General features: G+C 61.7%; 54 protein-coding genes and 1 pseudogene (2 of these 55 only partly in view). 31 read left to right on the top strand and 24 right to left on the bottom strand.

Annotation, left to right across the window (positions count from 1 at the left end; translation table 11 throughout):
• Together AC3WP7_RS25415 and AC3WP7_RS25410 are read left to right on the top strand one after the other, a co-directional pair.
• Window positions 1-300, top strand: the 3' end of a protein-coding gene (locus tag AC3WP7_RS25415) for a glutamine synthetase family protein (RefSeq protein WP_092249714.1). The gene continues 1,047 nt to the left of window position 1, outside the view; 300 of the gene's 1,347 nt are visible here — the last part of the coding sequence; its start codon lies off the left edge, out of view; its stop codon occupies window positions 298-300.
• 20 nt (window positions 301-320) lie between these two features.
• Window positions 321-1,418 (top strand): DNA alkylation repair protein, encoded by a 1,098-nt coding sequence (locus AC3WP7_RS25410; protein ID WP_092249711.1) that lies wholly within the window; start codon window positions 321-323, stop codon window positions 1,416-1,418.
• 37 nt (window positions 1,419-1,455) lie between these two features.
• Here the strand turns inward: AC3WP7_RS25410 and AC3WP7_RS25405 are convergent, their stop codons facing one another.
• Entirely contained in the window at window positions 1,456-2,349 is an 894-nt protein-coding gene (locus tag AC3WP7_RS25405; RefSeq protein WP_093127226.1) for a LysR family transcriptional regulator, read from the bottom strand.
• 130 nt (window positions 2,350-2,479) lie between these two features.
• On the opposite strand from AC3WP7_RS25405, the gene AC3WP7_RS25400 reads away from it, so the two are divergent.
• The 8 genes from AC3WP7_RS25400 (at window position 2,480) to AC3WP7_RS25365 (ending at window position 13,334) form a co-directional block, all read left to right on the top strand.
• Window positions 2,480-4,126: a GMC family oxidoreductase gene (locus AC3WP7_RS25400; RefSeq protein WP_093127223.1), complete on the top strand. Its 1,647-nt coding sequence runs from the start codon at window positions 2,480-2,482 to the stop codon at window positions 4,124-4,126.
• A 65-nt stretch (window positions 4,127-4,191) separates the two neighbouring features.
• Window positions 4,192-5,814, top strand: a complete 1,623-nt coding sequence (locus AC3WP7_RS25395) for an MFS transporter (protein ID WP_092249702.1) — start codon at window positions 4,192-4,194, stop codon at window positions 5,812-5,814.
• A gap of 168 nt (window positions 5,815-5,982) precedes the next feature.
• Entirely contained in the window at window positions 5,983-7,932 is a 1,950-nt protein-coding gene (locus tag AC3WP7_RS25390; RefSeq protein ID WP_092249699.1) for a DNA topoisomerase III, read from the top strand.
• A gap of 131 nt (window positions 7,933-8,063) precedes the next feature.
• The gene (locus tag AC3WP7_RS25385) at window positions 8,064-8,504 is read left to right on the top strand and encodes a CBS domain-containing protein (protein WP_071489660.1); all 441 of its coding nucleotides are present in this window, start codon (window positions 8,064-8,066) and stop codon (window positions 8,502-8,504) included.
• Between the two features lie 422 nt (window positions 8,505-8,926).
• On the top strand, window positions 8,927-11,152 hold the full coding sequence (locus AC3WP7_RS25380) for a cytochrome P450 (protein ID WP_102592936.1): 2,226 nt from the start codon (window positions 8,927-8,929) through the stop codon (window positions 11,150-11,152).
• Entirely contained in the window at window positions 11,149-11,943 is a 795-nt protein-coding gene (locus tag AC3WP7_RS25375) for a class I SAM-dependent methyltransferase (RefSeq protein ID WP_092249693.1), read from the top strand. The genes AC3WP7_RS25380 and AC3WP7_RS25375 overlap by 4 nt, the downstream gene beginning before the upstream one ends.
• A 40-nt stretch (window positions 11,944-11,983) precedes the next feature.
• Window positions 11,984-12,526 carry an isopentenyl-diphosphate Delta-isomerase gene (gene idi / locus AC3WP7_RS25370; RefSeq protein WP_092249690.1) on the top strand — a complete coding sequence of 181 codons (543 nt, stop codon included), beginning with the start codon at window positions 11,984-11,986 and terminating at the stop codon, window positions 12,524-12,526.
• A 478-nt stretch (window positions 12,527-13,004) separates the two neighbouring features.
• Window positions 13,005-13,334 carry a hypothetical protein gene (locus AC3WP7_RS25365; RefSeq protein WP_025854475.1) on the top strand — a complete coding sequence of 110 codons (330 nt, stop codon included), beginning with the start codon at window positions 13,005-13,007 and terminating at the stop codon, window positions 13,332-13,334.
• Between the two features lie 61 nt (window positions 13,335-13,395).
• Here the strand turns inward: AC3WP7_RS25365 and AC3WP7_RS25360 are convergent, their stop codons facing one another.
• Window positions 13,396-14,301 (bottom strand): LysR family transcriptional regulator, encoded by a 906-nt coding sequence (locus AC3WP7_RS25360; protein WP_071489662.1) that lies wholly within the window; start codon window positions 14,299-14,301, stop codon window positions 13,396-13,398.
• A 133-nt stretch (window positions 14,302-14,434) separates the two neighbouring features.
• Between AC3WP7_RS25360 and AC3WP7_RS25355 the strand changes: the two genes are divergently transcribed.
• From AC3WP7_RS25355 to AC3WP7_RS25340, 4 genes are all read left to right on the top strand, one after another.
• Window positions 14,435-15,133 (top strand): CoA transferase subunit A, encoded by a 699-nt coding sequence (locus AC3WP7_RS25355; protein ID WP_102592937.1) that lies wholly within the window; start codon window positions 14,435-14,437, stop codon window positions 15,131-15,133.
• 34 nt (window positions 15,134-15,167) lie between these two features.
• On the top strand, window positions 15,168-15,827 hold the full coding sequence (locus AC3WP7_RS25350) for a CoA transferase subunit B (RefSeq protein WP_092249687.1): 660 nt from the start codon (window positions 15,168-15,170) through the stop codon (window positions 15,825-15,827).
• A gap of 11 nt (window positions 15,828-15,838) precedes the next feature.
• Window positions 15,839-17,020 carry an acetyl-CoA C-acetyltransferase gene (locus AC3WP7_RS25345; protein WP_092249684.1) on the top strand — a complete coding sequence of 394 codons (1,182 nt, stop codon included), beginning with the start codon at window positions 15,839-15,841 and terminating at the stop codon, window positions 17,018-17,020.
• Window positions 17,021-17,146: 126 nt separating this feature from the next.
• A complete protein-coding gene (locus tag AC3WP7_RS25340) occupies window positions 17,147-17,278 on the top strand; it encodes a hypothetical protein (protein WP_256575431.1) in 132 nt (43 codons plus the stop codon).
• A gap of 44 nt (window positions 17,279-17,322) precedes the next feature.
• Here AC3WP7_RS25340 and AC3WP7_RS25335 read toward each other — a convergent pair whose 3' ends face one another.
• The 4 genes from AC3WP7_RS25335 to AC3WP7_RS25320 all read right to left on the bottom strand — a co-directional run bounded on the left by AC3WP7_RS25335 (window position 17,323) and on the right by AC3WP7_RS25320 (window position 21,128).
• Entirely contained in the window at window positions 17,323-18,408 is a 1,086-nt protein-coding gene (locus AC3WP7_RS25335; protein WP_093127194.1) for a DUF1615 domain-containing protein, read from the bottom strand.
• A gap of 83 nt (window positions 18,409-18,491) precedes the next feature.
• Window positions 18,492-19,466: a porphobilinogen synthase gene (hemB, locus tag AC3WP7_RS25330; RefSeq protein WP_092249679.1), complete on the bottom strand. Its 975-nt coding sequence runs from the start codon at window positions 19,464-19,466 to the stop codon at window positions 18,492-18,494.
• 117 nt (window positions 19,467-19,583) lie between these two features.
• Window positions 19,584-20,426, bottom strand: a complete 843-nt coding sequence (locus tag AC3WP7_RS25325) for a PhzF family phenazine biosynthesis protein (RefSeq protein WP_102592938.1) — start codon at window positions 20,424-20,426, stop codon at window positions 19,584-19,586.
• A gap of 3 nt (window positions 20,427-20,429) precedes the next feature.
• Window positions 20,430-21,128 (bottom strand): glutathione S-transferase N-terminal domain-containing protein, encoded by a 699-nt coding sequence (locus AC3WP7_RS25320; RefSeq protein WP_102592939.1) that lies wholly within the window; start codon window positions 21,126-21,128, stop codon window positions 20,430-20,432.
• A gap of 256 nt (window positions 21,129-21,384) precedes the next feature.
• Here AC3WP7_RS25320 and AC3WP7_RS25315 point away from each other — a divergent pair, with 256 nt between their 5' ends.
• Complete coding sequence (locus AC3WP7_RS25315) at window positions 21,385-22,086, top strand: histidine phosphatase family protein (protein ID WP_071489668.1); 702 nt, start codon at window positions 21,385-21,387, stop codon at window positions 22,084-22,086.
• A 44-nt stretch (window positions 22,087-22,130) separates the two neighbouring features.
• Window positions 22,131-23,186, top strand: a complete 1,056-nt coding sequence (locus AC3WP7_RS25310) for a permease (RefSeq protein WP_093529032.1) — start codon at window positions 22,131-22,133, stop codon at window positions 23,184-23,186.
• Here the strand turns inward: AC3WP7_RS25310 and mnmH are convergent.
• From mnmH to AC3WP7_RS25290, 4 genes are all read right to left on the bottom strand, one after another.
• Window positions 23,176-24,279 (bottom strand): tRNA 2-selenouridine(34) synthase MnmH, encoded by a 1,104-nt coding sequence (mnmH, locus tag AC3WP7_RS25305; RefSeq protein ID WP_102592940.1) that lies wholly within the window; start codon window positions 24,277-24,279, stop codon window positions 23,176-23,178. The two genes, AC3WP7_RS25310 and mnmH, sit on opposite strands and share 11 nt — an antisense overlap.
• On the bottom strand, window positions 24,279-25,313 hold the full coding sequence (gene selD / locus AC3WP7_RS25300) for a selenide, water dikinase SelD (RefSeq protein WP_071489670.1): 1,035 nt from the start codon (window positions 25,311-25,313) through the stop codon (window positions 24,279-24,281). Before selD ends, mnmH begins: the two co-directional genes overlap by 1 nt.
• A 94-nt stretch (window positions 25,314-25,407) precedes the next feature.
• Window positions 25,408-26,160, bottom strand: a complete 753-nt coding sequence (locus AC3WP7_RS25295; protein ID WP_092249671.1) for a TerC family protein — start codon at window positions 26,158-26,160, stop codon at window positions 25,408-25,410.
• A 26-nt stretch (window positions 26,161-26,186) separates the two neighbouring features.
• Window positions 26,187-26,438: a hypothetical protein gene (locus AC3WP7_RS25290; RefSeq protein ID WP_071489671.1), complete on the bottom strand. Its 252-nt coding sequence runs from the start codon at window positions 26,436-26,438 to the stop codon at window positions 26,187-26,189.
• Between the two features lie 134 nt (window positions 26,439-26,572).
• Here AC3WP7_RS25290 and nhaR point away from each other — a divergent pair, with 134 nt between their 5' ends.
• Window positions 26,573-27,475: a transcriptional activator NhaR gene (gene nhaR, locus AC3WP7_RS25285; RefSeq protein WP_092249669.1), complete on the top strand. Its 903-nt coding sequence runs from the start codon at window positions 26,573-26,575 to the stop codon at window positions 27,473-27,475.
• A 4-nt stretch (window positions 27,476-27,479) separates the two neighbouring features.
• Here nhaR and AC3WP7_RS25280 read toward each other — a convergent pair whose 3' ends face one another.
• Window positions 27,480-28,637 (bottom strand): MFS transporter, encoded by a 1,158-nt coding sequence (locus tag AC3WP7_RS25280; protein WP_092249667.1) that lies wholly within the window; start codon window positions 28,635-28,637, stop codon window positions 27,480-27,482.
• A 240-nt stretch (window positions 28,638-28,877) separates the two neighbouring features.
• Between AC3WP7_RS25280 and sstT the strand changes: the two genes are divergently transcribed.
• Window positions 28,878-30,098 (top strand): serine/threonine transporter SstT, encoded by a 1,221-nt coding sequence (gene sstT, locus AC3WP7_RS25275; protein ID WP_092249665.1) that lies wholly within the window; start codon window positions 28,878-28,880, stop codon window positions 30,096-30,098.
• A gap of 63 nt (window positions 30,099-30,161) precedes the next feature.
• Here the strand turns inward: sstT and AC3WP7_RS25270 are convergent, their stop codons facing one another.
• Window positions 30,162-30,671, bottom strand: coding sequence for a DUF1993 domain-containing protein (locus AC3WP7_RS25270; protein ID WP_058425596.1), 510 nt, complete (start codon window positions 30,669-30,671; stop codon window positions 30,162-30,164).
• 116 nt (window positions 30,672-30,787) lie between these two features.
• Between AC3WP7_RS25270 and AC3WP7_RS25265 the strand changes: the two genes are divergently transcribed.
• Window positions 30,788-31,441 (top strand): YceH family protein, encoded by a 654-nt coding sequence (locus tag AC3WP7_RS25265; RefSeq protein ID WP_093513800.1) that lies wholly within the window; start codon window positions 30,788-30,790, stop codon window positions 31,439-31,441.
• 118 nt (window positions 31,442-31,559) lie between these two features.
• Here the strand turns inward: AC3WP7_RS25265 and AC3WP7_RS25260 are convergent, their stop codons facing one another.
• Window positions 31,560-32,378, bottom strand: a complete 819-nt coding sequence (locus tag AC3WP7_RS25260) for a shikimate 5-dehydrogenase (RefSeq protein ID WP_102592941.1) — start codon at window positions 32,376-32,378, stop codon at window positions 31,560-31,562.
• Between the two features lie 156 nt (window positions 32,379-32,534).
• On the opposite strand from AC3WP7_RS25260, the gene AC3WP7_RS25255 reads away from it, so the two are divergent.
• The 3 genes from AC3WP7_RS25255 to AC3WP7_RS25245 all read left to right on the top strand — a co-directional run bounded on the left by AC3WP7_RS25255 (window position 32,535) and on the right by AC3WP7_RS25245 (window position 33,602).
• Window positions 32,535-32,909, top strand: coding sequence for a hypothetical protein (locus tag AC3WP7_RS25255; RefSeq protein ID WP_102592942.1), 375 nt, complete (start codon window positions 32,535-32,537; stop codon window positions 32,907-32,909).
• A 224-nt stretch (window positions 32,910-33,133) separates the two neighbouring features.
• Window positions 33,134-33,328: a hypothetical protein gene (locus tag AC3WP7_RS25250; RefSeq protein WP_071489678.1), complete on the top strand. Its 195-nt coding sequence runs from the start codon at window positions 33,134-33,136 to the stop codon at window positions 33,326-33,328.
• A 91-nt stretch (window positions 33,329-33,419) separates the two neighbouring features.
• Entirely contained in the window at window positions 33,420-33,602 is a 183-nt protein-coding gene (locus AC3WP7_RS25245) for a hypothetical protein (RefSeq protein ID WP_071489679.1), read from the top strand.
• 2 nt (window positions 33,603-33,604) lie between these two features.
• On the opposite strand, the gene AC3WP7_RS25240 is transcribed toward AC3WP7_RS25245, so the two are convergent.
• Both AC3WP7_RS25240 and AC3WP7_RS25235 read right to left on the bottom strand, forming a co-directional pair.
• Window positions 33,605-34,672: an AI-2E family transporter gene (locus AC3WP7_RS25240; RefSeq protein ID WP_093127166.1), complete on the bottom strand. Its 1,068-nt coding sequence runs from the start codon at window positions 34,670-34,672 to the stop codon at window positions 33,605-33,607.
• Window positions 34,673-34,775: 103 nt separating this feature from the next.
• Complete coding sequence (locus AC3WP7_RS25235) at window positions 34,776-35,981, bottom strand: cytochrome c biogenesis protein DipZ (protein ID WP_092249653.1); 1,206 nt, start codon at window positions 35,979-35,981, stop codon at window positions 34,776-34,778.
• Between the two features lie 201 nt (window positions 35,982-36,182).
• Between AC3WP7_RS25235 and trhP the strand changes: the two genes are divergently transcribed.
• Window positions 36,183-37,496 carry a prephenate-dependent tRNA uridine(34) hydroxylase TrhP gene (gene trhP, locus AC3WP7_RS25230; protein WP_102592943.1) on the top strand — a complete coding sequence of 438 codons (1,314 nt, stop codon included), beginning with the start codon at window positions 36,183-36,185 and terminating at the stop codon, window positions 37,494-37,496.
• Window positions 37,497-37,521: 25 nt separating this feature from the next.
• On the opposite strand, the gene ctpM is transcribed toward trhP, so the two are convergent.
• Window positions 37,522-39,201 (bottom strand): methyl-accepting chemotaxis protein CtpM, encoded by a 1,680-nt coding sequence (ctpM, locus tag AC3WP7_RS25225; protein ID WP_092249647.1) that lies wholly within the window; start codon window positions 39,199-39,201, stop codon window positions 37,522-37,524.
• A gap of 76 nt (window positions 39,202-39,277) precedes the next feature.
• Window positions 39,278-40,597: a Na+/H+ antiporter family protein gene (locus AC3WP7_RS25220; RefSeq protein ID WP_172963361.1), complete on the bottom strand. Its 1,320-nt coding sequence runs from the start codon at window positions 40,595-40,597 to the stop codon at window positions 39,278-39,280.
• Window positions 40,598-40,837: 240 nt separating this feature from the next.
• Here AC3WP7_RS25220 and AC3WP7_RS25215 point away from each other — a divergent pair.
• Window positions 40,838-42,127: pseudogene (locus tag AC3WP7_RS25215) on the top strand (PDC sensor domain-containing protein); the annotation flags it as partial.
• Window positions 42,128-42,229: 102 nt separating this feature from the next.
• Window positions 42,230-42,985 (top strand): methyl-accepting chemotaxis protein, encoded by a 756-nt coding sequence (locus tag AC3WP7_RS25210; protein ID WP_371914392.1) that lies wholly within the window; start codon window positions 42,230-42,232, stop codon window positions 42,983-42,985.
• Between the two features lie 51 nt (window positions 42,986-43,036).
• Here AC3WP7_RS25210 and AC3WP7_RS25205 read toward each other — a convergent pair whose 3' ends face one another.
• Genes AC3WP7_RS25205 through AC3WP7_RS25190 form a run of 4 tightly spaced genes read right to left on the bottom strand, consistent with a single transcriptional unit; the run spans window position 43,037 to window position 45,676 of the window.
• Entirely contained in the window at window positions 43,037-44,398 is a 1,362-nt protein-coding gene (locus AC3WP7_RS25205; protein WP_092249640.1) for a sensor histidine kinase, read from the bottom strand.
• Window positions 44,395-45,063: a response regulator transcription factor gene (locus AC3WP7_RS25200; RefSeq protein WP_071489687.1), complete on the bottom strand. Its 669-nt coding sequence runs from the start codon at window positions 45,061-45,063 to the stop codon at window positions 44,395-44,397. Before AC3WP7_RS25200 ends, AC3WP7_RS25205 begins: the two co-directional genes overlap by 4 nt.
• On the bottom strand, window positions 45,063-45,374 hold the full coding sequence (locus AC3WP7_RS25195; protein ID WP_071489688.1) for a PepSY domain-containing protein: 312 nt from the start codon (window positions 45,372-45,374) through the stop codon (window positions 45,063-45,065). Before AC3WP7_RS25195 ends, AC3WP7_RS25200 begins: the two co-directional genes overlap by 1 nt.
• Entirely contained in the window at window positions 45,374-45,676 is a 303-nt protein-coding gene (locus AC3WP7_RS25190) for a PepSY domain-containing protein (RefSeq protein WP_058425612.1), read from the bottom strand. Before AC3WP7_RS25190 ends, AC3WP7_RS25195 begins: the two co-directional genes overlap by 1 nt.
• 158 nt (window positions 45,677-45,834) lie before the next feature.
• Between AC3WP7_RS25190 and AC3WP7_RS25185 the strand changes: the two genes are divergently transcribed.
• The 6 genes from AC3WP7_RS25185 (at window position 45,835) to codA (ending at window position 52,222) form a co-directional block, all read left to right on the top strand.
• Entirely contained in the window at window positions 45,835-46,914 is a 1,080-nt protein-coding gene (locus AC3WP7_RS25185) for a patatin-like phospholipase domain-containing protein (RefSeq protein WP_092249637.1), read from the top strand.
• 307 nt (window positions 46,915-47,221) lie between these two features.
• Window positions 47,222-47,578, top strand: coding sequence for a 6-carboxytetrahydropterin synthase QueD (queD, locus tag AC3WP7_RS25180; RefSeq protein WP_003190259.1), 357 nt, complete (start codon window positions 47,222-47,224; stop codon window positions 47,576-47,578).
• Window positions 47,579-47,674: 96 nt separating this feature from the next.
• Complete coding sequence (locus AC3WP7_RS25175) at window positions 47,675-48,298, top strand: NUDIX hydrolase (protein WP_092249634.1); 624 nt, start codon at window positions 47,675-47,677, stop codon at window positions 48,296-48,298.
• A 191-nt stretch (window positions 48,299-48,489) separates the two neighbouring features.
• Complete coding sequence (gene codB / locus AC3WP7_RS25170) at window positions 48,490-49,758, top strand: cytosine permease (protein ID WP_071489691.1); 1,269 nt, start codon at window positions 48,490-48,492, stop codon at window positions 49,756-49,758.
• A complete protein-coding gene (locus AC3WP7_RS25165) occupies window positions 49,755-50,960 on the top strand; it encodes a PucR family transcriptional regulator (protein WP_093127145.1) in 1,206 nt (401 codons plus the stop codon). The genes codB and AC3WP7_RS25165 overlap by 4 nt, the downstream gene beginning before the upstream one ends.
• 26 nt (window positions 50,961-50,986) lie before the next feature.
• A complete protein-coding gene (gene codA, locus AC3WP7_RS25160; protein ID WP_071489693.1) occupies window positions 50,987-52,222 on the top strand; it encodes a cytosine deaminase in 1,236 nt (411 codons plus the stop codon).
• A 9-nt stretch (window positions 52,223-52,231) separates the two neighbouring features.
• Here the strand turns inward: codA and AC3WP7_RS25155 are convergent, their stop codons facing one another.
• The 3 genes in view from AC3WP7_RS25155 to AC3WP7_RS25145 are tightly spaced (at most 14 nt apart) and all read right to left on the bottom strand, a layout consistent with a single transcriptional unit that may run on beyond the window.
• Window positions 52,232-54,382, bottom strand: coding sequence for a lipase family protein (locus tag AC3WP7_RS25155; protein ID WP_093127142.1), 2,151 nt, complete (start codon window positions 54,380-54,382; stop codon window positions 52,232-52,234).
• 14 nt (window positions 54,383-54,396) lie between these two features.
• Window positions 54,397-55,161, bottom strand: a complete 765-nt coding sequence (locus AC3WP7_RS25150; RefSeq protein WP_170856119.1) for a hypothetical protein — start codon at window positions 55,159-55,161, stop codon at window positions 54,397-54,399.
• Window positions 55,154-55,573 carry the 3' portion of a DUF4123 domain-containing protein gene (locus AC3WP7_RS25145; protein WP_092249622.1) on the bottom strand. The gene runs 417 nt beyond the window's last position, so 420 of the gene's 837 nt are visible here — the last part of the coding sequence; its start codon lies beyond the right edge, outside the window — the gene reads right to left on this strand; it ends in the stop codon at window positions 55,154-55,156. Before AC3WP7_RS25145 ends, AC3WP7_RS25150 begins: the two co-directional genes overlap by 8 nt.

Raw genomic sequence — 55,573 nt, 5'->3', positions numbered from 1 at the left:
GAACATCGCCTGGCCAGTGCCGACGCCAACCCGTACCTGGTGCTGGCGGCGATCCTGGTCGGCCTGGAACACGGTCTTGAAGCCAGGCGCGAACCCATCGCCCCGCTGAATGAAGACCGCAGCAGCGGCAGCGACTTCCCCCTGGAAATGCTCGACGCCGTGCGTGCCATGCAGCATCACGCGGTATTGCGCGATAAGCTGGGCGCCGAATTTGTCGACGTGTACTGCGAAAACAAGCGTCAGGATCACTTGGCCTTCCAGCAAGAGATCCATGCGCGGGAATATCGCTGGTTTCTTTAATATCACTCACGGAATCATCGATGACCGACCAAAGCGCCCCGGCCCTCAAGGAAATCTTCAACGTCGAACGCCTGCAACACATCGCCAGCGAGATGACGGCGGTGTACCCGGCGTTCGACGCCAAGGGGTTCCTCAAGCACGCCAAGGCCGGGCTGGCCGAATTGTCGGTGATGCAGCGCATGGCGCGGGTCAGCGAGAGCCTGCATGCGGTGATCCCGCTGGATTACCCGCAAACGCTGAAGCTGCTCTACGCCCTGGCCCCGCGCCTGAACAGTTCGTTTGTCAGCCTGTTCCTGCCGCACTTCGTGGCGAGCTACGGGCGGGATGATTTCAAGCGTTCAATGGCCGCGCTCAAGTACTTCACGACGTTTGGCTCCGCCGAATTCGCGATCCGCCATTTTCTACTGCACGACTTCCCGCGCACGTTGGCGGTGATGCACGAATGGTCGCTGGATACCAACGAACACGTGCGCCGCCTGGCCAGCGAAGGTTCGCGGCCGCGCTTGCCCTGGTCGTTCCGCCTGGCCGAAGTACAGGCCAACCCCGAACTGTGTGCGTCGATCCTCGACAACCTCAAGGCAGACACCAGCCTGTACGTGCGCAAGTCGGTGGCCAACCACCTCAACGACATCACCAAGGACCACCCGGAGTGGGTGCTCAGCCTGATCGAAGGTTGGAATCTGGATAACCCTCACACCGCCTGGATCGCCCGCCACGCGCTGCGCAGCCTGATCAAGCAAGGCAACACGCGTGCGCTGACGATCATGGGGGCCGGGGCCAGGGCCGACGTGAAGATCCACCATCTGCAAGTGACGCCGGCGGTGATCAACCTGGGAGAGCGGATCAATCTGTCCTTCACCCTGGAATCCACCGCCACAGCCCCACAGAAGCTGGTGGTGGACTACGCCATCGACTATGTGAAAAGCGCCGGCCACAGTGCAAACAAGGTATTCAAACTCAAGGCGTTCAGCCTGGGTGCCGGGGAACAGCAGCACATTCGGCGCGAACAGCACATTCGCGACATGACAACCCGCAAGCATTACCCTGGGCGGCATGTGGTGCATGTGTGGGTGAATGGGGAAAGGCTGGGCAGTGCCGAGTTTGAGTTGCGTGCCTGACGGGGTTCAATGACTCCACGGTATCGATCCGGTTTCTTCAGTTGGCTTCGCCCAGCAACAAGCCTTGCTCACGCGCGCACAACTCCACCACGTAATCCCACAACACCCGCAGCCGCACTGACTTGTGCAATTCCCGGCGCGAGCTGATCCAGTAGCTGCGCTGGATCCCCTCCCCCGGCAGCAACGGCACCAGGTCCGGGTCGCCGGCGGCCATGAAGCACGGTAATACCGCAATCCCCAAACCGGAGCGCGCCGCCTGATGCTGGGCGATCACGCTGGTGCTGTGGAACACCACCTTGGGGTTGCGGCAGAAGCTGCTGAGGAATTTGAGTTCCTGGCTGAACAGCAGGTCGTCGACATAATCGATCCAGGCGTGTGCTGCAAGGTCTTCGCGCTTTTCAATCGGCGGGTTGCGCGCCAGGTAGGCGCGACTGGCATAGAGGGCCAGGCGGTAGTCGGTAAGTTTGCGCGTGACCAGTTGATCGACGCTCGGCCGCTCGAGGTGGATGCTGATTTCCGCTTCGCGGTTGAGGATGCTGACAAAGCGCGGCACCGCCACCAGCTCCACTTCCAACCCGGGGTAGCGCTCGAACAGCCCGCCCATGCGGCTGGCCAGGAACATCACGCCCAGGCCTTCGGCCACACCCAGGCGGATCTTGCCCAGGGGCGCGGCAGCATGAGTCAGCTCGTCTTCGGCCAGCAGTGCGACGTTTTCCATGGCCTCGGCATGTTTTAGCAGGGCCTCGCCGGCGGGGGTCAGTTCGTAGCCCTGGGCATGCTGCACGAATAGCGCGGTGCCGAGACTTTTCTCGATCGCCTCGATATGCCGGGCCACAGTGGCATGGGTGGTTTTCAGGCGTTGCGCGGCGGTGAGCAAGCGACCGCTGCGCTGCAACTCGAGAAAGTACCGCAGGTCATTCCAGTCGAACATGACGCCTCCATTGCCTATCCCTGGGCTACGCTGTTTAAAAACGCACAGCAGCTGGGTAAAAACTAACATTTTTAAGACGAAAACTAACAACTAGGATGGGGCCAATAAGAAAAACAAGCGAGACCTTCAGATGCCCATTGCAACTGCTGAATACGATTACATCGTCGTAGGCGCCGGCCCAGCGGGCTGCCTGCTGGCCAATCGACTGTCCGCCAACCCCGCCCACCGCGTGCTGCTGCTCGAAGCCGGTGGCCGCGACAATTACCCCTGGATCCATATCCCCGTCGGCTACCTGTTCTGCATCGGCAACCCACGCACCGACTGGTGCTTCAAGACCGAAGCCCAGGAAGGCCTGCAAGGCCGTGCGCTGAGTTATCCACGGGGCAAGGTGCTGGGCGGCTGCTCCTCCATCAACGGCATGATCTACATGCGTGGCCAGGCCCAGGACTACGACGGCTGGGCGGCCGCAGGTAATGAAGGTTGGGCGTGGAAGGACGTGCTGCCGCTGTTCAAGCAGAGCGAAAACCACTTTGCCGGCGGCTCGGAATTTCACAGCGACGGCGGTGAATGGCGGGTCGAGCAGCAGCGTCTGCACTGGCCGATCCTCGATGCATTCCGCGATGCGGCGGCGCAGAGCGGCATCGCCAACATCAACGATTTCAACCAGGGCGATAACGAAGGCTGCGGCTACTTCCAGGTCAACCAGAAGGCTGGCGTTCGCTGGAATGCGGCCAAGGCGTTTCTCAAGCCGGTACGCCAGCGCCCCAACCTCACCGTGCTGACCGAAGTGGAAGTGGACCGCGTGCTCCTGGAAAACGGCCGTGCCTGCCAAGTGGTCGGGCGTCAACAGGGCCAACAAGTGAGCTGGAAAGCGCGCCAGGAGATTGTGCTATGCGCCGGCTCCGTCGGTTCGCCGGGCATCCTGCAACGCTCGGGAATTGGCCCGTCGAATGTGCTCAAACCGTTGGGCATCAATGTACTGCATGAACTGCCCGGCGTCGGCGGCAACCTCCAGGACCACCTGCAACTGCGGCTGATCTACAAACTGGAAAACGCCCGCACCCTCAACCAGATCGCCGGCACCCTGTGGGGCAAGATGGGCATGGGCCTGCGCTACCTCTACGACCGCAGCGGCCCGCTGTCGATGGCGCCCAGTCAACTGGGTGCGTTTGCGCGCTCGGGTCCGGAACAGACCTCGGCCAACCTGGAATACCACGTGCAACCGCTTTCCCTGGAGCGTTTCGGCGAACCGTTGCACGGGTTCCCGGCGTTTACCGCTTCGGTCTGCGACTTGCGTCCGCAGAGCCGGGGCCGTATCGACATCCGCTCGGCCAACCCGGCGGACGCACCGCTGATCCGCCCCAACTACCTCAGCCATCCGGAAGACCTGCGCGTGGCCGCCGATGCGATCCGCCTGACGCGCCGCATCGTCGCCGCACCGGCCCTGAGCCAGTTCAAACCGGTGGAGTATCTGCCGGGCGATTCGCTGCAGACCGAAGCGCAATTGCACGAAGCCGCCGCACGCATCGGAACGACGATCTTCCACCCGGTCGGCACCTGCCGCATGGGCAACGATAAAGACGCAGTGGTCGACGCCCAACTGCGGGTGCACGGCGTGCCCGGCTTGCGCATCGCCGACGCTTCGATCATGCCGCGCATCACCTCTGGCAATACCTGCTCACCCACGCTGATGATCGCGGAGAAGGCCGCGCAGCTGATCCTTTCGCCGAATACAAGGAGTCTCGCCCCGGAGAAAGAACTGGTTCATGCAATCTGAATAGCGGCGCCGAACCTGGCGCCGACAGTGGAACAACAATAAATAATCACTGTGAGGGCTACCCGATGTCAGAACATGCTCAAACCCTGGGCTCGCCGGTCGACGCGAGCACCAGCAACGACTCAAAGAAAGTCATCTTCGCCTCGTCCCTGGGGACGGTGTTCGAGTGGTATGACTTTTTCCTCTACGGCGCCCTGGCGGCGGTGATCAGCAAGCAGTTCTTCGCCGGGGTCAACGACACCACGGCATTCATCTTTGCCCTGATGGCCTTTGCGGCCGGCTTTGTAGTGCGGCCCTTCGGTGCGCTGGTGTTTGGACGGTTGGGCGACATGATCGGGCGCAAGTACACCTTTTTGGTCACCATCATTCTGATGGGCGTGGCGACCTTCTGTGTCGGGTTGCTGCCAACCTACGCCAGCATCGGCATCGCAGCGCCGATCATCCTGATCGTACTGCGCATGCTGCAGGGCCTGGCGCTGGGCGGCGAATACGGCGGCGCCGCAACCTACGTGGCCGAGCACGCACCGGCCGGCAAGCGCGGCTTCCATACCAGCTGGATTCAATCCACGGCGACCATCGGCCTGCTGCTGTCGCTGCTGGTGGTGCTGGCCTGCCGTTACTTCACCGGTGACCAGTTCGAAGTCTGGGGCTGGCGCATTCCGTTCCTGTTCTCCATCGTGCTGCTGGGCATTTCCACCTGGATCCGCATGAGCCTGCACGAGTCGCCCGCGTTCCTGAAAATGAAAGAGGAAGGCAAGGCCAGCAAGGCGCCGATCCGTGAGTCCTTCGGCAAATGGGAAAACCTCAAGGTGGTGCTGATCGCGCTGTTCAGCATCAACGGCGGGCAAGCGGTGACCTTCTACGCGGCGCAGTTCTACGTGCTGTTCTTCCTCACGCAGTTCCTGAAGATGGACCCGGCCCTGGCCAACATGCTGTTGATCATCAGCGTGGTGATCGGTGCACCGTTCTTTATCTTCTTCGGCTGGCTGTCGGACAAGGTCGGGCGCAAGCCGGTGCTGATGCTCGGCCTGCTGCTGGCCACCGTGCTGTATTTCCCGATCTTCAAGAGCCTGGCGCATTACACCAACCCGGCGATGGACCAGGCCAGCAACCAGGCGCCGATCACCGTGATGGCCGACCCGGCCACCTGCACCTTCCAGTTCGACCCGGTGGGCAAGGCGAAATTTGACAGCCCGTGCGACAAGGTCAAGACCTTCCTGGTCAAGCAAGGCCTGCCCTACAGCAGCGTCGCCGCCCCCGCCGGCAGCCCCGTGCAAGTGAGCGTGGGCGAAGTACGTATCGACGGTTTTGACGAAAAAGCCCTGCGTGGCGCGGTGACCCTGGCCGGCTATCCGTCTTCGGCGGACGTGGCCCAGGTCAACAAGACCATGGTGGTGGTGCTGATCGTGGCGCTGATCCTGATTGCCGCGATGTGCTACGGCCCGCTGGCAGCGCTGATGGTGGAGCTATTCCCGACGCGTATCCGCTACACCTCGATGTCCCTGCCCTACCACATCGGTAACGGCTGGTTTGGCGGGTTCCTGCCGACCGTATCGTTTGCCCTGGTGGTGTACACCGGCGATATCTTCTACGGCCTGTGGTACCCGGTGGTGGTGACCGGGGTGAGTTTGATCGTGGGGATGGTCTGCCTTAAAGAGACCCGTCACGTGGATATCGATAACAACTGACCCGATCTCCTGAGCACAGAAGATCCGCTGTGGGAGGGGGCAAGCCCCCTCCCACATTTGCCTTTAGGCGCCTACACATAAATTGCTGTACATCCATACAGATAATGATTGATCAATGCGCGCTGACTGAGCATCCTGCACAGCATCAACCCGATCTGTGTGACGACCATGCGCCTGTACCTCTGTGAAAAACCCTCCCAGGCCAAGGACATTGCGGCCGTGCTCGGCGCCAGCCGCCGTGGCGATGGGTGCTGGCTGGGCAATGGGGTCACGGTCACCTGGTGCATCGGCCACCTGCTGGAAACCGCCCCGCCGGATGCCTACGACGAAAAGTACAAGCGCTGGGTACTGGCCGACCTGCCCATCGTCCCGGAAAAATGGAAGATGCGCGTCAAGCCCAAGACCGCCAGCCAGTTCAAGGCGGTCAAGCGCCTGCTGGGGGAAGCCCAGGAGCTGGTGATCGCCACCGACGCCGACCGTGAAGGCGAGATGATCGCCCGCGAGCTGGTGGAGCATTGCCGTTATCGCGGGCCGATCCAGCGTTTGTGGCTATCCGCGCTGGATGATGCCTCGATCCGCAAGGCCCTGGCGGCGCTCAAGCCGGGCGCCGAGACGTTCAGCCTGTATCACTCGGCCCTGGGCCGCTCCCGCGCCGACTGGCTGATCGGCATGAACATGAGCCGCCTGTTTACCTTGCTCGGGCGCCAATCCGGGTATCAAGGCGTGCTGCCCGTAGGTCGGGTGCAGACGCCAACCCTGCGCCTGGTGGTGGACCGCGACCGCAGCATCGCCGACTTTGTGCCAGTGGCTTACTGGGCCATCGATGTCGACCTGCGCCACGGGGGCATGACCTTCACCGCCCAATGGCGCGCGGCCGAGGACGCCTGTGACGACCAGGGCCGCTGCCTCAACCCGCAGTTGGCGCGGGACGCGGCCGACGCCATGACCAACGCCCCCACCGCCCGGCTGGTGAAACTGCGCACCGAGCGCATGCGTGAAGTGGCGCCCCTGCCCTTCGACCTGGGCACCCTGCAGGAAATCTGCTCCAGGAAGCTCGGCCTTGGCGCCCAGGAAACCCTGGATATCGCCCAGTCGTTGTATGAAACCCATAAAGTCATCACCTACCCGCGCAGTGACTGCGGCTATCTACCGATGAGCCAGCACCCCGACGCGCCCAGGATCCTGGCTGCGTTGGCACGTGCGGATACCGCAGTGAACGAGCTGATGCCGCATATCGATGCCCAGCGACGCTCGCGGGCGTGGAACGATGCCAAGGTCAGCGCCCACCACGGCATCATCCCTACCGGCGCGGGCAAGGATGTGGGACAACTCACCGGCAAGCATCGTGCGGTGTATACCCTGATCCGCGCACGCTACCTGGCGCAGTTCCTGCCCAACCATGAGTACGATCGCACCCAGGCGGATTTCGACTGTGCGCATCAGACGTTGCGTGCAGTGGGTAAAGTAGTGATCGAACCGGGCTGGAAACGCGCCCTGCCCGAAGCCCTGGCGCCAGCCAAGGGACGTGAAGCGCCGGCTCCGCAAGCCCTGCCGCCATTGGTACAGGGCCAGGATTATGGGGTGGCCAAGGTCAACCTCAAGGACCTGTGGACCCAACCGCCCAAACCCTTTACCGAAGGTGACCTGATCAAGGCGATGAAAAACGTCGCCAAGTTGGTGGAAGACCCGCTGCTCAAGCAAAAGCTCAAGGACACCACCGGCATCGGCACCGAGGCCACCCGCGCCGGCATCATCCAGGGGCTGTTGGACCGTGGTTACCTGGTGAAGAACGGCAAGGCGCTATCAGCTACACCCGCGGCATTCAGCCTGATCGACGCCGTGCCCCGGGCCATCGCCGACCCAGGCACCACCGCCATCTGGGAGCAGGCCCTGGACATGGTGCAAAGCGGCGAAATGAGCCTGGAAGACTTCGTCGCCAAACAGGCGGCCTGGATGAGCAAGCAGGTCGCCCGCTGCAATGGCATGCGCATGACCATCACCGGTCCCGCCAGCCCGGCAGGCCGAGGTGCCACGCCATGGAAAAAGAAACGCAAGAGCACGCCACGCAAGACGACGGCCAGTCCCAAGCGGGCCAAAAAACCGACAAATGCCGGCTAAACACCCAAAAAAACCGGCGAATGACGTTTTTCGACGGGTTTAGCGCCGCTTTGGACCTTGCAGCGCGGTGGCCGGTCTAGGATTCTGTAGTGGGACCCTGACTAACCAACAACAACACCGGAGTGGCCGCCATGAAGACCGTTGCAGAAGTGCTCAAAGCCAAGGACCAGAAAAACCAGGAAGTGCATGTCATCAAACACGACCACACCGTGTTTGAAGCCTTGGTGCGGATGTCGGAGAAAAACGTCGGGGCCTTGCCGGTGGTCCAGGATGACGTAGTGGTCGGGATCATCAGCGAGCGTGATTACGCCCGCAAAATCATGCTCAAGGGGCTGTCGTCGGTCACCACCAAGGTCCATGAAGTGATGAGCTCCCCGGTGATCACCGTCGACACCCATAAAAAGGTCGATGAGTGTATGAACATCATGACCGACAGTCACCTGCGCCACCTGCCCGTGGTCGAAGACGGCAAGCTGTTGGGGCTGCTGTCCATCGGCGACCTGGTCAAGGAAGCCATCGCCGACCAGGCTGACCTGATCAAACAGCTGGAGCAGTACATCCGCGGCGAGTAGAGACCGCGAAGGCGTGTGCCGCAACGAGGCGGCACACGCGGTATACATACCGAAAGCTCCGTGGTTGCGTTTTATGCCCGCTACGCGAGCCGTTTCCTGTGCTGACCACAGTTAACTCCTACATCTTGAGCGTTTCGTCCTCCAGTAAAGTCAGGCGGTCTGAATAGCCGGGCTGGCCGAACAATGGAGTTTTTTGCGTATATAACACGGGGACGTTCTATGGCTGATACTCCAGGCCATGGCTCAATCTCGAACGCCTTACACCCCCCCCCGCCAACGAACGATCCCCAACCTCCAAACACGCGCTGACCGCTCCAGTGGCTCAGAAACACCCTCCAAGCCTTCCATTTCGCAGAAAACGGAACCGCTCAGGTGTTGCCGTCAAATGTTCCTTATAAAAACTTAATTCAAGGTAGAGCACCATGCCAACGGTACACCGCGAAGGCGGCCCCCGTGTCCGCCACGGCCGTCATTTACCACCGACATCACTGATCATTCCAGAGATTCGGCTTCCTTTTGCCGGTCCGCCGCCACGTTCCGACAACGATCAGTTAAAGGCGCACGCTCTCGCTTGGGCACAGCAACATGGCTTGATCGGTCGACGCGGTGCGCATAGGTTAAGCACCACGCCGCTGCTCGAGTTGGGGATGGCGTTGTGCGGAAAAGCCCCCACACACCGAGCCGAGACGCTGGTGTGCTGGTATCTGTGGGCGCTCACGCTGGATGATCGGATTGACGACGGGCCATGGGCGGAAAACGGTGAATTGGAGCGATTCGTCACCGCAGTGCAGGCAGTGACCGAGAACGATGGCACGCATCCCCTCAGTGAAATGAGTTGTTTTGATGATCCGATGCTGGCTGTCCTGGCCAACGATCTGTGGCCACGAACCAGACACTGGGGTAGCGACGGTTGGCGGCAACGGCTCACGCAGCACCTGATCCGACATCTGCGCGCCCAGGTGACGCTAGTGCGAATGCGCGAAACCGACGCGGTGCTCGCGCTGGCCGAATATCTGCCATTGCGCCGAGATTCGTTCGGCGCACTGTTCTTTTTTGATCTGATAGATGCCGCCGAAACGCTCGATCCCTACCAGCATTCAGCGGACGTCGAATGGTGGAACACACTGCGCGAACACAGTGCCGATATCATCGCCTGGACGAACGATATCCATTCGATTGCCAAAGATGTGGTGTGTGGTGAGCACTTCAACCTGGTATCGATACTGGCGGACACCGCAGGCATGGAATGGCCTGCCGCGATCGAATCTGCACATCAGATGGTGGTCAACGCGGTCGCGGCGTTCACGGCTGTCGCCGCTCGGCCAGCCAATCACCTGCCATCCGCCGCAACCGAGCCGGACCGGCTGCGACAGGTTGTACGGGCAGCGGGTGACTGGCACCAGACCGTTTCTCGCTACCACCTGCACACCACCGGCACTACAACGCAGGCCAACCGGACAGTGGACCTGACACTCACGCCGCCAACGCTGAAATCCAGGCAGTTCGAAATCGACCCCTATCCCTTGTATGAACGTTTACGTACCACTCTACCGATCACCTACGACGAGCCCACGGACGTATGGCTGGTCAGCCGGTATGTGGATGTCAAAGCTGCATTGACGCATCCGCAAGCCAGCAACAATAACTACACCTGGCAGATTGGGCCGCTGCTGGGGCACACTCTCGTGGCGATGGACGGCTGTGAACACGCTCAGCACCGTGCACTGCTCAGCCCATCGTTTCGCAGCCAAGCCCTTGCCTCGCTTGAAGCATCCATCATCTCGGTCACCTCTGACCTGCTGGCACGCATGCATGGCCGTACCCAGGTGGACCTTATCGCCGACTTCACCGCAGCACTGCCAGTGCGGGTGATGGCTCACGCACTGGGCCTGCCGGCTGACACCAGCGAGGAGGTAGCGCGGCTGAAGCGCTGGTGCGCGATCGGCTTTGCTTACATGGGCAACTATCGACAGGACCCGGCCCAGTTAACCGGAGGGTTGTCCAACCGAGACGATTTCTACGATTTCATCCAGCCACACATCGACGCCCGCCGCGCTGAACCTGCAGATGATTTGATCTCGCAGCTCCTGGCGGCAGAGATTGACGGCCAACCATTGCCCGAAACCTTCGTCCGGGCTTACTGCGCAATTCTGATGACTGCAGGTAGCGAGACCAGTCACGGCGCACTGGCGAATCTCATTGTCAACCTGCTGAGCGAACCCGGCGTCAAAGACGCCGTGATGGCTGATCCCGACTTGATGGACACTGCGCTCACCGAAACCTTGCGACGCAATCCTCCTTTGCAACTCGTACTCCGCGAGGCCCGCGAAGCGCTGCAGCTGCCGTCGGGAACGATTCCTTCTGGTGCAACCCTGGCCTGCCTGATCGGGTCGGCCAACCGTGATCCGGCTCAATACACCGACCCGGATACCTTCAGCTTGTCGCGCACCGATCAGGCAACAAATCATTTCGCGTTTGGCGCAGGGCGTCACTTCTGCCTGGGATCCATGCTGGCGCGGATGGAAATCACGCTCGGCGCTCGCATGCTGCTACAGACCTTTCCAGACGTGCGCTGGGCGCCAGGGTTCCAGCCCTCGGAACAAGGTTTCCTGAACCGTTGCCCCGACCGACTGGAGGTTGTTCTATGACCACTGCCGCCCCCGGCTACACCGACAGCTATCTCGGCGACCAGCACGCCGGCCAATTGGTACGCCTGCGCACGCTCGAATGCGCCTTTGACCCACAAAGCCAAACGGTTTTCGACCTGCTCAACCTTCCGTGCAAGCCTGACATCCTTGAACTCGGCGCCGGTGCGGGTTCGTTCACTGGCTGGCTGACCCAGCGATACCCTGACGCGGCAGTCACGGCGACCGATATCGATACCCGATTCCTCACCGATATTCCCGGCATAAAGGTGCTTACCCACAATGCCGTCACCGATGACTTTCCTGTGGCCTCTTTTGATGTGGTACACGCCAGGGCGCTCCTGTGCCACCTCCCCCAACGGGAAGACATATTGACGCGCGCCATCACCTGGCTTCGTCCTGGTGGCTGGTTGGTGATCGAAGACGTGAGCCTGCAGCCGAGCTTGAAAACCTCGCACCCATTGTTCCGAAAGGTCGCCCAAGCCGGAATCACACTTCTGACAAAGTCCATTGGTTCCGACATGCTCTGGGCCGATACGCTCCCTGCCCGATTGCGTGACAGGGGACTCACCAACGTAGAGCATCGCCTCTTTGAGGGCCGAATCGGCGACAACAGCCCCGCCGATACATTCTGGGCCTCAACTACCCTACAGGCTGGGCCGGCGCTGCTGAAACTTGGGTTACTCACCCAGGATGACCTGGAAGCAATGACCCAGCTGCGCGCCGATCCAACATTCACCGACACTGCATTGACATTTGTCAGCGCCTGGGGACAAGCCCCTGAACGTGAGTAGAACGGCGGAGCGCCGTACATTGCACCGGAGGAAACTCAGAATGATCGATCTTGTAGTGTTAGTTGACGCACAAGACGTGCAAGTCGGTGTGTGTGACAAACGTGCCGCACACCTGGGAGCGGGTCAGCTTCATCGCGCCTTTTCGGTCCATCTGATCGACAGCGCCGGGCGTCATCTACTTCAACGTCGTGCTGCCGGTAAAATGCTTTGGCCAGGTTTCTGGTCGAATGCCTGCTGCAGCCATCCGGCACCCGGCGAAACGGTTACGGATGCCGCATCTCGTCGTCTGCGCGAAGAACTGGGCATTTCTGCCTCGTGCCGGTTTCTGTACAGTTTTGAATATCATGCTCGCTATGGTTCGATCGGTGCGGAGCACGAGTTTTGTCATGTACTGGTTGCTCAGTCTGACGCGGCGGTCATCCCGGATGCAGAAGAAATCAGTGAGATCAAATGGTGGACTCGCGCTGAAATCTCCGCCCGGCTTTCAGAATCCCCAGCGCAATTCACACCCTGGTTCCAAATGGAGTGGCTTCATCTTCTGTCAAAGCACCCTTCGTTCGATACACCTACAGTGCAGGAATGATGATGGCAAGCTCAACGACCCGACACGCCAGAAAATGACGCCCAAGTCACGTTTTCCCGCATTCTCCCGTCCCCACGGCAATTTATGTAGTGATCAAAAATAATCACTACATAAGCGTTGACGTAACCATTTTGTCCTTGCATTATCGAGACGTCTCCCGGATCGGGAGCGTTGGCAACAAGCGTTTTGAACAAGCTCGTCTGACCGCCGAGCTGTTTTTTCCGGATGTGCACTGCCCACAAGGCAGATTGATGAAGCTGACCGGCCCTAAGGGCTCGGTACAAGGCGCTCAAATGCGGCTTGTCTTCGTTATGAATGCATTGCGTAGCAGTTCATCAGCAAGACTACATGCATCAGGTTCAAGACCCTGCCCGTATTCGGCAGACCGTCGCTGACGCCCGGTTTTCGCAACCGGAGACAACTTACGAAGTATTAACGAACCAACTGATAGATCGCCAACTGGTCAAGGGGCTTACACATGAATCTGAACAACCAACCAACTATCGATGAATTGGCTGAGATGTTCGCAGCGCAGAAAGACACACTCGACGACCATATCCTGTGGATTGGCAAATCGGGCGAAGTGCAAATTGACTGCCTGGCGCCCCACACCGAAGAAGCCGAGTTCGACCGCAATAACCGTGAACTGGCGGCGCGCCTGAAGATGTACCGCCGTGGCCAGGGTTATGTCGGCAAGAAAGCAGCCGCCGATCGCAACTTTATCGAGCAGGTCTTCCACACACTTAATACCGAATGGCAGAATCTCAAGGGCCAATCGCAAGTTAAAGTGATTGATAGATACTGCTGATAACACCGCATTAAACATTTAAGCCTGCTTGTTGATTCGAGCGGGCTTTTTAATTTCGGCTCTACAACACTGCGGGAAATCGTCCCTTCTTCGCTTCGTCGCAAAAGATATCAAACAACACCTGCGCTGCCGCCGAGAGTTCATGGCCGGGTTTGGTCAGCACCCCAATCGGTCGTTCAATGACAGGATCGGTCAAGGTGATGCAATGAGCCCCCGCCTCCTCCATCTGCCGCGCGCACAATGCGGGGACGGCGCTGACACCCAACCCCGTCGCTACCATCTTGCCTACAGTCGCCAGTTGATGGCTTTCCAGCGCCACCGGCAACTTCATCTGCCGCGCCCCCAGATGCTCCTCCAGCATCACCCGCACCGTCGAAGGTCGCTGCAACGTGATGAACGGCTGCTCCAGCAAGGTTTTCCAGTCGATTTCATCAAGCTCGACCAACGGCGAATCCCCCGGCACCACGGCAATGAAGCGATCCAGGTACAACGGCGTGAACGCCAGCGACGAACCGTCTGAAGGCTCGAACGCCACGCCCAGCTCCACCTGGCGGTCGCGCACCATTTCCAGCACCTGCTCGTTGATCAAGTCGTGCACGGTGACATTCACCTGAGGGTAACGCGCGCGGAATATCTTCAGGATCGGCGGTAGCAAGTTGCCCGCGAACGATGGCATCGCCGCCACCGTGACCCGCCCGCGTTGCAGGGTGAAGCGCTGGCGCAGTTCGTCCTCGGTGTTGTCCCAGTCGGCAATCAAGCGGCGCGCCAAAGGCAGCAGGGATTCCCCCTCGGGTGTCAACGCGACGTTGCGCGTATTACGGCTGAACAGGCGCCCGCCCAGGCCTTCTTCCAGGCCCTTGATGGTCAAGCTCAGTGCCGACTGGGAAAGGTGCAGGCGTTCGCAGGCGGCGGCGAAACTCAGGCTCTGGGCCACGGCGAGAAACGCGCGCATCTGTTTAACTGTCATGACGCTACTCCAAATGGCCAGGCGACTATGCTGTTTTTTAAATCAATCAACCTTAAAAAACAACTTAACAAATCAATCCGTCGGAGCAACACTCGGTTCATTGGCTGGCCCACAAACAATAAAAGAGGTGCATATGGCAGGTTTCGATAAACGCGTGGCGTCCTACGAGGAAGCACTGGCGGGCCTGGAAGACGGCATGACCGTACTCTCCGGCGGTTTTGGCCTGTGCGGCATTCCGGAAAACCTCATTGCCGAGATCAAGCGCAAAGGCACCCGCGACCTCACCGTGGTATCCAACAACTGCGGCGTCGACGGCTTCGGCCTGGGCGTGCTGCTGGAGCAGAAGCAGATCAGCAAGGTGATCGCTTCCTACGTGGGTGAAAACGCCCTGTTCGAGAAGCAGTTGCTCAGCGGCGAAATCGAAGTGGTGCTGACCCCCCAGGGCACCCTGGCCGAAAAAATGCGCGCGGGCGGCGCCGGCATCCCGGCCTTCTTCACCGCCACCGGCGTCGGCACTCCGGTGGCCGAAGGCAAGGAAACCCGTGAATTCAATGGTCGTGCGTACCTGATGGAAGAATCCATCACCGGCGACTTCGCCATCGTCAAAGGCTGGAAAGCCGACCACTTCGGCAACGTCATCTACCGCCACACCGCCCAGAACTTCAACCCGCTGGCTGCCACCGCCGGCAAGATCACCGTGGTCGAAGTCGAAGAAATCGTCGAACCGGGCGAGCTGGACCCGGCGCAGATCCACACCCCTGGCATCTACGTCGACCGGATCATCTGCGGCACGTTCGAGAAGCGCATCGAACAGCGCACCGTACGCAAATAATCCGCCCCCAGCCCGAACAATAAGGACACATAAAATGGCTCTCACCCGCGAACAAATGGCTCAACGCGTCGCCCGCGAAATGCAGGACGGTTTCTACGTCAACCTGGGCATCGGCATTCCGACCCTGGTGGCCAACTACATTCCGGAAGGCATGGAAGTGATGCTGCAATCGGAAAACGGCCTGCTCGGCATGGGCCCGTTTCCGACCGAAGACACCATCGACGCCGACATGATCAACGCCGGCAAGCAGACCGTGACCGCGCGTATCGGCGCGTCGATCTTCTCGTCCGCCGAGTCCTTCGCGATGATCCGCGGCGGCCACGTCGACCTCACTGTACTCGGCGCATTTGAAGTCGACGTACAAGGCAACATCGCCTCGTGGATGATCCCCGGCAAGCTGGTCAAGGGCATGGGCGGCGCCATGGACCTGGTGGCCGGTGCAGAAAACATCATCGTGATCATGACCCATGCCTCCAAGGACGGTGAGTCCAAGTTGCTCAGCCAATGCAGCCTGCCGCTGACCGGCGCCAACTGCATCAAGCGTGTACTGACGGACCTGGCGTACCTGGAAATCGAAAATGGCGCTTTTGTCCTCAAGGAACGCGCACCTGGCGTCAGCGTTGAAGAGATTGTACGCAAGACCGCCGGTAAACTGATCGTCCCGGACCACGTTCCAGAAATGCACTTCCAGTGAGGACAGATTCCATGCAAGACGTCGTGATTGTTGCTGCCACCCGTACCGCCGTGGGCAGCTTCCAGGGTTCGCTGGCGAACATTCCGGCACCGGAACTGGGCGCCGCCGTGATCCGTCGCCTGCTGGAGCAGACCGGCCTGGACCCGGCCGAAGTGGATGAAGTGATCCTCGGCCAGGTCCTCACCGCAGGCTCAGGCCAGAACCCGGCGCGCCAGGCGTCGATCCTGGCCGGCCTGCCCCACGCGGTGCCCAGCCTGACCTTGAACAAGGTTTGCGGCTCGGGCCTCAAGGCCCTGCACCTGGGCGCCCAGGCCATCCGTTGCGGTGACGCCGACGTGATCATCGCCGGCGGCATGGAGAACATGAGCCTGGCTCCGTACGTACTGCCCGCCGCGCGCACCGGTTTGCGCATGGGCCATGCCAAAATGATCGACAGCATGATCACCGATGGCCTGTGGGACGCGTTCAACGACTACCACATGGGCATCACCGCCGAGAACCTGGTGGACAAGTACGGCATCAGCCGCGAAGCCCAGGACGCGTTCGCCGCCGCATCCCAGCAAAAAGCCGCCGCTGCTATTGAAGCGGGCCGCTTTGTCGATGAGATCACACCGATCCTGATCCCCCAGCGCAAAGGCGACCCGGTGGCCTTCGCCGTCGATGAACAACCCCGCGCCGGCACCACCGCCGAATCCCTGGGCAAGCTGAAACCGGCGTTCAAGAAAGACGGCAGCGTCACCGCCGGCAACGCCTCCAGTCTCAACGACGGCGCCGCCGCGGTGCTGCTGATGAACGCCGACAAGGCCAAGGCCCTCGGCCTGCCAGTGCTGGCGCGCATTGCCAGCTACGCCAACGCCGGCGTCGACCCGGCGATCATGGGCATCGGCCCGGTGTCGGCCACCCGCCGCTGCCTGGACAAAGCCGGTTGGAGCCTGGGCGACCTGGACCTGATCGAAGCCAACGAAGCCTTCGCCGCGCAATCCCTGGCGGTGGGCAAAGAGCTGGAATGGGACGCCGACAAGGTCAACGTCAACGGCGGCGCCATCGCCATCGGCCACCCGATTGGCGCCTCGGGCTGCCGCGTGCTGGTGACGCTGCTGCATGAAATGATCAAGCGTGATGCCAAGAAAGGCCTGGCGACGCTGTGCATCGGTGGCGGCCAGGGGGTAGCCCTGGCGCTCGAACGCAACTGATTCAAAGAGCAACATGGAAAGGGCCTGGTTCCACGAAAACCAGGCCTTTTCTTTACCCTTCAACCTCGCGTCTGCGGCACCGCTTTAATCGCCGTCAAATTCCCCCATACCTCCCAAGGAACCGCAATGCGCCATCTGGACGGCAAGCCAAAATCCTATCTCCTGTTCCTGCTGGCAGCCCTGGCCGTGGCAGGCTGCTCACCCAAGGATCAGTCCCGCGCACGGGCGATCAACGGCGAACAAAGCTCGTTCCTCTGATGGTGCGAACCTGTGGCGAGCGGGCTTGCTCACCTCAACGCTGATCAGCGCTTCAGGCAGCGCTGATAACGCTCGTCGACCCGCTGGGCAAACCACGCCGTGGTCAGGTTACGGGTGATCTTGGGGCTCTTGAGCACGATGCCCGGCAGGATGGCCCGTGGCATCGGCTTGCCGGCGGCCTTGTCCGCCAGGGCAAATACGCGCTTGTAGAGGGTGGTGTCCTCGAAATCCAATTGCTCGCCCTGCTCCAGCTGGCTGCGGATGCTGGGGTTGCGCATGTCCAGCCTGGCCCCCAATGAACGCACCGCCAGCTCGGTGGTGCCGGGCAGCAGCGAGTCGTAGCGAATCAGATCTCCGTCCAGGGCCAGCTCGGTGCCCGAAGCACGGCTGACGGCAGCCTGGAACGCGGCATTACGGCTGGCGTACCACCCGGCATTGAAATCGGCAAAGCGATACAGCGGCCGATCGTAGCTCACCGGGTAACCCAGCAAGTGCGCGATGCCGAAGTACATGCCGCCACGACGGGTGAAGACTTCGCGACGAATTGTGCCATCCACCGTGTAGGGATAACCCCGCGCCTGCTTCTGCGCAAAGTCGATACTCACCTGCATCGGGCCTGCGGTATGCACCGGGTTGAAACCACCAAACAACGTGTTGCCCAGGGGCACCATGCTGATGAAGTCATCGAAGATGCCACTCAGGTCCTTCTCCGTGCGCGCAGCATTGAGGCGGTCGGCGTAGGTCTTGCCGCTGGGCGAACGCAGTTGCAGGGCGCTGCGCACGACAAACGCCGGCACATGGACTTTGCCGGCACGCCGCAGGATTTCGTCCTGGGCGATCTTGCCCATGTCTGGCACCGGTGGGTCGACCTGATAGGTCGACTCCTGCTCGGTCACCGCCAGCACGGCGCAGATGTTTTCCGTGCTGGGGTAGATGTTCTGGGTGTCAAAGGCCGTGTAGATGTCCTGGGCCCAGCCCTCGCGGTCAGCCACCTTGGCCGGCAGCAGGCGCACGATCTGCGCTTTCACCTCGGCCTCGCTGCGCTGCGGCTGTTGCGGGTTGCGCGTGGTGGAGCAACCGGCCAGTACCAGCAAAGTGGCAAGGCACAGGATCAGGCGGCTTGAATACATGGGGCTTCCTTGGGCGACGATGGGCCGGGCATTGTTGATGTGGGAGGGCGCAAGCCCCCTCCCACATTTTACCTGTTGTGGTTCTAGATCCCCGCCAACGCCAGGTCCATCGCGAAGTAGGTGAAGATCAAGTCCGCACCCGCGCGCTTGATCGAGCCCAAGGTTTCACGCACCACACGGTCCTCATCAATCGCCCCGGCCTGGGCGCCGAACTTGATCATCGCGTACTCGCCGCTGACCTGGTACGCCGCCACCGGCAGGCGCGAGGCTTCGCGGATGTCGCGGATGATGTCGAGGTAGGCACCGGCCGGCTTGACCATCAGCGCATCCGCGCCTTCCTGTTCATCCAGCAGCGATTCGCGTACGGCTTCGCGGCGGTTCATCGGGTTCATCTGGTAGCTCTTGCGGTCGCCCTTGAGCGCGCTGCCGCCAGCTTCGCGGAACGGTCCGTAGAGGGCCGAGGCGAATTTGGTCGAGTAGGCCATGATCGGGATATGGGTGAAGCCCGCATCATCCAGGGCGCGGCGGATCGCCTGGACCTGGCCGTCCATCGCCGCCGAAGGGGCAATGACATCGGCACCGGCACGCGCGGCGGCCACGGCCTGCTTGCCGAGGTTGACCAGCGTCGCGTCGTTGTCGACATGGGCGCCGTGCATCACACCGCAGTGGCCATGGTCGGTGTATTCGCAGAAGCAGGTGTCGGACATCACGATCATTTCCGGCACAGCGTCCTTGATGATCGACGACATGCGCGAGACCAGGCCGCGTTCCTTCCAGGTGTCGCTGCCGCTGGCATCCAGGTGGTGGGACACGCCGAAGGTCATCACCGACTTGATGCCGGCACGGGCATAGCGCTCGATCTCGCCGGCCAGTTTCTTCTCAGGGATGCGCTGCACGCCCGGCATGCTGGTGATTGGCACGAAGTCATCGATTTCTTCTTCGACGAAGATCGGCAGCACCAGGTCGTTGAGGGTGAATTCGCTTTCCTGGAACAGGCCACGCAGCTCCGGGGAGCGGCGCAGGCGGCGTGGGCGGGCTTGGGGGAACTGGCTGGTCATGGTGGTCCTATTGCAAGGCAGAAAATCTTTGGGGCGAAAGCTTATGCCCCCAGGCCCCGGCAGCACAAACGCCGAGGGGCCAATAGTGTATTGCGGGGGCGGTAATAATTTATTGATCTAAAGCTGTACACGCCCGTCGATGCACACCGACACGGCGCCACCCATCCATATTTCAGTGCCCTGGCGCTCAACGCGGATCCGCCCTGCCCGGCCAATTGCCGTGCCCTGGCTGACCACATAGCGCTCGGGGGCCAGGCCCTCGCCGAGCAACCATTGCGCAAGCCCCGCATTCAAGCTGCCGGTGGCCGGGTCTTCCTGCGCGCCATCGCCTGCGATAAAGGCACGCACCTCAAATTGCGTGTCCACATCGTCGCGCCCGCCGTCACAGGGGGCGATCACGCCCACGGCCAGCCCCAGCAGTTGCGAATAGTCCGGCTGCAACGCCAGGACCTGGTCACGGTCTGCCAGCATTACCGCGAGCCAGCCAGCGCCATTGTCCACCCACTGGCTGCGCACGATGGCCCCGGGCTCCAGGCCCAAGCCCAGGCGCACGCGCTCCAGCAACGGCGCGTCCACGGCACCGGCGCGCAATAACGGCGGCGCGATAAATGCCAGTTCATCGCCTTGGCGACGGATACGCACCAGGCCGATTTCGCACTCCTGGATTATCTCCTCGCCCTTGGGAATACCACCTGCCTGCAGCCAGGCATAACAACTGCCCAGCGTCGGGTGTCCAGCAAAAGGCAGCTCCGTCAAGGTGGTGAAAATTCGCACCCGGTAGTCAGCCCGAGGATCACGCGGCGTCAGTAAAAACGTGGTTTCACTGAGGTTGGTCCAATTGGCGAAGTCCGCCATCTGTTGGTCGCTCAGGCTGTCGGCGCCAAACACCACCGCCAGCGGGTTGCCTTTGAGCGCCACGCGGCTGAACACGTCCAGCTGTTTGAAATCGAAAGTCGGCATGCTTCAACTCGGAATATTAAGGCCACGGATCACCGCCGGCCGTGCGACGAAACCGTCCAGAGCGCGCAGTACATTGGGAAAGTCGGCAATGCCTACAAGGTCACCGGATTCGTAGAAGCCGATCAGGTTGCGGACCCACGGAAAGGTGGCGATGTCGGCGATGCTGTACTCGTCGCCCATGATCCACGTACGGCCCAGCAGGCGTTTTTCCAGCACGTCCAGCAGGCGCCGGGATTCGGCGGCGTAACGGTCGCGCGGGCGTTTGTCTTCGTAGGCCTTGCCGGCAAATTTGTTGAAGAAGCCCAACTGGCCGAACATCGGGCCGATACCGCCCATCTGGAACATCAGCCATTGAATGGTTTCATAACGTGTCGCCGGGTCCTCGGAGAGCAACTGGCTGGTTTTTTCCGCCAGGTAGATCAGGATCGCGCCGGACTCGAACAACGCCAGCGGCTGGCCGCTGGGGCCATTGGGGTCGATGATCGCGGGGATCTTGTTGTTGGGGTTCAGCGACAGGAACTCGGGAGAGAGTTGGTCCTGGGTCTCGAAGCTGACCTTGTGCGCTTCATAAGGCAGGCAGAGCTCTTCGAGCATGATCGACACTTTTACCCCGTTGGGGGTCGGCAGCGAATACAGTTGCAGGCGCTCTGGATGCTGGGCAGGCCATTTGCTGTTGATCGGGAAAGCAGCGAGTGGGTTCATCGGGAAGCCCTGTGTGTGTGCTGAAAGCCCCCATGATAGTCATCCGGCGAGCGTCCTGCATGGGTCATCAATACGCAACAACCGCCAGCTATTATGCCGTGAGGGCGAACCAATACGCCCTCATGCACTCTTAAATGAGCTCAAGCGGTGAATGGAGGCACCTCGCTATCTCGACAGGGAACACCGCAGGCGCCCCCGGCGTCATAGTGGCCAGGCGTGTCTGCCTTAACGTGACGCATGAAGACTCGAACTTACAATGACGATCAAGCCTCTGCGCCTTGTGCAACGACTGAAACGCTATTCATACATCCTGTTGCCGCTCTTGTTGGTTGGCGGCGCTATCGATCTTAGCCTGGAGTCACGGATCAGCAACGCCGACCAGGTTGACGGCGTGCAAACCCTGGTGTTCCTGCGCCACGGTGAAAAACCCGCCGGTGGCCTGGGCCAGCTCAATTGCCAGGGCCTCAACCGGGCGATGAACCTGGCCACGGTTTTGCCAGAGAAGTTCGGCAAGGCCAATTTCGTGTTCGCCGCCAACCCGACACGCAATGTGGAGGAAGGCGAACTGGACAATTCCTACAGCTACATTCGCCCGCTGATGACCATCAGCCCAAGCGCGATCAAGCTCGGCCTGCCGGTGAACATCAAGTTTTCCGCGAATGACACCAGTGCCCTCGCCGACGAGCTGGTGGAAGACAAGTACCACAACTCCATCATCTACACCGCCTGGTCCCACGGCTATCTGCCGGAGCTGATCAACAAGGTGGCGAGCGAAGCGTCCGGCGAAAAACACACCATCACCGACGACTGGTCCGGCAGCGACTACGACACGCTGTATGTGCTGACGCTGACCTGGCACAACGGCAAGGCCTCGTTGCTGAGCCGCAACTATAAACAGGGCCTGAACAACGGCGAAGAAACCTGCCCTGAACCTACCCAGGTGAGCGCCGAGAGCTGAGGGCGTATGATGCGCCGCTATTGACTCACCTGCGGATCATCACCATGCCCAACCTCGCCTCCACCCAGCCCAACCGGGGCTGGTCGTTCTGGTGGAAACCAGCGCTGTTCCTGCTGGTCGCCTGCGTCGGCCTCTACTACGTGAAGTGGTCGCCTTACTACCTCAAGGCCTTCGTCGCCGCCGATAACCACAGCATTGGCGCCTCGATTCTCAACGATCAGCAAAGCTCGCCCCTGGCAGCCGCGCTGGCGTACGCCCAGGTGTACTTCCTGGCGATCTGGAAAGCCGCTGTGCTGGCGGTGATCCTGGGCTCCCTCCTGCAAGTGCTGATCCCCCGCGACTGGCTGCTGCGCCTGTTCGGCCGCGCCGGGCTGGGGTCGACCCTGCGGGGCGGGCTGTTCGCCCTGCCGGGGATGATGTGCAGTTGCTGCGCGGCACCGGTCGCGGCGGGCATGCGTCGGCAGCAGGTCTCGGTGGGCGCGGCACTCGCGTTCTGGATCGCCAACCCCGTGCTGAACCCGGCGACCCTGGTGTTCATGGGCTTCGTGCTGGGTTGGGGCTTCACCGCATTGCGGCTGGTGGCGGGCATTGTGCTGGTGGTGGGCGTGTCCCTGATCGCTCAACGTATCGCCCGCCCGGACCAGGTGCCGGAAGCGGCTCTGGGCGCGGTGGCCGAGGTCAGTGTGGTCGAGTCCCAGCCGTTCCTGGGCCGTTGGCTGCGGACCCTGTGGCAGTTGTTCTGGAGCACGATCCCGGTGTACATCCTGGCCGTGCTGATCCTGGGCGCCGCGCGGGTGTGGCTGTTCCCCCATGTCGACGGCGCCATGGCCAACAGCCTGGCATGGCTGGTGCCTCTGGCGATTGTCGGCACGTTGTTCGTGATTCCCACCGCTGCCGAAATCCCCATCGTACAAACCATGATGACCCTGGGCATGGGCACCGGCCCGGCCGTGGCCTTGCTGATGACCCTGCCGAGTGTGAGCCTGCCGTCACTGCTGATGCTGCGCAAGGACTTCGATGCGCGGGTGCTGGTGACGGTGGCCGGGTTGACGATGTTGGTGGGGGTACTGTGTGGGTTGATCGGCGCGGCTATCCTCTGATCAGGGCGCGCTCGCGCAAATACTCCACCACGGCGCCCTGCTCCCCTACGAACTCGATCCGTGCGCCTTTGCTTTCACGCTGGAAGGCGTACATCGGGTCGTAATACTCGCGCAGAAGCCCTTCGATCCAGGCGCGATGCAGGTCCACATCACCGCTGCGCGCCTGCTCCGCCAGGGCCGCCTGCAAGATCGCCTGCAACCGCTGGAAGCGTTCGCCGCCCAGGCGTTTATGGATATTGCCCAGGCTCTGGGTCAGGCGCTCGGCAAACAGCGCCTGGCCGGTGTCGCCAAACACCTCGATAAATTCGGCGCACAGGTCCACCACATAGTCGCGCAGGATGCGCTCGACCCGCCCTTCTACGCTGTCCTGCAGCCACACCATCGGGAACGTCTGCATGCCCTTGTGCAACGCCAGCGGCAGCGCGCAACTGCCGATCATGCGGCTCTCATCCTCGACCACGAACTGCTCGATACCCGCGGCACGCTTTTTCAGCAGGTCCACGGCCAGGCGGTTTTCGAAGTCGATGTTGGACGGCTGCGCCGTGGCGCGTTTGCCGAAGCTGGAGCCGCGATGGTTGGCATGACCTTCCAGGTCCAGGGCATTGCGCAACTGGCCGAGCACCTCGGTCTTGCCGGTGCCAGTCATACCGCCCAGCAGCACGAAGTCACACTGCGTGGCGGCGTGCTCGACGGTCTCCAGCAAAAAGGTGCGCATGGCCTTGTAGCCGCCACCGACACGGGGATACGCGATGCCGGCTTCGGTCTTGAGCCATTGCTGCACGATCTGCGAACGCAGCCCGCCACGGAAACAGTACAGGTAACCCTCGGGGTTGGCCTGGGCGAACCGCGCCCATTGCTCGATACGCTCGGCCTTGATAGCGCCGGACACCAGCTCATGCCCGAGCACGATGGCGGCCTGCTGGCCCTGCTGCTTGTAGCAGGTGCCGACGCGCTGGCGTTCGTCGTCGGTCATCAGCGGCAGGTTGATCACCCCCGGGAACGCGCCCTTGGTGAACTCGATCGGCGCGCGGGTATCCATCATTGGCCGATCATTGAGGAAAATATCGCGGTAGTCGGTGATATCGGTTGCCATCAAATCACCTCAACCGCGTGGGTCTGTCGCTCGAGCAGCTCGCCGATAGGTTCCAGGACCAGGCCCAGTTCAGCCGCCATGCGGTGGAATTCGGCGTCGCCCTCGGGCGTGACGGCGATCAACAGGCCGCCGCTGGTCTGCGGGTCGCACAGCACGCGCTTGTGCAGTTCCTGCAGGCGTCCGAGCTTGCTCGAATAGCTGTCGAAGTTGCGCAAGGTGCCGCCGGGCATGCACCCCTGGTCCAGGTAGTCCTCGATCCCGGCCAGGCGTGGGACCTTGTTGTACTCGATGCGCGCCGTCAGGCCGCTGCCGTCAGCCATTTCCACCAGGTGGCCCAACAAGCCGAAACCGGTGACATCGGTCATTGCGGTCACCCCCGCCAACTTGCCGAAACGGCTGCCGGGCTTGTTCAGGGTGCACATCCAGTCCCGGGCCAGGCCGATATCCGCCTCGCGCAATTTGCCCTTCTTCTCGGCGGTGGTGAGGATGCCGATGCCGATGGGCTTGGTGAGATACAACCGGCAACCGGCGGTGGCTGTGTCGTTGCGCTTCATATGGCGCTTTTGCACGATGCCGGTCACGGCCAGGCCGAAGATCGGCTCCGGGGCGTCGATGGAATGCCCGCCCGCCAGAGGAATCCCGGCTGCGTCGCACACCGAGCGGCCGCCGCGGATCACTTCGCGGGCAATCTCCGGCGCCAGTACGTTCACCGGCCAGCCCAGAATGGCGATGGCCATCAGCGGATCGCCACCCATGGCGTAGATATCACTGATGGCATTGGTGGCAGCAATCCGGCCGAAATCGAAGGGATCATCGACAATCGGCATGAAAAAGTCGGTGGTGGAGACCACGCCGCGCTCGTCGTCGATGGCGTACACCGCCGCATCGTCACGCGAAGCGTTGCCCACCCACAGCTTGGGGTCGAGGTTCTGTGCGCCGCTGCCGGCAAGGATCACTTCCAGCACCTGGGGCGATATCTTGCAGCCACACCCCGCGCCGTGGCTGTACTGGGTAAGACGAATCGGCTCGTTCATGTAGGACCTCACGCTATCAAGTGCGCGAATTCTAACAGACAGCAAAAAGCCGGCTGGGCTCATCTGAGCGCAGCCGGCCGTTTGGTTTCAGCGGTTACCGGCGGGCAGCGAGCAAACGCTGGTGGCGGTTACGCCGGGCAATGTTCAAGCATTCGATGGCCGCCGAGAACGCCATGGCCGCATACACGTAGCCTTTCGGTACATGGGCGCCGAAGCCTTCGGCGATCAGGGTCATGCCAATCATGATCAGGAAGCCCAGGGCCAGCATCACCACGGTCGGGTTGTCGTTGATGAACTTGGCCAGCGGTTCGGCCGCCACCAGCATCACGATCACCGAGGTCACCACGGCAATGATCATGATCGGCAAGTGCTCGGTCATGCCCACGGCGGTGATGATGCTGTCGATGGAGAACACCAGGTCGAGCAACAGGATCTGCCCGATGGCCGCGGCAAAACCGATAGCCACAACGTTGCCAGCATTGGTTTCCTTCTCTTCGGGCTCCGGGTCCATGCTGTGATGGATTTCGGTGGTGGCCTTCCACACCAGGAACAGGCCACCGGCGATCAGGATCATGTCCTTCCACGAGAACGCCTGGCCGAACACTTCGAACACCGGCGCCGTCAGCTGCACGATGAACGCGATGGTGCTGAGCAGGCCCAACCGCAACACCAACGCCATGCTGATACCGATGCGTCGCGCCTTGGCCCGATGCTTCTCCGGCAACTTGTTGGTGAGGATCGAGATGAAGATCAGGTTATCGATGCCCAGCACGATCTCCATCACGATCAGGGTTGCCAGGGCAATCCAGGCGGTGGGGCTGGCGGCCAGTTGTAAAAGGTAATCCATAGGTCAGTCCTGACGTTGAGCGGAAATTAGGCTTCTTTACTGTTCGATTCGGTTTCGTTCTCTTCCTGATCATCCTTTTTCTGCGGGTTGATCAGGCCGTTGGTCGCTTCACTCAATGCCTGTTCGGCAGCCTTGTGGGTGTCATCGATGGCTTGCTTGGCCGATTCGGTGGCCTTGCCCAGTACCTGCTGCGCGCTTTTTTCGACCTGATCGCAACCGCTGATCACTACCAATGAAAGCGCAAGCAAGGATGCCGCGCCCAGGGAATTGAGTTTCATGATGTCTTCCTCGTTAGAACCCTTGGGTCCAAATAGTGGCCCCGCGATAGCGACGCATTCTATGCAGGCAAACAGTTCAGGAAAATTCGTATTTTTCTCGCGTATACTTCGTTTTTTACGAAGTGAAGGCTGCCATGCTCAATTACCGACAACTGCACTACTTCTGGGTGGTGGCAAAGACCGGCAGCATCGTGCGTGCGTGCGAGCAGTTGAACCTCACGCCCCAGACCATCAGCGGGCAGATCAGCCTGCTCGAGCAAACCTTCGGTATCGCGCTGTTTCAGCGGGTCGGCCGCCAACTGGAACTGACCGAAGCCGGGCGCCAGGCCCTGCCCTATGCCGAGCAGATGTTCCAGACCGGTAATGAACTGGAGGCCATGCTGCGCGCGCAGCCCGACGAACAGCAGATCCTGTTCCGCGTCGGCGTGGCGGACGTGGTGCCCAAGTCCATCGTCTACCGGCTGATCGCACCGACCATGGAGTTGAGCGAGCCGATCCGCATCACCTGCCGTGAGGACAAACTCGAACGCCTGCTCGCCGACCTGGCGATCCAGCGCCTTGACCTGGTGATTTCCGACAGCCCCATGCCCACGCACCTGGACATCAAAGGCTACAGCCAGAAGTTGGGCGAATGCGGCATCAGTTTTTTCGCCACCCAGGCGTTGGCTGACGAACACCGGGGGGATTTCCCACAGTGCCTGCACGGCGCGCCGCTGTTGATTCCGGGCGCGGAAACCGTGGTACGCAGCCGTTTGCAGCGCTGGTTTGCCGAACAACAGATTCAACCGAAGATCATCGGCGAGTTCGACGACAGCGCCTTGATGCAGGCATTCGGCCAATCCGGCAGCGGGATCTTTATCGCCCCCAGCGTGATTGCCGACGAGGTGGTGCGCCAGTACGGCGTGGCGCTGATTGGCCAGACCGTGGCCGTGACCGAGTCTTTCTACGCGATCTCGGTGGAGCGCAAGGTCAAGCACCCCGGCATCGTGGCGATTACCGAAGGCGCCCGGCGGGAGCTGTTCACCACCCTGCCCTGACGGCTCAGGCGCCGGAGTCGAGCGGGTGCCTGGCGGTCATCAGCCACAACGCCAGCAGGATCGACACCAGGATAAACCCGGACGCCGCAAAGCCCAGGCTGCCCAGGCCGAGGGTATCGATCACGTGCCCGCCTACCATGGCGCCCAGGCCGATGCCCAGGTTGGCCCCGGCGATGTTCAGCGACGCGGCAAACGCCGGCGCATGGGGCGCAGCCTTCATCAGGCGCACATGGCTGACCAGGAACATCGCCGCCTGGGTCACGCCCCACACGGCCATCGCCGCCGCCAGGCCGATGGTCGAATGAATCGCCGGGACCAGCGCCACCATGCCTGCGATCATGAAGCCGCAGAACACCATGGAGGCGATCAACGGGTGACGATCCACCGCACGCCCGCCCAGCGAATTGCCAATCAGACCGACCGCACCGAAGCCCATCAGGCACCAGCCCACCAGCGTACCGTCGAACCCGGCCAGGCGCTCGAGGATGTCCGCCAGGTAGGTGTAGGCGGTGAACATGCCGCTGAACACCAGGATCGACAGCAGGATATGCCCCTGCATCAGCGGGTTGCGCAGGATCTTGAACTGCGAGCGCAACGTCACTTCATCGTTCTTCGGTTGGGTCACCGGCAGGTAGATAAACAGCAGCAAAGCCTTGGCCAGCGCGATCACCGCGAGGATGGCAAACGCGCTGCGCCAGCCGAACATATCCGAAATCAGCGTGCCCACCGGAATGCCGAACACCGTGGCACAGACAATACCGAAGCCGATTTTTTCAATCGCTCGGCCAGCGAACTCAGGGCCGACGATGTCCACGGCGGTTTCACTGGCCAGGGCCCAGAACACTGGCAAACCCAGCGCCGGGATCAACCGTGCCAGCGCCATCACCCAGATATTCGGTGCCAAGGCCGCCACGGTATTGGCCACACCGAACAGGATCAGGATGCTGATAAACAGGCGCTTGCGTGGGAAACGTGCGCAGTACGCCGTCAGAAACGGACCAAACGCCGCCACGGTAAATGCGAACAAGGTCACCAGCAGCCCGGCCTGGGACACAGTGACGTTCAAGTCGCGGGCGATGGACGGCAACAGGCCGACGATCACGAACTCTGTGGTCAGCACGGTAAAGCCGGCGGCCGACAGCAGCAGGATGGGAAACAACATGAAAACTCCAGAAACGACGACATCAACGACAGCCCGAAGGGCCCGCTGACAGAGAGGAAAGATGAGAGGACAGAATCTTAACAGAGTATGTCCGGATTTGGCCAAGGCCTGGGCAAGCGGGTGACGCAATGCCGCACAGCCAGGGACTTTTCCCACAGCATGCTAGACTTCGCGATCCGCGTCCTACAGCCCTTTCCGAGTCAGTAGCTGCGCCCTAAAAAAAACCAGAGACAAGTGTTTATGACTGCTGCCCCCTCTCTCCTGCAACGACTGGCCCGCGTCAGCCTGGTCACGCAAATCGTCATCGGCCTGATCGCCGGCATCCTGTTGGCCTTGCTATTGCCCGAGGCGGCCAAGGCTACCGGGTTCATCGGCAAGGTATTCGTCGCGGCACTCAAGGCCGTCGCACCGATCCTGGTGTTTGTGCTGGTGATGGCATCCATCGCCAACCATAAACATGGCCAGGAAACCCATATCAAGCCGATTCTGTTCCTGTACCTGCTGGGCACCTTTGCCGCCGCGGTGGTGGCGGTAGTTGCGAGCATGTGGTTCCCCTCTTCGCTGGTGCTGGCGACCCATGACGCAGCGGTGACCGCGCCCGGCGGCATCGGCGAAGTGTTGCAGAGCCTCTTGCTGAGCGTGGTGGACAACCCGATCAGCGCGCTGATGAATGCCAACTTCATCGGCATCCTGGCGTGGGCCATCGGCATGGGCATTGCCATTCGCCACGCGGCGCCGACCACGCGGGCGGTGCTGGAAGACCTGTCCAACGGCGTGACCCTGATCGTGCGCGTGGTGATCCGCTTTGCACCGCTGGGCATTTTCGGCCTGGTTGCCTCGACCCTGGCCACTTCCGGCTTCGGCGCCCTGCTCGGCTACGCCCACCTGCTGGTGGTGCTGATCGGCTGCATGCTGTTCGTGGCGCTGGTGATCAACCCGGCCATCGTGTTCTGGAAACTGCGCCGCAACCCCTACCCGCTGGTGCTGATGTGCCTGCGCGAAAGCGGCATCACCGCATTCTTCACCCGCAGTTCGGCAGCAAATATCCCGGTGAACCTCGCATTGAGCAAACGCCTGGGCCTGCATGAAGACACCTACTCGGTGTCGATCCCGCTCGGTGCCACCATCAACATGGCCGGCGCGGCGATCACCATCACCGTGCTGACCCTGGCCGCCGTGCACACCCTGGGCATTGCCGTCGACCTGCCCACTGCGGTACTGCTCAGCGTGGTCGCGGCCATCTGTGCGTGCGGCGCTTCCGGCGTGGCCGGCGGTTCGTTGTTGCTGATTCCGCTGGCGTGCAGCCTGTTCGGCATTCCCAGTGAGATTGCGATGCAGGTGGTGGCCGTCGGTTTCATCATCGGTGTGTTGCAGGATTCGGCGGAAACCGCGCTCAATTCGTCCACCGATGTGCTGTTCACCGCCGCCGCTTGCCTGGGCAAGGAAGAACAGCCGGCTTAACAGTCGCGCACAAAAAAACCGGGACGGTTCCTTTAGGAATCGTCCCGGTTTTTTTATGCGTGCTTAGAAAGCGCCCATGTAATCGCGCTTGCCCACTTCCACGCCGTTATGGCGCAGCAGCGCGTAAGCGGTGGTGACGTGGAAGAAGAACTGCGGCAGGCCGTAGGTCAGCAGGTAGGACTGGCCGCTGAAGCGCTTCTCTTTCGGCGTGCCAGGGCGAGTGACGATCTCGATACCTTCCTTGCCGTCGATCTGCTCCGGGGTGATGGTGTCGACAAAGGCCAAAACCTTGGCGATCAGCGCTTGCAGGTCGGCGAAGGTCACTTCGCTGTCTTCGTACTTAGGCACTTCGATCTCGGCAAGGCGCGCGGAAACCCCCTTGGCGAAGTCGACGGCGATCTGCACCTGGCGCACCAGTTGGAACATGTCCGGGAACAGGCGCGCTTGCAGCAAGGCGTTCGGTTCGATGTTCTTGGCGCTGGCATGGGCTTCGGCCTTGGTCAACACACCGCTCAGGGCGGTGAGCATTTGCTTGAAGACCGGGATGGAGGCGGCGTACAGGGAAATAGTCATGGCAGTCTCATGGTTATGGCACGGTTTGAACCAGCGGCGATTATAGACATGCCAGGCGCTTGTCTTTTAATTTTTCAGGATTACGCTAAGGGCCTCCACTGCATAGGGAACGCGCGATGACCGCCGAGCACGACACCGACACCCCTGAGCCGCGCCTGAACAGCACGGAAATCCGCATCCTGGGCTGCCTCATCGAAAAACAGGCGACCAACCCGGAAACCTACCCCTTGACCCTCAACGCCCTGGTGCTGGCCTGCAACCAGAAGACCAGCCGCGAGCCGGTCATGAACCTGAGCCCGGGCCAGGTCGGCCAGAGCTTGCGCGCACTCGAAGGCCAGGGTTTCACCCGCCTGGTGATGGGCAGCCGCGCCGACCGCTGGGAACACCGCGTGGACAAGGCGCTGGAACTGGTGCCGGCCCAGGTGATCCTGACCGGGCTGCTGTTTCTACGCGGGCCGCAGACCGTCAATGAGTTGCTGACCCGCAGCGGGCGCATGCACGATTTCGAAGATGCCGAGCAGGTCGTGCACCAGCTGGAACGCCTGATTGCGCGGGGACTGGCGTTGCTGGTGCCGCGCCAGGCCGGCCAGCGCGAAGATCGTTATACCCATGCATTGGGCGATCCGCAGGATATCGAGGCGATTATCGCGGCGCGAGGCAATCCGATGGAGCGCGGGGGTGTCGGTGGCGTGTCTGTCGAACGCATCGAAGAACTCGAAGCGCGGATTGCACTGTTGGAAGAACGGCTGGCCAAATTGGAACCGCTGTAACGCGGAAAAAATGTGGGAGGGGGCTTGCCCCCGATGACGGTGTGCCAGTCAATAATTTCATTGTTGAGCTACCGCTATCGGGGGCAAGCCCCCTCCCACATATGATATTCAGGGTTCTTCAGGTTCGGGCGAACGCCACGGCTTTGGCGAACTGCTCCGGCGTCGGTCGCACCCCGGTATAGAGCACAAACTGCTCAAGCGCCTGGATCGCAATCACTTCGAGCCCGGTAATCACGCGTTTACCCTTGGCACGTCCACGCACGATCAACGGCGTTTCAGCGGGGATCGCCACCACATCGAAGATCGTCTCGGCAACATCCACCGCTTCGGCATCGAAGGCCAACGCATCTGCCTCAGGCCCGCCCGTCATGCCGATGGGCGTCACGTTGATCAGCATCTGTGGGCGCAGGTCGCCCAGTTCGGCCAGCCATTCATACCCCAAGTTCTGCGCCAGCGCCCGGCCCGCAGTCTCGTTGCGCGCCACGATCACGCCCTTGGCGTAGCCACCATCGCGCAAGGCACTGGCCACGGCCTTGGCCATGCCGCCGCTGCCACGCAGGGCGAAGGTCGAGTCCTTTGGCACCGCGTGCTTCTTGAGTAACTGTTCGATGGCGATGTAGTCGGTGTTGTAGGCCTTGAGGTGCCCATCGGTGTTGACGATGGTGTTCAGGGAGTCGATGGCTTGAACCGAATCGTCGAGCTCGTCCACCAAGGCAATGGCGGCTTCCTTGAACGGCATGGAAACCCCGCAACCGCGTACCCCCAGCGCCCGGATACCACCGATCGCGCCGGGCAAATCCCGGCTGCTGAAGGCTTTATAGTAGAAGTTCAGGCCCAGCTGTTCGTACAGATGGTTATGAAAGCGCAGGCCGAAATTCCCGGGGCGCGCCGACAGCGACATGCACAGTTGGGTGTCCTTGTTGGGGTGCATCTGCATGGGTAACTCCTTTGAGTAAGCAAATCGGTACAGACCTTACACAACCTTTACCTAGCGGCTGTGCTGTTTTTCAGAAATACGTTGTCTTAAAAGTATCCCCGCGACATTACTTGAGTCTATTGATTGCAGACCACAAGCGCTGGGGCTAACCGAGGAATGACCATGATTCGTACAATCCCCAAGATCGCCTTGCTGGTTGGCGCACTCGCGATGGCAGGCCAAGCCTCCGCCCACGGTGGTGGTTGGGGTGGCCCGGCTGTATTGGGTGCTTTAGTCGGCGCTGCAGTCGTGGGCTCCGTGGTTGCCAGCCAACCGCGTGAGGTCTATGTGCAGCAGCCGGTTTATGTGCAACCGCAGCCGGTATATGCCGCTCCGCCGCCGGTTTATTACGCACCGCCACCGCCGGTGTATGTGCAGCAACAGGTTTACTACCGCCCGACGCCGGTCTATTACGGCCCACCGCGTGGCTATTACGGGCCACCACGCGGCTACTACGGCCCTCCCCACGGTTACTACGGTCGCGGCTGGTAACCGCATCGTCTAAAACAGGCCTCGCGTGATTGCGGGGCCTTTTTTTGCCTGGAAAGTCCGGATTCATGGCGTCAAGGTCGCTCTGAGGACAATGCCCTGCGCGCAATCGCACATCATCAACACCAATGTCTACTTGCCCGAACAGGCCTTGCGCTGTCATGTTTGTGTCACGAAACACTCCCACTATCGAGACTGTCCACCCATAACAACAAGGACGACTGACCATGCCCACGCAAAACCCGCACCGCGCCGCCGGCCTCTGTACGTCGAGCAAGGTCTACAGCGCCCTCACGGAACTCAAGCACCTGGAAGGCCACCGCAGCGCCAAGTTCCTCGCGTTGCTCGCGGAAAACCTGGTGCGCAAGGGGCTGCTCAGTGAGCAGGAAGTGGTGAACATGCTCGATCAGGTCGTGGACTGACGCCTCGCGTCGATGTCGACTATCGAGACGGGTGATTTTTCCTGCGCCAGCCCGCCCCGTAAAGTGACCCCCATAGCGATTGGAGGTCTTTATGCCCACTGTACAAATCATGTCCGTCATCGGCAGCGCCGTCCCCGCCCCGCTTCGCAAGTCGGGTCTTCTCGCCTGCTGGTACCTGGTACGCGATGGTGAAGCCATCAGCGGCCCACTGACATCCCTGTCGGATGCCGAAAAACAACTGCAACACGTATCGAACTTCAGGCTCCACGCCTGAGGTCAGGGCAATGGCAGTTTGACTCGCGGCTTGCTCTCCACAAACAACGCCCAACTGGACATGAACAGCGCCGCCACCAGCGGCCCGATCACAAAACCATTGAGGCCAAACACCGACAGACCGCCCAGGGTCGAGATCAGGATCAGGTAGTCCGGCATCTTGGTGTCCTTGCCCACCAGGATCGGGCGCAGCACATTGTCCACCAAGCCGATCACAAACACGCCGAACAGCCCCAGCACCACGCCCTGCCAGATCGCACCGCTCAGCAGGAAGTAAACGGCCACCGGGCCCCACACAATCCCGGCGCCCACGGCCGGCAGCAACGACAGAAACGCCATCAGCACCGCCCAGAGCAACGCACTGGGAATGTCCAGGAACCAGAAAATCAGCCCGCCCAGCGCACCCTGGGTTACCGCCACCAGCACATTGCCCTTGACCGTGGCGCGCACCACCCGGTTGAACTTGAGCTGCAACCGCCGCTTCTGCGGCTCGGCCAGTGGCACCGCCGTGCGCACCTTGCGCACCAGCTCCGGGCCATCGCGCAGCAGGAAGAACAGCAAGTACAGCATGATGAAAAAGCTCACCAGGAAATCAAACGTGCCCTGGCCGAAGCTGAACGCCTGGGTCGCAAAGAACTGGCTGCCCTGCATCGCGCTCTTGACGATTTTCTCGCGCAGGGCCTCCAGGTTGCCCATGCCGAAGCGGTCCAGCAGGTGCTGGAAGTACGGCGGCAACACGTTCTTGAACTGCTCGATATACCCGGCCACGTCCAGCTTGCCGCTCTCGATGTTCTTGTAGAGCGTCGCCCCCTCTTGCACCAGCAAGGCACTGGTGATGATCACCGGCAGGATCGCGATGACCAGGCAGGCGCTCAAGGTCGCCAGGGAAGTGAAATTGCGGTTCCAGCCAAAGCGCTGCTGCAGGCGGCGCTGCATCGGGGCAAAGATGATGCCGAGGATCACCGCCCAGAACACGGCGCCGTAGAACGGCAGCAATATCCAGATAAACGCGACGGTCACCAGGCCCAGCAACAACAGCAGGGTCTTGAATTGCAGGTTGGTTTGATTCATGTCCGGTCCATGTCAGAAAAGCACAGGGCCGGTATAGGCCCTGTTGCTTAGTCCGCAGCGATTCCTGGGAGTGCCGTTGGTTATCGAACAAGCGTAGACCCTATCACTGCGTGGCCTTGGCCTCATTCAACAACGTCTGGATCATCTGCTCCTGGGCCTCGTACCGGCCTTCACCAAAATGCGTGTCGCGCACCTGCCCGTTGGCGTCGATCAGGTAATGGGCGGGCCAGTACTGGTTATCGAAGCGGCGCCAGATCGCGTAGTTGTTGTCGATCGCCACCGGGTACGTAATACCCAACTTGCGCACCTGCTCCTTGACGTTGCCGATGATGCGCTCGTAGCCGTATTCCGGGGTATGCACGCCGATCACTACCAGGCCGTCCTGCGCGTACTTTTTCGCCCAGGCCTTCACGTACGGCAGGGTGTGCTGGCAGTTGATGCAGTCGTAGGTCCAGAAATCCACCAGCACCACCTTGCCTTTCAAGGATTCGCGGGTCAGTTCAGGTGAATTGAGCCACTCGACCGCGCCGCCCAGCGACGGCATGGCGCCCCGTGCATTGTCCTGCGGGTCGGCCTTGACCTTGCTCACCACGTAATCCACCACCTTGGGCACGTTTTCCAGCAGCCCTTTTTCCAGGCGGCTGACGCCTTCGGACGAGGTGCCGGCGAGCAGGGTCTTGTCAGCACCGGTAGAAATCACCACGGCCGCGGCCAGTACCGCTACCCCTGCCCCACGGCGCAGCCAACCGGTCAGCGGAATGGAGGCCTTGAGTCGATTGACCAGGCCGCGCCCGGCAACGATCAGGGTGCCCAGGGACAGCGCACTACCCAGCCCGTAGGCCAGCAGCAACAGACTGGTCTGCGCATTGGCGCCTTGCAGCATCGCACCGGTCAGGATCACACCCAGGATCGGCCCGGCGCACGGTGCCCACAGCAGGCCTGTGGCGACACCGATCATGAGCGACTTGAGCGGACCGGACAGCGCACGGCTGTCAGGATCGATACGGTTGCCCAACAACACGAACGGCCGCGCCAGCCAGCCACCGAACCGCGCCGAGATCAGCGACAGCGCAAACAGCCCCATGACGATCAGCGCCACATGGCGGCCGGTGTTATTGGCCTGTATCACCCACTCCGAGCTGACCACCGCCAGGCTGGAAACCAGCGCGAAGGTCAGCACCATGCCGCCGAGGGTCAACAGGATCGAACGACGACTGCGGTCGACACCGGCGAACAGAAACGGCACCACCGGCAGGATGCAAGGGCTGAGGACGGTCAGGATGCCGCCCAGGAATGCGACGAAGAGCATGGTGATCACCTTATGGATACGGGGAGCCCATTAAGACCGGATGAGGTATCGCGCCTGTGTCGGAAAACCGTGCGGATAAATCGATACGTATCCACAGCCCCCGTCGATACACAGCGATACAAAAATGCGCAAAGCACGATCTGGATCAATGAACCGCCCTCGCCGCTCGGCTACCTTCGCGACCTTTTGCGACCCGTGCCCATGCCTCCCATCCTCGCCCCCGAACTGCTCGCCCCTGCCGGCACCCTGAAAAACATGCGCTACGCCTTCGCCTATGGCGCCGATGCGGTGTATGCCGGCCAACCGCGCTACAGCCTGCGGGTACGCAACAACGAGTTCGACCACGCCAACCTGGCCCTCGGCATCCAGGAAGCCCATGCCCTGGGCAAGCGTTTCTACGTGGTGGTGAACATTGCGCCGCACAACGCCAAGTTGAAGACCTTCCTCAAGGACCTCGCCCCGGTGATCGCCATGGGCCCGGATGCGCTGATCATGTCTGATCCCGGGCTGATCATGCTGGTGCGCCGGCACTTCCCGCAGATGCCGATCCACCTGTCGGTGCAGGCCAATACGGTGAACTGGGCCAGCGTCGAGTTCTGGCAGCAGCAAGGGATCTGCCGGGTGATCCTGTCGCGGGAGTTGTCCCTGGAAGAAATCGATGAAATCCGCCAACAGGTGCCGGCCATGGAGCTGGAAGTGTTTGTGCACGGCGCCCTGTGCATGGCCTATTCCGGGCGCTGCCTGCTCTCGGGCTACATGAACAAGCGTGATGCCAACCAGGGCACCTGCACCAATGCGTGTCGCTGGAAATACCAGGCGACCCCGGCGGTGGAAAACGCCACCGGCGATATCGTCCAGCACTGCGAGCCGACCCTGGGCATTGGCGCACCGACCGACCAGGTGTTTCTGTTGCAGGAAGCCAACCGCCCCGATGAACAGATGCCGGCCTTCGAAGACGAACACGGCACCTACATCATGAACGCCAAGGACCTGCGCGCGGTGCAGCACGTGGAGCGCCTGACCCACATGGGCGTGCACTCGCTGAAGATCGAGGGCCGCACCAAGTCGCACTTCTATTGCGCGCGCACCACCCAGGTGTATCGCCAGGCCATCGACGATGCGGTGGCCGGTCGTGTCTTCGACCGCAGCCTGATGACCAACCTCGAATCCCTGGCCCAGCGTGGCTACACCGAAGGGTTCCTGCGCCGGCATGTGCACGATGAGTACCAGAACTACCAGAACGGCAGCTCGGTGTCGGAGCGCCAGCAGTTCGTTGGCGAACTGACCGGCGAGCGCCGGGGCGAACTGGCCGAGGTCAAGGTGAAGAACCGCTTCGCCGTGGGCAATCACCTGGAATTGATGACCCCCGCCGGCAACTTCCACTTCGACCTGGCCACCCTGCACAACGCCAACGGCGACGCCATCGAGGTCGCGCCGGGAGATGGGCACACGGTGTACCTGCCACTTCCGGCGGCGATGGACCTGCGCTTCGGCTTGCTGATGCGCGACCTCTAGCGCATCGCCGCCCAGCCCCTCAGCGCTAGATCCTGAACTGGCCGACCAGCTGCCCCAGGCGCTGGCCCAGGTCCGCGAGGCTGCGGGAGGTCTGGGCGCCCAGCTGGGTCTCGTCGGCCACGCTGTCCACCGCCACGGCAATCTGATGCACGCTGCGGTTGATCTCTTCGGCGACGGCAGTCTGCTCTTCGGCGGCGCTGGCGATCTGGGCGTTCATCGAATTGATGGTGCCGATCAACTGCGCCATGGTGTCCAGGGACGCGCCGGCTTGGTTGGCCTGGGCCGAGGTGCCGTCGCCAGCGTCGCTGGAGCGGCGCATGGCGTCCACCGCGGCTTCGGTGCCTTTTTGCAGGCGGTCGATCATGCCCTGGATTTCCTGGGTGCTGGTCTGGGTACGGCTGGCCAGGGCGCGCACTTCGTCGGCCACCACCGCAAACCCACGCCCGGCCTCCCCGGCCCGCGCGGCTTCAATCGCGGCGTTGAGCGCAAGCAGGTTGGTCTGTTCGGCGATGGAGCGGATCACGCTGAGCACACTGACGATGGAGGCCACGTCCTGCTGCAGGCTGTCGAGGGACACGCCGCTGCTGCGGATGTCGTTCACCAGCGCATGGATCTGCGCGATGCTGCCATCCACCACGCGCTTGGCGGCCTGGCCTTCGGCGTCGGTCTGCTGGGCCGCGACCGACGCGCCCTGGGCACTGCGCGCCACTTCCTGGGCGGCCGAGGACATCTGGTTGATCGCCGTGGCAACCTGGTCGGTCTCATGGCGCTGGCGCTCCATGGCCTGTTCGGAGCGCTGGGCCTGCTCGGACACCTGGCTGACCAGGCCGGTGAGTTGGCCTGTCATCTCGGTGATCTGGCGCACCAGGCCGTGGATCTTGTCGACAAACCGGTTGAACGCGCCCGCAAGATCGCCCAGCTCGTCCTGGCTGGTGATGGCCAGGCGGCGGGTCAGGTCGCCTTCACCGGCCGCGATATCGTCGAGGTTGGCTTTCATCAGGTGCAGCGGACGCAGGATGGTATTGGCCAGCAGCATGCCCACGGCGGCGATCACCAGCAGCACCACCACGGCCACGCCGAGGATGCTCAGCAGCACGCCTTCCATGCGTTTCTCGACCTTGGCCTCGACCACCGCCACCCGGGCTTCGATGCCGTCCAGGTTCACCGAGGTACCGATGACCATGTCCCACTTGGGCAGGTATTCGGTGTAGCCCATCTTTGGCACCAGTTCGGTCTGGCCCGGTTGGGTCGAGCTGTATTGCAGGTAATGGGTGCCGTCCTTGCCGACCTTGACCAGGTCGCGGTTGACGTACACCCCGTTGGGGTCGCGGTTGTCCTTGAAGCTCTTGCCCACGCCGTCGGGGCTGTTGCCCTTGAACAGGCGGATGGTCTCGGAGTCATAGCCGAAGAAATAGCCGTCCTTGCCGTAACTGGTGTTGGACAGCAGCTTGACCACCTCGGCGCGCGCCGCGGTATCACCGGGGGCTGCCGCGTCGTAGAGCGGCTTGATGGTGGTCATGGCCACTTCGACGTAGCTTTGCAGGGTGGCCTTGGCGTCGTTGAGCAGGCGCTGGCGGGTCTCTTCCACCTCATTGCGCGCCTGACCCTGCAGGATCCATACGGTGGTCAGGCTGATGACCACGGCAAACAACAGCACCGGCACTACGGCGAGGGACAGGACTTTGGCCTTGAGGCTCAGACGCATGGGTTTTCTCTCTTATTAGTGGCGACTTGAGAGGTTAACGGCCGCGTAGGAAGTTTCTGTAGTAAGCCCGCTGCGGTCAGAGGATCATGGCAGCCAGCCAGCCGAATGCCAGCAACGGGAGGTTGTAGTGCAGAAAGGTCGGCACCACGGTGTCCCAGATGTGGTGATGCTGGCCGTCGATGTTCAGGCCGGAGGTGGGCCCCAGGGTCGAGTCCGAGGCCGGCGATCCGGCATCACCCAAGGCACCGGCCGTGCCGACGATGCACACGATGGCCATGGGGCTGAAACCCAGTTGCACGCACAGCGGCACAAAGATCGCCGCGAGGATCGGCACGGTGGAAAACGACGAGCCGATGCCCATGGTCACCAACAGCCCCACCAGCAGCATCAACAACGCCCCTACCCCACGGCTATGGCCGATGAAGGCTGCCGAGGTTTCCACCAGCGAACGCACATCGCCGGTGGCCTTGAGCACTTCGGCAAAGCCCGAGGCGGCGATCATGATGAAGCCGATCATCGCCATCATCTTCATGCCTTCGGTGAACAGGTCGTCGGTGTCGCGCCAGCGCACGATGCCCGACACCGAGAAGATCAGGAACCCGGCCAGGGCGCCAATGATCATCGAGTCCAGCCACAGCTGAATGATGAACGCCGAGGCAATCGCCAGTCCGGCTACCAGCAGGGTCAGTGGGTTGTACTGCACCGCCACCTGCTCGACCCGCTCGATCTTCTCCAGGTCGTACACACGTTTCTTGCGGTAGCTGATGAACACCGCCACCAGCAGGCCGACGACCATGCCCAGCGCTGGCAGGCTCATGGCGTGAGTGACGTTGACCTGGCTGATGTCCACGCCGCTCTTGGCCACGTTGGCCAGCAGGATCTGGTTGAGGAAGATATTGCCGAAGCCTACCGGCAGGAACATGTACGGCGTGATCAGGCCGAAGGTCATCACGCAGGCGATGAGGCGGCGGTCCAGTTGCAGCTTGGTCAGCACGTACAGCAGCGGCGGCACCAGCAATGGAATGAACGCGATGTGGATCGGCAGGATGTTCTGCGAGGCAATCGCCACCACCCAGAGCAGGCCGATCAGCAGCCATTTGACGTGGCTGCCACCGCTGGCTTCCTGGCGGTCTACCAGCAGCAGGGCCTTGTCGGCCAGCGCGTGAGCCAGGCCGGACTTGGCAATCGCCACGGCGAAAGCGCCGAGCAAGGCGTAGGACAACGCCACCGTCGCCCCTCCACCCAAGCCGCCATTGAAGGCCTTGAGCGTGGCCTCGATCCCCAGGCCACCGGTCAGGCCGCCCACCAGGGCGCCGAGGATGATGGCGATGACCACATGCACGCGGGACAGGCTGAGCACCAGCATGGTACCGACCGCGGCAATGACTGCGTTAATCATGGTTACCTCAAGCAAAAAACATAAAAAAACAGGCATGCCCGCGCCCGGGCGGCCATTGGGCGGCAACCGGCGTGCAGGCTTGAAGGAGGTCTTATTAGAGGGCGCGCACTTTGCAGCAGGCGGGCGCGCATGTCAAAAAACGGCGCCGCTTTCAGGTTTAAATCGATCGTTTGAATAAAGAAAAAACTGAAACCGCCGATACAGGGGCTCTCTGTGTTTTCAGGTAAGGATGTACCGATGTCGCTCAGGCAGCTCTCCATTCAATGGAAAATCACCCTGCTCGCTGGCTTGTGCCTGCTGGGAATCGTGACCCTGCTGGTGGGTCTGTCGCTGTATCGCATGGCGCAGAGCTCGCAGCAGGTCAAGGCCTCGAGCATGCAGATGCTGGATGAAGCCGCCCAGGCGCGCATCGAAGCCCAGGGTGAGGTGCAGGCGCTGGGCATCCGTCGCCAGTTCATGGACGCCTATCAGTACGGCCATGGTTTTTCCCGCCAGGTACTGTTCCTGCGCGAGCAGGCCGAGAAGCGCTTTCTCGACGCCTTCGACACCCGCGAAGACCTGACCCGCCAGGTCAAGGCCGCGTTGCAGGCCAACCCGGATCTGCTCGGTCTGTCCCTGGTGTTCGAAGCCAATGCGCTGGACGGCAAGGATGAGCTGTTCGCCGGCCAGGCAGAGTTGGGCAGTAACGACAAGGGGCGCTTCGCCCTGTACTGGTCGCAGCCGACACCCGGCAAGCTGGAGTCAATGGCACTGCCGGAAAGCGACATGTCCGACACCCGCGTCGGCCCCAGCGGCGAAAAGGCCAATGCCTGGTTCACCTGCCCGCGCACCACGCTCAAGCCATGTGTGATCGAACCGTACTTCTACACGATCAACGGGCAAAACGTGCTGATGACCAGCATTGTCTTCCCGTTGATGGCCAACGGCAAAGTCATCGCCTCGCTGTCGGTGGACATCAACCTCAACAGCCTGCAGGCCGTGAGCCAGCAGGCCAGCCACAAGCTGTATGACGGCCAGACCCAGGTCAGCATCCTCAGCCCGACCGGTTTGCTCGCCGGCTACAGCCCCGACGCCAGCAAACTCAGCCAGCGCCTGGACCAGGTCGACACCGCCAGCGGCGCACAGTTGATCAGCGCCCTGGCCGGCAGCTCGCAGATCCGCAGCCTGCGCACCGATCACCAGCTCAAGGTGCTCGCGCCGTTCGCACCGATCCCGGACGGCAAGCCGTGGGGCGTGCTGCTGGATGTGCCGGAGAAGGTCCTGGTGGCCCCCGCCGAAGCGCTGAAAACCCGACTGGATGCCGACAATGCCAAGGGCACCCTGCTGGAGCTGAGCCTGGGCCTGCTGGCCGCCGTGGTCGGCTTGATCCTGGTGTGGTTGATGGCACGTAGCGTGACCCGGCCGATCCTCGGCGTGGCGCACATGCTCGAAGACATCGCCAGCGGCGAAGGCGACCTGACCCGGCGCCTGGCCTACGACAAACAGGACGAGCTGGGCCAATTGGCTGGATGGTTCAATCGCTTCCTCGACAAGCTGCAACCGATCATCGCCGAGGTCAAACGCTCGGTGCAGGACGCCCGTGGCACCGCCGACCAGTCCGCCGCAATTGCCACTGAAACCAGCGCCGGCATGGAGCAGCAGTACCGCCAGGTCGACCAGGTGGCCACCGCCTCGCACGAAATGAGCGCCACCGCCCAGGACGTGGCCCGCAGTGCGGCGCAAGCGGCCCAGGCCGCACGCGATGCCGACCAGGCCACCCGCGACGGCCTCACCGTGATCGATCAAACCACCCGCAACATCGGGGAGTTGGCGGCGGACATGAGCACGGCCATGTCCCAGGTCGAAGGTTTGGCGGCCAACAGTGAAAAAATCGGCTCGGTGCTGGAAGTGATCCGCGGCATTGCCGAGCAGACCAACCTGTTGGCGCTCAACGCCGCCATCGAAGCAGCCCGCGCCGGTGAAGCCGGGCGTGGCTTTGCGGTAGTGGCCGATGAAGTGCGCAACCTGGCGCGACGGACCCAGGAATCGGTGGAAGAAACCCGCCTGGTCATCGAGCACCTGCAAAGCGGCACCACCGACGTGGTCGGCGCCATGGGCAACAGCTACCGCCAGGCCCAGGGCAGCGTCGAACAGGTCGGACAGGCGGTGACCGCCCTGCGCCAGATCGGCGATGCGGTAACGGTGATCAGCGACATGAACCTGCAGATCGCCAGCGCCGCCGAAGAGCAAAGCGCGGTGGCCGAGGAGATCAACAGCAACGTGGCGACCATTCGCGATGTGACCGAGTCACTGTCCGAGCAGGCCAACGAATCGGCGCGGGTGAGCCAGGCGTTGAACAGCCTGGCGAATCAGCAGCAAGGGTTGATGGATCAGTTCCGCGTCTGAAAATGCAAGGCTATCCAATGTGGGAGGGGGCTTGCCCCCGATTGCGGTGTATCAGCCAATCTGTTTTTTGACTGGAATACCGCCATCGGCGGCAAGCCCCCTGCCACAGGGCAGTTCGATCAACACTTTCAGACCGCCCAGTTCAGACGCCTGCAACTGCAACACCCCGCCCCACACTTCGACAATGTCCCGCACGATCCCCAGCCCCAGGCCATGGCCATCGATCTGTTCGTCCAGGCGTGCGCCACGGCTGAACACCTGGTCTCGCTGGCTTTCAGGAATGCCGGGGCCGTCATCTTCCACCGCCAGCAGGTAATGGTGCTCAGTCTCGGTGACGCTCAGGCGCACGTCGGCATCCGCCCATTTGCAGGCGTTATCCAACAGGTTGCCGAGCAGCTCCAATAGATCTTCGCGGTCCCAGGGCAGTTGCAGGCCGGGCGCGGCGCGGTAGCTCAGGTCCAGGTGTTCGCCGTGGATCATGGTCAAGGTGGCAAGCAGGCCGGGCAGTTCTTTATCACAATCGAACAACGCGCCGGGCAAGGTTTCCCCGGCCAGGCGGGCGCGGTTGAGTTCGCGGTTGAGGCGTTGCTGTACCTGCTCCAACTGATCACGCAGCAGTTTGCTCAGCTCAGGATGTTGCTTGAGCGTCTCGCTCGATGCCGCGCTCAACAGCACCGCCAAGGGCGTCTTGAGGGCGTGGCCGAGGTTGCCCAGGGCATTGCGCGAACGCTTGAGGCTGTCTTCGGTGTGCGCCAGCAGGTGGTTGATCTGCGCCACCAGCGGCTCCAGTTCCAGGGGCACCTGGGTATCGAGTTGCGAGCGTTGCCCCTGTTGCAGCTGGGCAATCTGGTTGCGCGCGGTTTCCAGCGGGCGCAAGGCGCGGCGCACGGTCACCCGTTGCAGGATCAGCACCAGCAGCAGCGCTGCCAGGCCCAGCACCAGGCCGATCTGGCGCATCAGCCGGAAGCTTTCGCGCACCGGGGTGTAGTCCTGGGCCACGCTGATGGAAATCGATTGGCCAAACCGCTTGTAGTCCGCACGCAGCACCAGCAGTTGCTGGCCTTCCGGGCCGAGTTGCAGGTTGCCCTTCAGCCCCGCCTCGGGCAGGCGCGGCAGTTCCTGGTCCCACAATGAGCGGGAGCGCCAGTGGACGTCGGCGAAATCAATGCGGAAGTAATGCCCGGAAAAAGGCCGTTGATAGGCTGGCGACAGGCGTTGCTCATCCAGCTGCACGCCGTTCGGCCCACGCACCAGCGCCACCAGCAGGTTCTCGGCGTCGTTGCGCAAACCGGCTTCCAGGTAGCGCTGCAAGCCGGCCTCGAACAACCACAGGCTAGTCTGGGCCAGCACCACGCCGACGATCACCATCACGCTGATCAGCCCCAGGCTCAGGCGCCGCTGGATCGACCTCATGCAGGGCTGGCGCCAAACCGGTAACCCTGGCCGCGCCGGGTCTCGATCACGCTGCGGCCCAATTTGCGACGCAGATGGTTGACGTGAACTTCCAGCACATTGGAGTCGCGTTCGGTCTCACCGTCGTACAGGTGCTCGGCCAGGTGGCTTTTCGACAGGATCTGTTCGGGGTGCAGCATGAAATAGCGCAACAGGCGGAATTCGGCGGCGGTCAGCTGGATCTCATCGCCATCACGCAGCACGCATTGGCGACCTTCGTCCAGATGCAGGCCGGCCGCCTGCAACGTCGGTTGGTTCGCCTGGCCGTGGGAACGGCGCAACAGCGCCTGGATGCGCAGGTGCAGCTCTTCGGGGTGAAAGGGTTTGGCCAGGTAATCGTCGGCGCCGGCCTTGAGCCCTTCGATGCGCTCGGCCCAGGAGTCGCGGGCGGTGAGAATCAGTACCGGAACGGCCAACGCGGCGGCTCGCCATTGGGCCAGTACCTCAAGCCCAGGCAGGCCCGGCAGGCCGAGGTCGAGGATGATCAGGTCGTAGGGCTCGCTGCGGCCCTGATACACGGCATCGCGCCCATCGGCCAGCCAATCGACCGCATAGCCCTGGCGCTGCAGGCCAGCCATCAGTTCATCGGCCAAGGGTACGTTGTCTTCCACCAGCAGCAGGCGCATCAGTCTTCCTCGTCTTTGATCAGCACACCGGTGCGTGCGTCCAGCTTGATTTCGCGCACCACCCCTTCGGTGGTCACCAGTTCCACTTCATAGGCATATTGGCCGTGTTTCTTCTCCAACTCGGCCTCCAGCAGGCGCGAGCCGGGGTAACGCGCCATGGCCTGCTGCAACAATTGCTCAAGTGGCAGGATCACCCCCTGCTGGCGCAGCGCCAAGGCTTCATCCTGGTTGAGGTCGCGGGCCGCCAGGCTGGAGCAGAATGCCAAGAGCACCAGCGCCACTCGACTGCCGACGCGTAAATTTACCTTCATTACGTATCCTGATGATTCTTGAGGACCTGCCCGGTGAGCGCGTCCAATTCAACGTCCCATTCGATGCCGTGGGCATCCTCCAACTCGACCTCATACACGTACTTGCCGTAGGCCTCGTCCAGGTCGGTGTCCAGCAATGTCGAACCGGGGTGCAGGGCCAGGGCCGTGGCTTCCAGTTGATCGAAAGCGACAATAGTAACAGTGGCCGGCACTTTCAGTGGTTTGTCGGGGTCCACGGCTCGGGCCTGGGTCGCCGTGAGGGCGATGATACCGGCGGCGGCCAGCGCGGTAAGGCGCTTCATGATAAGTCTCCGTTACAGGATGTATTCCTACGCCGGCCACCGTACGCCCTGCAACTTAACTGAAACTGAATTGCCACCATGGCAATTCTCACCCAGGCCTTTGCCCCACATTCCACGAGATTTTCTATAATGCCCCGCTCGCTCGGACAGAGACCGGTATGACAGCCATCCACATCAAGTTTCCCGCCTTGACCCTCAAGGCCGGCAAACGCGCCTTTGCGCGCATTCGTGAACAAGGCCTCACGCCTGCCGAGGTGGGCATCCTGCCCGGCGCGGCCGGCGGCCCGAAGGCACTCGGCATCCAGGGCCTGGACCTGGCGCTGTTCGGCGACTGGCTGCCCCGCGCACCACGGGAACGTGCGCTGATCGGGGCCTCGATTGGCTCCTGGCGGTTTGCCAGCGCCTGCCTGCCCGACCCGGTGCAAGGCTTGCTGGACCTGGGCCGCCTGTATAACGAACAGCGTTTTGCCAAAGGCGTGACCATGGCCGAAGTCACCCAGAGCTGCCAGCGCATGCTCGACGACTTGCTCGCCGGCCGCGATGCACGGGTGCTGGACAACCCGGATTACCGCCTGAACATCATGGTGGTCAAGAGCCACGGCCTGCTGGCCGACGACCATCGCGGGCGGCTCGGGCTGGGGCTGTCATCGGTGATTGCCGATAACCTGCGCGGCCGCGCACGGCTGTCGCGGCACTTCGAACGGCTGATCATCCACGACCCGCGCCAGGCGCCACCGGTGCATCCGCTTAAGGACTTCCCCTCGCGCTTCCTGCCCCTGGAACTGGGCAACCTGCGCCAGGCACTGCTGGCGTCGGGGTCGATCCCCATGGTGATGCAAGGCGTGCGCGACCTGCCGGGCGCAGGCGCCGGCACCTACCGCGACGGCGGCCTGCTGGACTACCACCTCGACCTGCCCTACCACGGCGATGACATCGTGCTGTACCCACACTTCACCGACCGGGTCATCCCCGGCTGGTTCGACAAGGGCCTGCCGTGGCGACGCAGTAACCAGCAAGGCCTGCAGGACGTGTTGCTGCTGGCTCCCTCCAGGGACTACCTGGCCCGCCTGCCCCACGGCAAATTGCCGGACCGCAGCGACTTCAAGCGCTTCATGGGCGACGACGCGAGCCGCAACCAGTACTGGCAGACCGCGATGAGTGAAAGCCGAAGGCTGGGCGATGAGTTTCTGGAGCTGGCGGATAACGGCGGATTGGGCGAGCGACTGCAGGTCCTGTAGACGCGGGCCGGAATCCGGCAGGGGTTTGGGGGGGACCACCCGATTAGTGTGAACACTGCGACTGTGGCGAGCGGGCTTGTCCCGCGTTGGGTTGCGAAGCGACCCTGGAAGGAGGAATGCGGTGAGTCGGGCACTCTTCGGCTGCTGGTTTTGGGGCTGCTTCGCGGCCCAACGCGGGGCAAGCCCGCTCGCCACAGGCAATCTTTATTCGCCGGCAAGCCGGCGTGTACAGAGGGACGGTATGCGCGGCGAGGGATCAAGCTGTTAAACTCGCCTGCTGCCAGACACCGACCGAGCTGAAAACACTGTGGAAATCTTCAAGGAATTTACATTCGAATCCGCCCACCGCCTGCCCCACGTACCGGAAGGCCACAAATGCGGGCGCCTGCATGGGCATTCGTTCAAGGTGGCGATCCACCTGAGCGGCGACCTGGATCCCCATACCGGCTGGATTCGCGACTTCTCGGAGATCAAGGCGATTTTCAAGCCGCTCTACGAACGCCTCGACCACAACTACCTCAATGACATCCCCGGCCTGGAAAATCCCACCAGCGAAGTGCTGGCCAAGTGGATCTGGAATGAGTTGAAACCCCTGCTGCCTGAGCTCAGTGCGATTCGTATCCACGAGACCTGCACCAGCGGTTGCATCTATCGCGGCGAATAAGCCTTCGGTAGGAAAAAGCCACCCTCGCGGTGGTTTTTTTATGCCTGGTATTGCACCCTTCGATCTGCCCGCCCTTCGCACACGGATGAGGAATGTATGGAAAACACCTGGCTGGCCCAGGCCAAACGCTTGCAGGCATTGGCCTCCACGGGCCTGCACTTCTGCACCGATGATTTCGAGCGTGAACGCCTGGAGGAAATTGCCGAGATTGCCCACAGCATGCTTGCGCAGCTGGGCAATGTGCCCCTGGAGCGTATCACCGGGTTGGTCAGCGACTTCGCCCAGCGTTACTCGACGCCGATGATCGACGTGCGCGGCGCGGTGATTGAGGGAGACCGGATTCTGCTGGTGCGCGAGTTGACCGATGGCTGCTGGGCGTTACCAGGCGGTTACGCCGATATCGGCTTGTCGGCGGCGGAAAACATCGTCAAGGAAATTCGCGAGGAAGCCGGGCTGACGGTGACGGCCCGGGCGTTGTACAGCGTCACGCACAAGGCCAAGGGCTTGTATCGGCCGGACGTACGGGATTTCTACAAGCTGTATTTCCTGTGCGAACCCGTGGATCAGTCGGCACCGATGGCAGGCTTCGAGACCACCGAGGTGGGTTTTTTCCGCCTGGACGAGCTGCCGCCGCTGTCCCGCGGGCGCACCATCGAAAGTGATTTGCAGGCAGCGTTCGCCTTCCATCGTGGCGAGACCACCCACACGCTGTTCGACTGATCCAATTTGTATCACTGCTGCACCGCTTTCGTGCCCGATTGGGCACTGCGACCTTTCCTCAAGGCGTTTGCCCCCTGTTTGGCTATAAATACTGTGCACGGTGCACAGCGCCCATCGTGCGCTCGCCACTGCTGCCGCCTTGGCACGCACGGTGCAATAGGCCTGCGTCACTCATTCAGGGAGCAAGGCACATGACGCAGCAAGAACCGGGCAACGATTACCCCCTTAGCGAAGTCCCGATGCATGCGCGCAAAGGCCTGGCGTCGACCGCCATGGTGCTGTTGGGCTTTACGTTTTTTACCGCGACCATGTTTGCCGGCGGCAAGCTTGGAGTGGCGTTCAGTTTCACCGACATGCTCGGCGTCGTGGCCCTGGGTAACCTGCTGTTGGGCATCTACGCCGCAGGCCTGGGTTACATCGCGTTCAAGAGCGGGCTGAACTCGGTGTTGATGGGGCGTTTCTGCTTTGGCGAAGTGGGCAGCAAGCTCAGCGATTTGATCCTCGGCTTCACCCAGATCGGCTGGTACGCCTGGGGCACGGCCACCGCCGCAGTGGTGCTGGGCAAGTATTTCGAACTCAGCCAGGGCAGCGTGCTGGCGTTGATGGTGGTATTTGGCCTGGTGTTCTGTGCCACGGCCTACATTGGTTATCGCGGGTTGGAGATTCTGTCCTACATCGCGGTGCCGGCCATGGGCATCCTGCTGTTTCTGTCGATGTGGGTAGCCACGGTAAAGGTCGGCGGGCTGGATGGGCTGCTCGCGGTGGTGCCCACCGGTGAGTTGGACTTGTCCACGGCAATCACCCTGGTGTTCGGCACCTTTGTCAGCGGTGCGACCCAGGCCACCAACTGGACACGCTTTTCGCGCTCGGCCAAGGTGGCGGTGCTGGCCAGCCTGATCGGTTTTTTTATCGGCAACGGCTTGATGGTGCTGATCGGTGCCTACGGCGCCATCGTCTATCAGCAACCGGACGTGGTCGAAGTGTTGCTGCTGCAAGGCTTTGCCATGGCGGCAATGGCCATGTTGCTGCTCAATATCTGGAGCACCCAGGACAACACCATCTACAACTTCGCCGTGGCCGGCTGCAATCTGCTGCGCACCAAACGCCGCAAGACCGTAACCCTGGCCGGTGCGGTGATCGGCACCCTGCTGGCGTTGCTGGGCATGTACGACATGCTGGTGCCGTACCTGATTCTGCTGGGCACGGTGATCCCACCGATTGGCGGGGTGATCATGGCGGACTTCTTCTACCGCTATCGCGGCCACTATCCACGCCTGGCCGATGCACGCCTGCCAGCGTTCAACTGGCCAGGGCTGGTGGCCTACGCGGTGGGCACGGTGCTGGCGTTCAACTCGCCCTGGGTCGCGCCGTTGGTGGGTATCGTGGCCGCGTCGCTGACCTACATCGCGCTCACCGCCGTGCTGCGCGTGCGGGCACCCTTGGTTGACGCCCAGGCATGAGCCTGACCATCGCCGATGTGCTGGCCCTGCCGGGCCTGGAATCCATGCGCCTGCGCGCCGGCACCGCTGGCCTGGAGAACGGCGTACGCTGGCCCTATGTGGCGGAAAACAGCGGGATTGCCGAGTGGGTATTGGGCGGCGAGCTGGTATTCGTCACCGGGATCAACCACCCGCGCGACGAAGGCAACTTGATGCAACTGCTGGAGGAAGCCTGCGAGCGTCAGGTGGCCGGGTTGGTGATCCTCACGGGGCCTGCGTACATCCAGGCGATCCCCCAGCGTTTGCTGGAGGCTGCCGAAGCCGCTGGCATGCCGCTGATCGAACAGCCCTACTCGCTGAAAATGGTGCTGGTGACCCAGGCTATTGGTTCGGCGCTGATCCAGTCCGAGCAGTTGGGTCGCTCGCGGCACGATGTGCTGGAGCGTTTGCTGACGGGCGATTATCAGTCCCTGGATTTGCTGCTGCACCGTGGCGGACAGTTAGGCCTGTCGTTGGCCGGGCATTGGCAGGTGGTGCAACTGCAGCTGGAAGGCAGTGAGCTGCTGTTTGCCCAAGGCGACGCGGCGGCGGTCGAGGTACAACTGGCGCGGCAACATGACGCCATCAACCGGCGCTTGCGCCAGGTGTCGGCGGGGTTGCCGGTACTTGGGCGGGCCGGCCAATGGACGCTGCTGCTGCCGGCCTCGGATGCCGTCGCCGCCTTGGTCAACCGCCAGCACCTGGCCAGCTGGCTCAACCCGCTGAATCTGCGACTGGCGCCGCTCAAATTGTTTATCGGCCTCAGCGCCGCCGCGCATCCACCGGCACGCCTGGCCCAGGCGCAGGATGAAGCACGTCAGGCACTGGCGGCTGCGCGGCGTTTCAGCGAGCGCGCCGGGCTGTGCGTGTACGACGAATTGGGCGTACTCAAGTTACTCAGTGGCGTGCGTGATCGCGCCCTGCTCGATCAATTCCTCCATGAACGCCTCGGCCCCTTGCTGCGCCACGACGCGCAGCATGGCCCCAACCTGATGCCGACCCTGGAAGCCTGGTTTCACGAGAATGGTAACCTGGTGGCCGCCGCCCAGCGGCTCGCCGTGCACCGCAACACCCTGACACACCGTGTCCAGCGCATCGAAGCCTTGTGCGGGCTGACGCTGGATAATTCATATGATCGCCTGGACATCGGCATTGCGCTGATGATCTGGCGACTGTCTGCCTGATTGTTTTAGCCAAGAGGAACTTGCCCATGCACATCATCAACGCCCGCCTGCGCAACCGTGAAGGCCTGCATGATCTGCACCTGGAACATGGCCGGATCGCCAGTATCACCGCGCAATCGACAGTACCGCACCTGGGCGCGGGGGACCTGGACGCCGCCGGCAACCTGGTGATCCCGCCCTTTGTCGAACCGCATATCCACCTCGACGCCACGCTGACCGCCGGCGAACCACGCTGGAACATGAGCGGCACCCTGTTCGAAGGCATCGAGTGCTGGGGCGAACGCAAGGCCACCATCACCCAGGAAGATACCAAGACCCGCGCCAAAAAGACTATCCAGGCCCTGGCCGCCCACGGTATCCAGCATGTACGTACCCACGTCGACGTCACTGACCCGGACCTCACCGCGCTCAAGGCCATGCTGGAAGTACGCGAGGAAAGCACACACCTGATAGACCTGCAGATCGTCGCGTTCCCCCAGGAAGGCATCGAGTCGTACCGCAATGGCCGCGAACTGATGGAAGAGGCCATCCGCCTGGGCGCCGATGTGATCGGCGGCATCCCGCACTTTGAATACACCCGCGACCAGGGCGTGAGCTCGGTGAAGTTCCTGATGGACCTGGCCGAACGCACCGGCTGCCTGGTGGATGTGCACTGCGACGAAACCGACGACCCACATTCGCGCTTTCTCGAAGTACTGGCCGAAGAGGCCCGCAGCCGCGACATGGGCGCCCGCGTCACTGCCAGCCACACCACCGCCATGGGTTCCTACGACAACGCCTACTGCGCCAAGCTCTTTCGCCTGCTGGGACATTCCGGTATCAGCTTCGTTTCCTGCCCCACCGAGAGCATTCACCTGCAAGGTCGCTTCGACAGCTTCCCAAAACGCCGTGGCGTCACCCGGGTCAACGAACTGCTCGAGGCCGGCATGAATGTGTGCTTCGGCCAAGACTCCATCGTCGATCCCTGGTACCCACTGGGCAACGGCAACATCCTGCGGGTACTCGAAGCCGGTTTGCACATCTGCCACATGCTCGGCTATCGCAACCTGCAAAGTGCCCTCGACCTGGTCACCGACAACAGCGCCAAAGCCATGGCCCTGGGTGACCGCTACGGTCTGGAGCAGGGACGCCCGGCCAACCTGTTGATCCTCTCGGCGGACAGCGACTACGAGGTGATCCGCAGTCAGGGCCTGCCGCTGTACTCGATCCGCAACGGCAAGGTGTTGATGACACGCCGGCCAGCCCAGGTAGAGTTTGCGTAAACACCTCGGTCAGACAATCGAGTCGATATCCAGCGTATGTGCCCTCCCCCTGTCGTTATCCAGAGCGGGAGGGATACGGGCGACCTGCGACAGCTCGCGATTTTCACGGTGACTGAACCAGCGCTTGAGGCTGGTTGCCAAGTGGGCACCATGGGCATGACTACCATAGACATCACGGGCTTCCAGACGGCGCCAGCGCAGGGTCGCAAGGCGCTCGCGACTGGTGTGCAAACGGTCGATTTCGGCGTTCAAGGCTTCGTTATGCTCATAACCCCGGTCGTTGGCCGCCCTTAGACGGGTCAATTCCCGACGCTTGTTGCGCAATTGCTCGCGCATGGTCTCGAGCGCACGGTCAAGCAATTCGAATTCCCTCGGCGTTACCAAGGGCCCATTGCTTTCCTGGGTTTGCTGCCAGCGCCGGAGTGTTGCCCAGGCGGCCGGAATGTAGCTGGCGGTCATGAAGTGCTGGCTGGCCTGGAACAGCTGCTTGAGCAGGTTGTCACGTTCAGGCATGTCACCGCTGAGTTGCAGCGCCCGGTTGCAGCCGGCCTCCTGGATGGACTCACAACCGGGTTGCCACAACACCGAAGAATGCGTGCCGTCCGCGAGCGTGATCGGCATGAAATGGTATTGTTCGCCATGGTGCTCGTAGGGGTTGCCACCGAAACGTACCAGGCCGGCGGCGAACAGCAACCCACCCGGCGCGGGGGCGCTGAACAGCGTGACGGCACCTGGGACCCAGAGCTTGGCGGTGGTGTTCATCCATGGGGCCGGGACGCTGGGGACGGGGTCGTTGTGGTTGACGATGCGGTGGTGGACCAGGGTTGAGGCACCTGCGGTGAATTCGGAATCGGCGGCGCGGGGGGCGCCGTAGGTGTAGAGGAGGATGTTGTAGTTGGTCCCCGGCGCCCGACGCAGGCTTTCTGCCAAGAGCAAGGCAATTGCACCGCCCAGGCTATGGCCGCAGATGATTATTCTTTGGTTGGTGTGAAATTGTCTGAGGTAACTGAGTATGAAGTTGCGCATTGCCTGATAGGCTTGATAGAAACCTTCGTGCGCCTTGCCAACGCCCTCCAAAAAAGCCACTTGATGAGCATTAGCGTCCCGTAGCCCGTCAGCAGCGCTGGCTGTTCCGCGCACCGCAATCAGAATCACCTCTTCGTGATGAGTGATGAACGCCTGGGTATCAGTGCCAAATTTTTCGTCGTCGAAAAAATGCAACCGCGCAGGATGTTCTTGTTCTTCTGCCCGCTCAGGATGGTTCTGAGGGTACAACTCAGGATCGAAGGGCAGGATCTCGAATCGCCGGGAGTAAGGGACGTCTTCATAGACGGGATAGAAGCGTTGCTGCTGCTCGGAATCAACCCGCCATGCCTCGTGGAAACCCGAGAGTTTTTCAGCGAATAGATGGCCGACACTCGGATCGAAAGGAAATCGAACCTCCTCAGTCGGTGCTTGAGCGGGTTCTTGCCCGAAATTGCAGTAGCTCAAGGTTGCCATCAATGCCAATTGATAGAGGTTCAAGGCACAAAAGCTGTCTTCGCTGGAAAACAACGGGCGCAAGGCTCGCAGCGGCCGAACCTCCAGCGCGGTATGGTGGTTGGGAAACAACACGATCCCCACCAGCATCGATTGGGGCGGCCCAAAACCTAGGTCTGCGAGCATTTTCAATGCGTGTCGTCGAGGTTGATGAGTGCGCTGGGCAATCGGAGGCAAGTGGGCGACATGGCGAACCAGATCACGGACTTCAACCTGATAAAAACGGTCAGCTTTCAACTGGGCGGGGTTGCTTTCAGTCCGCCGACCATCCGAGGCAGAAAATCGGGTTTGCTCAGCACGAATCTGAAGCTCGGTGATTGGAAGTTTATAAGTCTGGCGCGACATCAGCCTCTGATACAACAGTTCTGTTCCTGAATACGGATCGTCAAAAACGAGGATTACAGGACCGCAGTAAATATTGGCTAACTGGGCGAAGCCCTCTCCATTCAGCCTGCCCTTGTACTGTTGCCCTGCACTGTCATGGACTGTGTAAGGCAATCCACCGTACGCCGTCCCAACGCCGAGTTCATCGACCAGACAAAAACTCACCCAATGCCCTCGCCATGAGCAAGCCGGCTTGCTGTCACTGAAAAAAGCCTGCTTCCGTGCATTCATCTTCATGAACTTCTCCTTGCTTACTTGCAGGATGGGTAGACATCACAAATGCGACCGTCCGGCATTTTTATTGGTTTGAAGTCAGTGGTATTGCCGTTGCAAAACGCATCCAGATCTTCAAAATTTTTGCCTCTACAACGCTTCCATCCACCGGGAACAACGACCCAGTTGTTATCAAAATAGGGTTCTTCCTCATCGGTCATCGTCAGCACCATCCTGAGCGTTTTCCCTGGTAGCTGATCCCGTTGCACAGGTCTGGATAACGGGACTGCTGCACCTGATGAACTGCATTTAAGAACCTTGACGATCACGTGCTGCGGCCCCGCAGTACGGAACAACCACCGACATTGCTTATGTAGCTCCTGAACACCCGTTACTGGCATGCCTCGTATATCAGCGTCCGAGGGGTCGCGAATGGAAATAGCGGCAAAACTCCCACCCACGTCCGTATCCCGTTTGCCCCACTTCGCATAAAACTCAAACTCCAGGCTTCTCAGCACCGAAGGGCAGCCCTCGATTTTTTCACTCAGCGGCAGTTCATAGCTCACCCGGCTTGCAGCATCTTTGAAATCAGTAAAAAAGACTTTGCGCTCCGGTCGCTTACCTCGGCGTCGCGGCAAAGCGCAGGTCTCACCGGTAGCGGGCAGATAATTCGCGGCAGTCTTGAGTTCAAACTCCGCCGGCAAATCCACCTCCAACGTAAATCGATCCACAGGCTTGCCCCCACACCCCGTCAGCCCGAGTACCCCCAGCACCATTACCCCCCCCCACCTTCGCCTACTCATGCTTTCCCCCCATCAATCGCCACTGTGCCACTACTCGCTCAAAGTGCTCCCCAGGCGCTTCACCGACCCCGGGCTGCCACTGCAAAACACTGCTCCGAGTCGCCTCCTCCAGTCTTCGCACCACCAGAAACTCCAGTTGCTCCGGCCCCTGCCACTGCCAGGAACGCGCCTGCTCCAGTACCTGTGCCAGCCAGATTCGCGGGTCTTGAAATTCCACCAATGTCGCCAGGTCTTCACTGTGCTCAGTCAACAGGTAACGCAGGATATTGGCGTGCAGGATGGCCGCTGCGTTTGGGTTGGGTGCATCCAGCCAGGGCGCGGGATCCGGCACCGGATACTCACCGGGGGCCCGGTTGTCAGCCGTGTGCCAGCGGTTTTCGTGCCAATAGCACACGCTGATCAATGGCCCGAA

Source organism: Pseudomonas sp. FW305-3-2-15-C-LB1 (assembly GCF_058787615.1).
This window is presented reverse-complemented; position numbering and strand designations above follow the sequence as displayed.

Bases quoted from the DNA above. Each gene is read 5' to 3' on its own strand.
- AC3WP7_RS25410 (WP_092249711.1), top strand. From the start codon at position 321: ATGACCGACCAAAGCGCCCCGGCCCTCAAGGAAATCTTCAACGTCGAA.
- AC3WP7_RS25405 (WP_093127226.1), bottom strand. From the start codon at position 2,349: ATGTTCGACTGGAATGACCTGCGGTACTTTCTCGAGTTGCAGCGCAGC.
- AC3WP7_RS25400 (WP_093127223.1), top strand. From the start codon at position 2,480: ATGCCCATTGCAACTGCTGAATACGATTACATCGTCGTAGGCGCCGGC.
- AC3WP7_RS25395 (WP_092249702.1), top strand. From the start codon at position 4,192: ATGTCAGAACATGCTCAAACCCTGGGCTCGCCGGTCGACGCGAGCACC.
- AC3WP7_RS25390 (WP_092249699.1), top strand. From the start codon at position 5,983: ATGCGCCTGTACCTCTGTGAAAAACCCTCCCAGGCCAAGGACATTGCG.
- AC3WP7_RS25385 (WP_071489660.1), top strand. From the start codon at position 8,064: ATGAAGACCGTTGCAGAAGTGCTCAAAGCCAAGGACCAGAAAAACCAG.
- AC3WP7_RS25380 (WP_102592936.1), top strand. From the start codon at position 8,927: ATGCCAACGGTACACCGCGAAGGCGGCCCCCGTGTCCGCCACGGCCGT.
- AC3WP7_RS25375 (WP_092249693.1), top strand. From the start codon at position 11,149: ATGACCACTGCCGCCCCCGGCTACACCGACAGCTATCTCGGCGACCAG.
- idi (WP_092249690.1), top strand. From the start codon at position 11,984: ATGATCGATCTTGTAGTGTTAGTTGACGCACAAGACGTGCAAGTCGGT.
- AC3WP7_RS25365 (WP_025854475.1), top strand. From the start codon at position 13,005: ATGAATCTGAACAACCAACCAACTATCGATGAATTGGCTGAGATGTTC.
- AC3WP7_RS25360 (WP_071489662.1), bottom strand. From the start codon at position 14,301: ATGACAGTTAAACAGATGCGCGCGTTTCTCGCCGTGGCCCAGAGCCTG.
- AC3WP7_RS25355 (WP_102592937.1), top strand. From the start codon at position 14,435: ATGGCAGGTTTCGATAAACGCGTGGCGTCCTACGAGGAAGCACTGGCG.
- AC3WP7_RS25350 (WP_092249687.1), top strand. From the start codon at position 15,168: ATGGCTCTCACCCGCGAACAAATGGCTCAACGCGTCGCCCGCGAAATG.
- AC3WP7_RS25345 (WP_092249684.1), top strand. From the start codon at position 15,839: ATGCAAGACGTCGTGATTGTTGCTGCCACCCGTACCGCCGTGGGCAGC.
- AC3WP7_RS25340 (WP_256575431.1), top strand. From the start codon at position 17,147: ATGCGCCATCTGGACGGCAAGCCAAAATCCTATCTCCTGTTCCTGCTG.
- AC3WP7_RS25335 (WP_093127194.1), bottom strand. From the start codon at position 18,408: ATGTATTCAAGCCGCCTGATCCTGTGCCTTGCCACTTTGCTGGTACTG.
- hemB (WP_092249679.1), bottom strand. From the start codon at position 19,466: ATGACCAGCCAGTTCCCCCAAGCCCGCCCACGCCGCCTGCGCCGCTCC.
- AC3WP7_RS25325 (WP_102592938.1), bottom strand. From the start codon at position 20,426: ATGCCGACTTTCGATTTCAAACAGCTGGACGTGTTCAGCCGCGTGGCG.
- AC3WP7_RS25320 (WP_102592939.1), bottom strand. From the start codon at position 21,128: ATGAACCCACTCGCTGCTTTCCCGATCAACAGCAAATGGCCTGCCCAG.
- AC3WP7_RS25315 (WP_071489668.1), top strand. From the start codon at position 21,385: ATGACGATCAAGCCTCTGCGCCTTGTGCAACGACTGAAACGCTATTCA.
- AC3WP7_RS25310 (WP_093529032.1), top strand. From the start codon at position 22,131: ATGCCCAACCTCGCCTCCACCCAGCCCAACCGGGGCTGGTCGTTCTGG.
- mnmH (WP_102592940.1), bottom strand. From the start codon at position 24,279: ATGGCAACCGATATCACCGACTACCGCGATATTTTCCTCAATGATCGG.
- selD (WP_071489670.1), bottom strand. From the start codon at position 25,313: ATGAACGAGCCGATTCGTCTTACCCAGTACAGCCACGGCGCGGGGTGT.
- AC3WP7_RS25295 (WP_092249671.1), bottom strand. From the start codon at position 26,160: ATGGATTACCTTTTACAACTGGCCGCCAGCCCCACCGCCTGGATTGCC.
- AC3WP7_RS25290 (WP_071489671.1), bottom strand. From the start codon at position 26,438: ATGAAACTCAATTCCCTGGGCGCGGCATCCTTGCTTGCGCTTTCATTG.
- nhaR (WP_092249669.1), top strand. From the start codon at position 26,573: ATGCTCAATTACCGACAACTGCACTACTTCTGGGTGGTGGCAAAGACC.
- AC3WP7_RS25280 (WP_092249667.1), bottom strand. From the start codon at position 28,637: ATGTTGTTTCCCATCCTGCTGCTGTCGGCCGCCGGCTTTACCGTGCTG.
- sstT (WP_092249665.1), top strand. From the start codon at position 28,878: ATGACTGCTGCCCCCTCTCTCCTGCAACGACTGGCCCGCGTCAGCCTG.
- AC3WP7_RS25270 (WP_058425596.1), bottom strand. From the start codon at position 30,671: ATGACTATTTCCCTGTACGCCGCCTCCATCCCGGTCTTCAAGCAAATG.
- AC3WP7_RS25265 (WP_093513800.1), top strand. From the start codon at position 30,788: ATGACCGCCGAGCACGACACCGACACCCCTGAGCCGCGCCTGAACAGC.
- AC3WP7_RS25260 (WP_102592941.1), bottom strand. From the start codon at position 32,378: ATGCAGATGCACCCCAACAAGGACACCCAACTGTGCATGTCGCTGTCG.
- AC3WP7_RS25255 (WP_102592942.1), top strand. From the start codon at position 32,535: ATGACCATGATTCGTACAATCCCCAAGATCGCCTTGCTGGTTGGCGCA.
- AC3WP7_RS25250 (WP_071489678.1), top strand. From the start codon at position 33,134: ATGCCCACGCAAAACCCGCACCGCGCCGCCGGCCTCTGTACGTCGAGC.
- AC3WP7_RS25245 (WP_071489679.1), top strand. From the start codon at position 33,420: ATGCCCACTGTACAAATCATGTCCGTCATCGGCAGCGCCGTCCCCGCC.
- AC3WP7_RS25240 (WP_093127166.1), bottom strand. From the start codon at position 34,672: ATGAATCAAACCAACCTGCAATTCAAGACCCTGCTGTTGTTGCTGGGC.
- AC3WP7_RS25235 (WP_092249653.1), bottom strand. From the start codon at position 35,981: ATGCTCTTCGTCGCATTCCTGGGCGGCATCCTGACCGTCCTCAGCCCT.
- trhP (WP_102592943.1), top strand. From the start codon at position 36,183: ATGCCTCCCATCCTCGCCCCCGAACTGCTCGCCCCTGCCGGCACCCTG.
- ctpM (WP_092249647.1), bottom strand. From the start codon at position 39,201: ATGCGTCTGAGCCTCAAGGCCAAAGTCCTGTCCCTCGCCGTAGTGCCG.
- AC3WP7_RS25210 (WP_371914392.1), top strand. From the start codon at position 42,230: ATGGAGCAGCAGTACCGCCAGGTCGACCAGGTGGCCACCGCCTCGCAC.
- AC3WP7_RS25205 (WP_092249640.1), bottom strand. From the start codon at position 44,398: ATGAGGTCGATCCAGCGGCGCCTGAGCCTGGGGCTGATCAGCGTGATG.
- AC3WP7_RS25200 (WP_071489687.1), bottom strand. From the start codon at position 45,063: ATGCGCCTGCTGCTGGTGGAAGACAACGTACCCTTGGCCGATGAACTG.
- AC3WP7_RS25195 (WP_071489688.1), bottom strand. From the start codon at position 45,374: ATGAAGGTAAATTTACGCGTCGGCAGTCGAGTGGCGCTGGTGCTCTTG.
- AC3WP7_RS25190 (WP_058425612.1), bottom strand. From the start codon at position 45,676: ATGAAGCGCCTTACCGCGCTGGCCGCCGCCGGTATCATCGCCCTCACG.
- AC3WP7_RS25185 (WP_092249637.1), top strand. From the start codon at position 45,835: ATGACAGCCATCCACATCAAGTTTCCCGCCTTGACCCTCAAGGCCGGC.
- AC3WP7_RS25175 (WP_092249634.1), top strand. From the start codon at position 47,675: ATGGAAAACACCTGGCTGGCCCAGGCCAAACGCTTGCAGGCATTGGCC.
- codB (WP_071489691.1), top strand. From the start codon at position 48,490: ATGACGCAGCAAGAACCGGGCAACGATTACCCCCTTAGCGAAGTCCCG.
- AC3WP7_RS25165 (WP_093127145.1), top strand. From the start codon at position 49,755: ATGAGCCTGACCATCGCCGATGTGCTGGCCCTGCCGGGCCTGGAATCC.
- codA (WP_071489693.1), top strand. From the start codon at position 50,987: ATGCACATCATCAACGCCCGCCTGCGCAACCGTGAAGGCCTGCATGAT.
- AC3WP7_RS25155 (WP_093127142.1), bottom strand. From the start codon at position 54,382: ATGAAGATGAATGCACGGAAGCAGGCTTTTTTCAGTGACAGCAAGCCG.
- AC3WP7_RS25150 (WP_170856119.1), bottom strand. From the start codon at position 55,161: ATGAGTAGGCGAAGGTGGGGGGGGGTAATGGTGCTGGGGGTACTCGGG.